The 56,786-nt window shown below is 45.0% G+C and carries 67 protein-coding genes (1 of these 67 running past the window's edge); 20 read left to right on the forward strand and 47 right to left on the reverse strand.

Features of this window, described 5'->3' with window-relative positions:
• Positions 1-163: 163 nt before the first annotated feature.
• Genes ICN46_RS06590 through ICN46_RS06600 form a run of 3 tightly spaced genes read right to left on the reverse strand, consistent with a single transcriptional unit; the run spans position 164 to position 2,659 of the window.
• A complete protein-coding gene (locus tag ICN46_RS06590) occupies positions 164-532 on the reverse strand; it encodes a hypothetical protein (RefSeq protein WP_216206261.1) in 369 nt (122 codons plus the stop codon).
• A gap of 7 nt (positions 533-539) precedes the next feature.
• Positions 540-1,778 (reverse strand): TolC family protein, encoded by a 1,239-nt coding sequence (locus ICN46_RS06595; protein ID WP_216206264.1) that lies wholly within the window; start codon positions 1,776-1,778, stop codon positions 540-542.
• A 2-nt stretch (positions 1,779-1,780) separates the two neighbouring features.
• A complete protein-coding gene (locus tag ICN46_RS06600) occupies positions 1,781-2,659 on the reverse strand; it encodes an alpha/beta hydrolase (RefSeq protein ID WP_216206266.1) in 879 nt (292 codons plus the stop codon).
• Between the two features lie 59 nt (positions 2,660-2,718).
• Here ICN46_RS06600 and ICN46_RS06605 point away from each other — a divergent pair, with 59 nt between their 5' ends.
• Both ICN46_RS06605 and ICN46_RS06610 read left to right on the forward strand, forming a co-directional pair.
• A complete protein-coding gene (locus ICN46_RS06605; RefSeq protein WP_216206269.1) occupies positions 2,719-3,171 on the forward strand; it encodes a DUF4118 domain-containing protein in 453 nt (150 codons plus the stop codon).
• Between the two features lie 88 nt (positions 3,172-3,259).
• On the forward strand, positions 3,260-3,490 hold the full coding sequence (locus tag ICN46_RS06610; protein ID WP_216206272.1) for a hypothetical protein: 231 nt from the start codon (positions 3,260-3,262) through the stop codon (positions 3,488-3,490).
• Between the two features lie 61 nt (positions 3,491-3,551).
• Here ICN46_RS06610 and ICN46_RS06615 read toward each other — a convergent pair whose 3' ends face one another.
• Entirely contained in the window at positions 3,552-4,142 is a 591-nt protein-coding gene (locus ICN46_RS06615) for a hypothetical protein (RefSeq protein WP_216206275.1), read from the reverse strand.
• Between the two features lie 112 nt (positions 4,143-4,254).
• Between ICN46_RS06615 and glxR the strand changes: the two genes are divergently transcribed.
• Genes glxR through ICN46_RS06630 form a run of 3 tightly spaced genes read left to right on the forward strand, consistent with a single transcriptional unit; the run spans position 4,255 to position 6,796 of the window.
• Entirely contained in the window at positions 4,255-5,190 is a 936-nt protein-coding gene (gene glxR / locus ICN46_RS06620) for a 2-hydroxy-3-oxopropionate reductase (RefSeq protein WP_216206277.1), read from the forward strand.
• Positions 5,191-5,193: 3 nt separating this feature from the next.
• A complete protein-coding gene (locus ICN46_RS06625) occupies positions 5,194-5,805 on the forward strand; it encodes a YqiA/YcfP family alpha/beta fold hydrolase (protein WP_216206280.1) in 612 nt (203 codons plus the stop codon).
• Between the two features lie 25 nt (positions 5,806-5,830).
• Positions 5,831-6,796 carry a DUF3108 domain-containing protein gene (locus tag ICN46_RS06630; RefSeq protein WP_216206281.1) on the forward strand — a complete coding sequence of 322 codons (966 nt, stop codon included), beginning with the start codon at positions 5,831-5,833 and terminating at the stop codon, positions 6,794-6,796.
• A 1-nt stretch (position 6,797) separates the two neighbouring features.
• Here ICN46_RS06630 and ICN46_RS06635 read toward each other — a convergent pair whose 3' ends face one another.
• The 6 genes from ICN46_RS06635 to mltG form a co-directional block, all read right to left on the reverse strand.
• A complete protein-coding gene (locus tag ICN46_RS06635; protein WP_216206284.1) occupies positions 6,798-7,325 on the reverse strand; it encodes an ion channel in 528 nt (175 codons plus the stop codon).
• Between the two features lie 76 nt (positions 7,326-7,401).
• Positions 7,402-8,106 (reverse strand): ankyrin repeat domain-containing protein, encoded by a 705-nt coding sequence (locus ICN46_RS06640; protein ID WP_216206287.1) that lies wholly within the window; start codon positions 8,104-8,106, stop codon positions 7,402-7,404.
• Positions 8,103-8,891: a TatD family hydrolase gene (locus tag ICN46_RS06645; protein WP_216206289.1), complete on the reverse strand. Its 789-nt coding sequence runs from the start codon at positions 8,889-8,891 to the stop codon at positions 8,103-8,105. The genes ICN46_RS06640 and ICN46_RS06645 overlap by 4 nt, the downstream gene beginning before the upstream one ends.
• A gap of 11 nt (positions 8,892-8,902) precedes the next feature.
• Positions 8,903-10,054 (reverse strand): DNA polymerase III delta subunit-related protein, encoded by a 1,152-nt coding sequence (locus ICN46_RS06650; protein ID WP_216206292.1) that lies wholly within the window; start codon positions 10,052-10,054, stop codon positions 8,903-8,905.
• Positions 10,055-10,696, reverse strand: a complete 642-nt coding sequence (gene tmk / locus ICN46_RS06655) for a dTMP kinase (protein ID WP_524538594.1) — start codon at positions 10,694-10,696, stop codon at positions 10,055-10,057.
• A gap of 7 nt (positions 10,697-10,703) precedes the next feature.
• Positions 10,704-11,723 (reverse strand): endolytic transglycosylase MltG, encoded by a 1,020-nt coding sequence (mltG, locus tag ICN46_RS06660; protein WP_255538776.1) that lies wholly within the window; start codon positions 11,721-11,723, stop codon positions 10,704-10,706.
• Between the two features lie 95 nt (positions 11,724-11,818).
• Here mltG and ygfZ point away from each other — a divergent pair, with 95 nt between their 5' ends.
• Both ygfZ and ICN46_RS06670 read left to right on the forward strand, forming a co-directional pair.
• A complete protein-coding gene (gene ygfZ, locus ICN46_RS12145; protein WP_370625490.1) occupies positions 11,819-12,817 on the forward strand; it encodes a CAF17-like 4Fe-4S cluster assembly/insertion protein YgfZ in 999 nt (332 codons plus the stop codon).
• Between the two features lie 13 nt (positions 12,818-12,830).
• Positions 12,831-13,688 carry an NRDE family protein gene (locus ICN46_RS06670; protein WP_216206301.1) on the forward strand — a complete coding sequence of 286 codons (858 nt, stop codon included), beginning with the start codon at positions 12,831-12,833 and terminating at the stop codon, positions 13,686-13,688.
• Positions 13,689-13,700: 12 nt separating this feature from the next.
• Here the strand turns inward: ICN46_RS06670 and ICN46_RS06675 are convergent, their stop codons facing one another.
• Entirely contained in the window at positions 13,701-14,180 is a 480-nt protein-coding gene (locus ICN46_RS06675) for a PaaI family thioesterase (RefSeq protein ID WP_216206304.1), read from the reverse strand.
• Between the two features lie 57 nt (positions 14,181-14,237).
• On the opposite strand from ICN46_RS06675, the gene ICN46_RS06680 reads away from it, so the two are divergent.
• From ICN46_RS06680 to ICN46_RS06715, 8 genes are all read left to right on the forward strand, one after another.
• Positions 14,238-15,704 (forward strand): protein adenylyltransferase SelO, encoded by a 1,467-nt coding sequence (locus tag ICN46_RS06680; protein ID WP_216206307.1) that lies wholly within the window; start codon positions 14,238-14,240, stop codon positions 15,702-15,704.
• Between the two features lie 28 nt (positions 15,705-15,732).
• Positions 15,733-16,143, forward strand: coding sequence for a peptide-methionine (R)-S-oxide reductase MsrB (msrB, locus tag ICN46_RS06685; RefSeq protein WP_216206309.1), 411 nt, complete (start codon positions 15,733-15,735; stop codon positions 16,141-16,143).
• Positions 16,144-16,169: 26 nt separating this feature from the next.
• Complete coding sequence (locus ICN46_RS06690; RefSeq protein WP_216206311.1) at positions 16,170-16,718, forward strand: septation protein A; 549 nt, start codon at positions 16,170-16,172, stop codon at positions 16,716-16,718.
• Positions 16,715-16,993, forward strand: a complete 279-nt coding sequence (locus ICN46_RS06695) for a BolA family protein (protein ID WP_216206313.1) — start codon at positions 16,715-16,717, stop codon at positions 16,991-16,993. Before ICN46_RS06690 ends, ICN46_RS06695 begins: the two co-directional genes overlap by 4 nt.
• A gap of 63 nt (positions 16,994-17,056) precedes the next feature.
• A complete protein-coding gene (locus ICN46_RS06700) occupies positions 17,057-17,851 on the forward strand; it encodes a peptidylprolyl isomerase (protein WP_216206315.1) in 795 nt (264 codons plus the stop codon).
• An 86-nt stretch (positions 17,852-17,937) separates the two neighbouring features.
• On the forward strand, positions 17,938-18,324 hold the full coding sequence (gene gloA, locus ICN46_RS06705) for a lactoylglutathione lyase (protein ID WP_216206620.1): 387 nt from the start codon (positions 17,938-17,940) through the stop codon (positions 18,322-18,324).
• Between the two features lie 6 nt (positions 18,325-18,330).
• A complete protein-coding gene (locus tag ICN46_RS06710; RefSeq protein ID WP_216206316.1) occupies positions 18,331-19,506 on the forward strand; it encodes a GNAT family N-acetyltransferase in 1,176 nt (391 codons plus the stop codon).
• Positions 19,503-19,763 (forward strand): DUF1289 domain-containing protein, encoded by a 261-nt coding sequence (locus ICN46_RS06715; RefSeq protein ID WP_216206318.1) that lies wholly within the window; start codon positions 19,503-19,505, stop codon positions 19,761-19,763. Before ICN46_RS06710 ends, ICN46_RS06715 begins: the two co-directional genes overlap by 4 nt.
• Here ICN46_RS06715 and ICN46_RS06720 read toward each other — a convergent pair whose 3' ends face one another.
• Entirely contained in the window at positions 19,764-21,371 is a 1,608-nt protein-coding gene (locus ICN46_RS06720) for an ABC-F family ATPase (RefSeq protein WP_216206321.1), read from the reverse strand. It abuts the gene before it with no gap.
• 98 nt (positions 21,372-21,469) lie between these two features.
• The gene (locus ICN46_RS06725; RefSeq protein ID WP_216206324.1) at positions 21,470-22,180 is read right to left on the reverse strand and encodes a queuosine precursor transporter; all 711 of its coding nucleotides are present in this window, start codon (positions 22,178-22,180) and stop codon (positions 21,470-21,472) included.
• A gap of 121 nt (positions 22,181-22,301) precedes the next feature.
• Here ICN46_RS06725 and ICN46_RS06730 point away from each other — a divergent pair, with 121 nt between their 5' ends.
• Positions 22,302-23,480, forward strand: a complete 1,179-nt coding sequence (locus tag ICN46_RS06730) for an acyl-CoA dehydrogenase (RefSeq protein WP_216206327.1) — start codon at positions 22,302-22,304, stop codon at positions 23,478-23,480.
• Here the strand turns inward: ICN46_RS06730 and mnmH are convergent.
• The 17 genes from mnmH to ICN46_RS06815 are packed head-to-tail and all read right to left on the reverse strand — an operon-like array spanning position 23,477 to position 36,677.
• Entirely contained in the window at positions 23,477-24,550 is a 1,074-nt protein-coding gene (gene mnmH / locus ICN46_RS06735; protein ID WP_216206330.1) for a tRNA 2-selenouridine(34) synthase MnmH, read from the reverse strand. The two genes, ICN46_RS06730 and mnmH, sit on opposite strands and share 4 nt — an antisense overlap.
• Before the next feature lie 9 nt (positions 24,551-24,559).
• Positions 24,560-24,979 carry an acyl-CoA thioesterase gene (locus ICN46_RS06740; RefSeq protein ID WP_216206333.1) on the reverse strand — a complete coding sequence of 140 codons (420 nt, stop codon included), beginning with the start codon at positions 24,977-24,979 and terminating at the stop codon, positions 24,560-24,562.
• 7 nt (positions 24,980-24,986) lie between these two features.
• Positions 24,987-25,331: a protein tyrosine phosphatase family protein gene (locus ICN46_RS06745; RefSeq protein ID WP_216206334.1), complete on the reverse strand. Its 345-nt coding sequence runs from the start codon at positions 25,329-25,331 to the stop codon at positions 24,987-24,989.
• Between the two features lie 53 nt (positions 25,332-25,384).
• Entirely contained in the window at positions 25,385-25,822 is a 438-nt protein-coding gene (locus ICN46_RS06750) for a YeeE/YedE family protein (RefSeq protein ID WP_216206341.1), read from the reverse strand.
• 1 nt (position 25,823) lies between these two features.
• Positions 25,824-26,261 carry a YeeE/YedE family protein gene (locus tag ICN46_RS06755; protein ID WP_216206345.1) on the reverse strand — a complete coding sequence of 146 codons (438 nt, stop codon included), beginning with the start codon at positions 26,259-26,261 and terminating at the stop codon, positions 25,824-25,826.
• 24 nt (positions 26,262-26,285) lie between these two features.
• The gene (locus ICN46_RS06760) at positions 26,286-27,407 is read right to left on the reverse strand and encodes a YeeE/YedE family protein (RefSeq protein ID WP_216206348.1); all 1,122 of its coding nucleotides are present in this window, start codon (positions 27,405-27,407) and stop codon (positions 26,286-26,288) included.
• A 16-nt stretch (positions 27,408-27,423) separates the two neighbouring features.
• Positions 27,424-27,741, reverse strand: a complete 318-nt coding sequence (locus ICN46_RS06765) for a hypothetical protein (protein WP_255538777.1) — start codon at positions 27,739-27,741, stop codon at positions 27,424-27,426.
• A 56-nt stretch (positions 27,742-27,797) separates the two neighbouring features.
• Positions 27,798-28,733 carry an MBL fold metallo-hydrolase gene (locus tag ICN46_RS06770; RefSeq protein WP_216206349.1) on the reverse strand — a complete coding sequence of 312 codons (936 nt, stop codon included), beginning with the start codon at positions 28,731-28,733 and terminating at the stop codon, positions 27,798-27,800.
• A gap of 36 nt (positions 28,734-28,769) precedes the next feature.
• Positions 28,770-29,234 carry a DsrE family protein gene (locus ICN46_RS06775; RefSeq protein WP_255538778.1) on the reverse strand — a complete coding sequence of 155 codons (465 nt, stop codon included), beginning with the start codon at positions 29,232-29,234 and terminating at the stop codon, positions 28,770-28,772.
• A gap of 12 nt (positions 29,235-29,246) precedes the next feature.
• Positions 29,247-30,977 carry a thiosulfohydrolase SoxB gene (gene soxB, locus ICN46_RS06780; protein WP_216860315.1) on the reverse strand — a complete coding sequence of 577 codons (1,731 nt, stop codon included), beginning with the start codon at positions 30,975-30,977 and terminating at the stop codon, positions 29,247-29,249.
• Between the two features lie 10 nt (positions 30,978-30,987).
• Complete coding sequence (gene soxX / locus ICN46_RS06785; RefSeq protein ID WP_255538779.1) at positions 30,988-31,632, reverse strand: sulfur oxidation c-type cytochrome SoxX; 645 nt, start codon at positions 31,630-31,632, stop codon at positions 30,988-30,990.
• Positions 31,633-31,636: 4 nt separating this feature from the next.
• Positions 31,637-32,449, reverse strand: a complete 813-nt coding sequence (soxA, locus tag ICN46_RS06790) for a sulfur oxidation c-type cytochrome SoxA (RefSeq protein ID WP_216206352.1) — start codon at positions 32,447-32,449, stop codon at positions 31,637-31,639.
• A 25-nt stretch (positions 32,450-32,474) separates the two neighbouring features.
• Positions 32,475-32,783, reverse strand: a complete 309-nt coding sequence (gene soxZ, locus ICN46_RS06795) for a thiosulfate oxidation carrier complex protein SoxZ (RefSeq protein WP_216206354.1) — start codon at positions 32,781-32,783, stop codon at positions 32,475-32,477.
• Between the two features lie 47 nt (positions 32,784-32,830).
• Positions 32,831-33,283, reverse strand: a complete 453-nt coding sequence (gene soxY, locus ICN46_RS06800) for a thiosulfate oxidation carrier protein SoxY (protein ID WP_216166301.1) — start codon at positions 33,281-33,283, stop codon at positions 32,831-32,833.
• A gap of 60 nt (positions 33,284-33,343) precedes the next feature.
• On the reverse strand, positions 33,344-34,420 hold the full coding sequence (locus tag ICN46_RS06805; RefSeq protein WP_216206358.1) for a c-type cytochrome: 1,077 nt from the start codon (positions 34,418-34,420) through the stop codon (positions 33,344-33,346).
• On the reverse strand, positions 34,404-35,765 hold the full coding sequence (gene soxC, locus ICN46_RS06810) for a sulfite dehydrogenase (protein ID WP_216206361.1): 1,362 nt from the start codon (positions 35,763-35,765) through the stop codon (positions 34,404-34,406). Before soxC ends, ICN46_RS06805 begins: the two co-directional genes overlap by 17 nt.
• 51 nt (positions 35,766-35,816) lie before the next feature.
• Entirely contained in the window at positions 35,817-36,677 is an 861-nt protein-coding gene (locus ICN46_RS06815; RefSeq protein WP_216206363.1) for an MBL fold metallo-hydrolase, read from the reverse strand.
• 144 nt (positions 36,678-36,821) lie between these two features.
• Here ICN46_RS06815 and ICN46_RS06820 point away from each other — a divergent pair, with 144 nt between their 5' ends.
• From ICN46_RS06820 to ICN46_RS06835, 4 genes are read left to right on the forward strand one after another with little or no spacing between them, the layout of a single operon-like run.
• Positions 36,822-38,063, forward strand: a complete 1,242-nt coding sequence (locus ICN46_RS06820) for an NAD(P)/FAD-dependent oxidoreductase (protein ID WP_255538780.1) — start codon at positions 36,822-36,824, stop codon at positions 38,061-38,063.
• A gap of 3 nt (positions 38,064-38,066) precedes the next feature.
• A complete protein-coding gene (locus ICN46_RS06825) occupies positions 38,067-38,876 on the forward strand; it encodes a sulfite exporter TauE/SafE family protein (protein ID WP_216206366.1) in 810 nt (269 codons plus the stop codon).
• A gap of 40 nt (positions 38,877-38,916) precedes the next feature.
• Positions 38,917-39,573: a molybdate ABC transporter permease subunit gene (gene modB / locus ICN46_RS06830; protein WP_216206369.1), complete on the forward strand. Its 657-nt coding sequence runs from the start codon at positions 38,917-38,919 to the stop codon at positions 39,571-39,573.
• A 32-nt stretch (positions 39,574-39,605) separates the two neighbouring features.
• Positions 39,606-40,679: an ABC transporter ATP-binding protein gene (locus ICN46_RS06835; RefSeq protein ID WP_216860316.1), complete on the forward strand. Its 1,074-nt coding sequence runs from the start codon at positions 39,606-39,608 to the stop codon at positions 40,677-40,679.
• Between the two features lie 27 nt (positions 40,680-40,706).
• Here ICN46_RS06835 and ICN46_RS06840 read toward each other — a convergent pair whose 3' ends face one another.
• The 17 genes in view from ICN46_RS06840 to leuC are tightly spaced (at most 60 nt apart) and all read right to left on the reverse strand, a layout consistent with a single transcriptional unit that may run on beyond the window.
• Positions 40,707-41,330 (reverse strand): SAM-dependent methyltransferase, encoded by a 624-nt coding sequence (locus ICN46_RS06840; protein ID WP_216206377.1) that lies wholly within the window; start codon positions 41,328-41,330, stop codon positions 40,707-40,709.
• A gap of 13 nt (positions 41,331-41,343) precedes the next feature.
• Positions 41,344-42,552: an O-succinylhomoserine sulfhydrylase gene (locus tag ICN46_RS06845; protein ID WP_216206379.1), complete on the reverse strand. Its 1,209-nt coding sequence runs from the start codon at positions 42,550-42,552 to the stop codon at positions 41,344-41,346.
• A 60-nt stretch (positions 42,553-42,612) separates the two neighbouring features.
• Positions 42,613-44,151, reverse strand: a complete 1,539-nt coding sequence (gene purF, locus ICN46_RS06850) for an amidophosphoribosyltransferase (protein WP_216206382.1) — start codon at positions 44,149-44,151, stop codon at positions 42,613-42,615.
• Between the two features lie 4 nt (positions 44,152-44,155).
• A complete protein-coding gene (locus ICN46_RS06855) occupies positions 44,156-44,722 on the reverse strand; it encodes a CvpA family protein (protein ID WP_216206384.1) in 567 nt (188 codons plus the stop codon).
• Complete coding sequence (locus tag ICN46_RS06860) at positions 44,722-45,528, reverse strand: SPOR domain-containing protein (RefSeq protein ID WP_216206387.1); 807 nt, start codon at positions 45,526-45,528, stop codon at positions 44,722-44,724. The genes ICN46_RS06855 and ICN46_RS06860 overlap by 1 nt, the downstream gene beginning before the upstream one ends.
• Positions 45,529-45,531: 3 nt before the next feature.
• The gene (folC, locus tag ICN46_RS06865; RefSeq protein WP_216206391.1) at positions 45,532-46,857 is read right to left on the reverse strand and encodes a bifunctional tetrahydrofolate synthase/dihydrofolate synthase; all 1,326 of its coding nucleotides are present in this window, start codon (positions 46,855-46,857) and stop codon (positions 45,532-45,534) included.
• A gap of 5 nt (positions 46,858-46,862) precedes the next feature.
• Entirely contained in the window at positions 46,863-47,750 is an 888-nt protein-coding gene (gene accD / locus ICN46_RS06870; protein WP_216206396.1) for an acetyl-CoA carboxylase, carboxyltransferase subunit beta, read from the reverse strand.
• Positions 47,751-47,755: 5 nt separating this feature from the next.
• On the reverse strand, positions 47,756-48,553 hold the full coding sequence (trpA, locus tag ICN46_RS06875) for a tryptophan synthase subunit alpha (protein ID WP_216206399.1): 798 nt from the start codon (positions 48,551-48,553) through the stop codon (positions 47,756-47,758).
• Positions 48,554-48,555: 2 nt separating this feature from the next.
• On the reverse strand, positions 48,556-49,749 hold the full coding sequence (trpB, locus tag ICN46_RS06880; protein ID WP_216206402.1) for a tryptophan synthase subunit beta: 1,194 nt from the start codon (positions 49,747-49,749) through the stop codon (positions 48,556-48,558).
• Positions 49,750-49,782: 33 nt separating this feature from the next.
• Positions 49,783-50,457 (reverse strand): phosphoribosylanthranilate isomerase, encoded by a 675-nt coding sequence (locus tag ICN46_RS06885; protein WP_216206405.1) that lies wholly within the window; start codon positions 50,455-50,457, stop codon positions 49,783-49,785.
• Between the two features lie 25 nt (positions 50,458-50,482).
• On the reverse strand, positions 50,483-51,313 hold the full coding sequence (gene truA / locus ICN46_RS06890) for a tRNA pseudouridine(38-40) synthase TruA (RefSeq protein ID WP_216206407.1): 831 nt from the start codon (positions 51,311-51,313) through the stop codon (positions 50,483-50,485).
• Positions 51,314-51,322: 9 nt separating this feature from the next.
• Complete coding sequence (locus ICN46_RS06895; protein ID WP_255538781.1) at positions 51,323-52,762, reverse strand: FimV/HubP family polar landmark protein; 1,440 nt, start codon at positions 52,760-52,762, stop codon at positions 51,323-51,325.
• Entirely contained in the window at positions 52,708-53,865 is a 1,158-nt protein-coding gene (gene asd / locus ICN46_RS06900; RefSeq protein ID WP_216206411.1) for an aspartate-semialdehyde dehydrogenase, read from the reverse strand. Before asd ends, ICN46_RS06895 begins: the two co-directional genes overlap by 55 nt.
• A 27-nt stretch (positions 53,866-53,892) precedes the next feature.
• On the reverse strand, positions 53,893-54,963 hold the full coding sequence (gene leuB / locus ICN46_RS06905) for a 3-isopropylmalate dehydrogenase (protein ID WP_216206414.1): 1,071 nt from the start codon (positions 54,961-54,963) through the stop codon (positions 53,893-53,895).
• A 23-nt stretch (positions 54,964-54,986) separates the two neighbouring features.
• Entirely contained in the window at positions 54,987-55,634 is a 648-nt protein-coding gene (leuD, locus tag ICN46_RS06910) for a 3-isopropylmalate dehydratase small subunit (protein ID WP_216206418.1), read from the reverse strand.
• A gap of 30 nt (positions 55,635-55,664) precedes the next feature.
• A complete protein-coding gene (locus ICN46_RS06915) occupies positions 55,665-55,874 on the reverse strand; it encodes a hypothetical protein (protein ID WP_370625491.1) in 210 nt (69 codons plus the stop codon).
• Between the two features lie 9 nt (positions 55,875-55,883).
• Positions 55,884-56,786, reverse strand: the 3' portion of a protein-coding gene (gene leuC / locus ICN46_RS06920) for a 3-isopropylmalate dehydratase large subunit (protein WP_216206420.1). It continues 507 nt past the right edge of the window; 903 of the gene's 1,410 nt are visible here — the last part of the coding sequence; its start codon lies beyond the right edge, outside the window — the gene reads right to left on this strand; its stop codon occupies positions 55,884-55,886.

The raw sequence follows: 56,786 nt of genomic DNA on the forward strand, positions 1-56,786 counted from the left end.
GTTTTAAAACCACCCCTACCGGAGAGGTAATGCTCAATGACTACTAGCTTGAACTCTTTGCTGTATTTGGACATGAGACTGACCCTGTTGAGTTGGATTGGGTGTCCAACTTTTGTGGGTCAGTTCATATTGGGCCTTTTTTCTTTTTGAGAGTCGAATCGCTTTAGTTTTGAGTTGGCGTGGACGTAATCAAATCAGATCCGTCTGTAGGACTAGCGGTTCTTCCTGAATTCCCGATAGTATTTTTTCTATCAACTCCATTTAAATTACCTACTACCGGCTTATTTAACAACATATTGGCGGAAGGGGGTTTTGTCGAGGATTGGTTAGTGCTAGCCTTGGATGTTGATGCAGCCTTGGTAATACTCTGCTGAATTATCGGCGAAGCGGTTGGAGCCTTGGAAGCTGATGTTGTTACTTTTTTTGTTGTGCTTGCGACTATTGGGGTAGGGATAGCGGTGACTGCAAAACTGCTTGCGGCACAGACGATGAAGCCAAGCGTTAAGGCCAACTTAAATATTAAATATTGCATGAGAACCTCAATTTAGAGAAGGTAAATCAAAATTGCCACTCAGTCTAAACAAGAGTATCAGAGTTTTAGCATGAACGGTACGAGCATCAAATAATTCAACTTCAGCATCATGGAACTTGAGGCTACCATCAATACTCTGGGAGGAATGTGTCTTTGCTTGCTGATATGCTTTATCTGCTGTTGCTAAACGCTCTTTTGCAGATTGGTACTGCAAGTATGTTTGATTAATTTCAACAGCAGCCTTGGTTTTTGTTGCTTGAAGGTTAATTTCCTGTTGAGCCTGATTACTTGCAGCGCCAACAATATCTGCATCATGAAATAAGTTATTTGCAAGGGGAATAGATACCAAAAAGCTAAAAGACTTTTGCGCACCATAGTTTGTACCGCTGTTGGCATAGGGGGGTGTTTCGGTGTAATACAAGCCAGGGTTGAAGTCGATATTTTTACTGGCCTTTACTACCTCTAAGTTTGCATTTGCTACCTCAATAGCAGCTTTGGTAGATGCAATATCAACTCTTTTTTCATGGGCACCCTCAATTAATTCGGTAACGTTAAAGTTTCTTGGAGCTATATTTAGGTTGCCAAGAGGCAAAGGTAAGGTGCCATCTTGCTTTCCTAGATAATTAACCAAGCTATACGAAAAGTACTGCAAGTCATTGGATAATGTTTTTTGTGACGACCGAAAATCAACCTGGCGCTGCTTAGCAATAGGCTCCTTGAATTTATCTAAAGTCATGATTGCTTGCTGATAAGACTGCCAAAGTAGTTTCGTCCGAAGAGCGTCTATATAGGTGAAGATCGCTTCGGTTTCTATAGATTTTGTTTCAACCACCATTTCTGCGCTCAAGCGGTTTGCATCAGCTATTGCTTGGGCCTCTCTGGCGGATCGCTTCCCCCAGCCTTCAATGGTCACCGTAGCACCAAGCGTATTGGAGGATGGATTTGTATACCCAGTGTAAGGGGCCTGCGTATACATACTACCGCGCGCATAGGTAATTGTTGGGCTTAGATAAGGCATTCCCGCTTGTTGTGCGTATGCTGATGCTGAGCCTAAGCCTAGTTTTCGCATTTGTAAAGTACTGTTAGATTCGTTGAGCTCCGAAATGTAGTTGGCTAACTCAATACCCTTATACGCTACCCCTTTAGCTTGAAAAGTCGGGAGCAACTGTGCGTGAATCTCTGTTGAGCCCATTAAGATGCAAACTGAAAATAACAGAGGAAGAACATGAGCCGCTCTGAAAGTCATGTTCAATCTCGGTTCCGATCTTTGATTACCAAACCAATATTATCGGTATCGTGCACACTTTGGGATTGAACTTTGTCCAAGATCTGATTGATAAAATTATTGGTCTCGTTCACAACAATTTCTCGTTCGTTATCTACGGTGATAATGTGGTAGCAGTCACTAAGCCAGATGATTCTTTTGGTTTCCGACGAAGCTTGCTGCAGAATCATATCGGGATTTTTAGGTGATGCAGTTTCATCGTTTATTGAGTGGATGATTAAGAAATCAGATACAACGTCAAATAGATTCCTTTTTGCGGTTGAGACTAGTCGCAGTGATTGGTAGAGGTGTTTAGCTGGCAGATGCGCTGCACCCAATTCACTGACTTTATTGGCCTTTACAGCATTTTCTATGCGGCGACGTAATTCATGATTTTTTACTCCATAAGGAGGTCCCTCCCTGTAAACCCAGTTACGAATGCCAAGTTTGTAGACAATGGAAAGGAGGGGATGGTACCAAGGAATGGCCCAACCATCAAACGCCAAAACCGGGGACAGAAGCACCAGGCTTTGGATGCTCTGGTTTTGTTGTGCAACAGCAAGGCAAAGGGTAGCCCCCATGCTAAGTCCAACCAATGAAACACTTGAATGAGATTTCAGCATGCTTTGGACCAAAACATCAATAGTTTCAATCCATGATGAGTAGCTTGTAATGCCGGTATGTGCCGAATACCCAAGAATACGCGGAATAATTACACTATGACCTGATTGTTTAATGAGACGAGGAATGGCTCCCAATTCAAGCTCTGAGCCACATAAGCCCGGGAGTAAAATTACAGCATGCCCAGTATGACCTTGATAGAATGCCTCGAAATGCTCTTGTTGTTCTAAATTTACTGTCATCATAGAGCTATAGATTGATTTGCTGTTGAATTAAATTATGATTAACTGGATTATTACTGATGCAGACTAAAAATGTGAAATGCTGGGCTCCAATAGGCTATAAAGGCTATTTATACGCTATTTTGGGTGTGTTCTTGGCCTTCTGTGTTCGTTACAGTATGCATGCATTTCTGCAGGGAAATCTTCCCATGACATTCTTTATCGTTAATACCATCATCATTGCTCTTAAGTTTGGACTTGTCCCCAGTTTGTTAACTATTACTCTATCTATTCCTCTCTCTTTTTACTTCTTTGTCCCGCCATTCGACTCCTATGATCTGCCAACCCCACAGGATGCGTTTGTTTTTCTGTCGTATATTTCTATTGCGGTAGTGGCGGTCGGAATTATCGAGTGGCTTCAACGCGAGCGTTACAAGGCAGTTTTGCTAACCAGAGTAAGTGATAGTCGGTATCGGTTACTGGCCCAAACCAGCTATAAACTTAAAAAAGCCCAGTCTTCGGCTGAGGTTTAAGGTCATAATGCGCTAAAATTATAATTTATTGATAAATATCAATAAATTAGATGCACAAAGCACTTAGGTTTTGTGTCAAAATACCTCAATGATTTTATTATTTGGACTCATAGCTTGTGTCTTGCCTTACTCTGTTTTTGGAGCAGGCTTTGGCACCGACCTTTTTCCCAAGACACCAGTAGGGTCAGCTGCCTCACCTACCTCTGCAGCTGCAACTCCTGCAAAACCTATGCCGCCAAGTGCAAACCCTGCGTCCCCGCCAAAACCTACAAGTAACCCAACCCAAGTAGCACCCATGCCAGCGAAACAAAAGAAGTGATGTTGCCTTCAGCAATAAACGCAATCCCTCATTAAGAGTTCATCTAGGCATTTTTAGACAATCACTTCTTTGGCGTAGTAATCGATGCAGCCATTGCATCAGAGTAGACAACCTTTACCTGCTCACCAACGGCAACATCGTTTAACAGATTGGCGTTTTTAACCAATACGGTTGTTACCTTACCGCTTGGCCCTTTGACGGAGACTAATTTTTTATCGCGGTCTACTCCAACAATGTCTGCAATGATAGTTGTTGTATTGGAAATTTTTTCAGATGGTATGTCGCCTGACTTTGATTTTGTAACAGACTCAGTCTCAACCTTGCTGCGAATGCCGGTGCTTTTTGTTTTGATTAGCTCGATAGCAACCGCCAGCTCATAACTCACACTCAAATGATCCCCTTTTTTAATCTGGGAAAAATTAGTTATATCAGGGCCAGCAACAAACTTGGTTTCACCTTCTTTATTTTTAAAGATAATGGTGCGCGTTTTTTTATCGACGTTGATTACATCACCTTCGTATAGCTGGTAATTATTGCGAGTCACTGCGGCGTCGATGACCATAGGCTTTTCAGTCGGTTTAGTTTGAGCTAAAGGCATTACCGAGTTCGATGCTAGAACCGCGGCGAGAAGGGCGATTTGCGTATATTTCATGAGCTTGTTTTCCATAAAAAAGAGGACATAACCATATTAGCGTAATTTTGCCGGCTATAAGTGCTTAGTTTCAATCTTAGCCTCGGGTGCCAAAGCGGCTTATTTTGTTAACATGAGCGCTTATTATTTAAAAAAACTGAGGCAAAAAATGACTTCTAAATTAAAACTTGGATTTGTTGGACTTGGAATCATGGGTGCACCGATGGCGAGCCAATTAATTAAGGCAGGCTTCGAGGTTTTTGTGTACACCCGAAGCAAAGTTGCCCCAGAAATAGCGCAATCTACCGCAATTCAATGTGCTAACGCTGCCGAGGTCGCAAATAAGGCCGATGTTGTCATTATCATGGTACCCGACACCCCTGATGTTGAGCGGGTTCTCTTTGGTGAGAATGGCATAGAATCAGGCTTATCCAAGGGCAAAGTCGTTGTCGATATGAGCTCGATTTCTCCCATTGCCACTAAAGATTTCGCTAAGAAAATCAATGCACTTGGTTGCGACTACCTTGACGCACCAGTTTCGGGTGGTGAAGTCGGCGCTAAAAATGCTACCCTCTCCATTATGGTGGGCGGTGATGAAAAAATCTTTGAAAAGATTAAACCCATTTTTGAGTTGATGGGGAAGAATATTAATTTGGTTGGCGGCAATGGCGATGGCCAAACTGCAAAGGTGGCTAATCAAATTATCGTCGCCTTAAACATCGAGGCTGTTGCCGAGGCACTGTTGTTTGCATCTAAAGCTGGCGCTGATCCTGCAAAAGTTCGTCAGGCGCTAATGGGGGGCTTTGCTGGCTCTAAAATTTTGGAAGTTCACGGTGATCGCATGGTCAAGCGTACGTTTGACCCAGGCTTTAGAATTGAGTTACATCAAAAAGACTTAAATCTTGCACTTAATAGCGCACGGGCGTTGGGAGTCTCGCTACCAAATACCGCCACCGCTCAAGAGTTATTTAATTCTTGTGTAGCCCACGGCGGTAGGGCGTGGGATCATTCCGCAATGGCTAAGGCCCTTGAGATGATGGCAAATTATGAAATTGGTCAAAAGGCTTAAAACATGACATCCTTGCTGGTTGTGTATCTACATGGATTTCGATCATCGCCGCAGTCAAGCAAGGCTGTTATGACTGGAGAGGCCCTCAAAAAACTTTCAAGCCTAAAACATCCTATTGAATGGTATTGCCCACAATTACTGGCGTCACCAAAAGCCAGTATGGAAATGGTTATGAAACATATTGACCAATCAACAGCAGATGAAATGGTTGTTGTTGGTTCATCACTTGGCGGATTCTATGCAAACTTTCTGGCGGAAAAATACGGGTGCAAAGCGGTTACTTTAAATCCTGCAGTAAGGGCTCCAAAAGAGCTGGCGCCGCATGTTGGCATGATGACTGCCTACGACAGTGAAGAGCCTTTTGATTTTCGACCTGAATACATTGACGAATTGAGCGCGCTCCAGATTGAAGCGGTTACACAACCTTCGAGATATTTTTTAATGGCCGCCAAAGGCGATGAATTACTTAGCTGGAAAGAGATGGTTAATTTTTATCCAGGCGCTCACCACCTCGTATTGGATGGTGGTGACCATGGAATTTCTGACTATGCAAAATACCTGCCTGAAGTTCTAAAATTTATTCGGCCTAGCGCTTCAACGCAAGAAAAGTCTTAAAGCTTTTTTGCTACTGGGTTTAGAGGTGAATAAAAAATCCCCCAGCAATCAGTCTCTGCATATTATTTTTGCGGCTTTAATTATTTCTATCATTGGGCATTTTGTCCTGTTCTTTGGAGTGCCTTTATTCGCCCCTTCTTTACCTATTGCTAGCTCTGATGATTTCATCATCAAAACAGATTTAGTGCCAGAGCCGTTACGGAAAATTACAATGGCTAAAACATTTAAAAGGAAAGCCTCTATATCCAATGTGGCTGGCATTGAAAATACGAGTACATCAAGCGCAGAGCAGGGCGGTAGTATTGATCAGCAAGGTCAAGCTTTTCGATTGCCTGAGTCCGGAACTCTCTACTACGACGCCTATGTAGATGGGCAGAAATACCAAACCGGCGAATTGAGTTGGGTTACTGAAGGCAATCAATATCGCCTCTACGTCAACATACCGTATGCCTTTATTGGGCCATTCGTATTTGAATCCAGCGGCAGCGTAGATTCTTACGGTTTAGCACCCACAATCTACTGGACGCAACGGGGTACAAACGCACCTCGCTATTCTCGGTTTGACAGGGATGAAAAAGGGGGAGGGAAAATGTTCTTCTCTGAAAAGCCTGACTTCACGCCAGACCTTTTGCCGGGTACGCAGGATCGCTTTAGCTTAATGTTTCAATTCGCCTCGCTATTAAATGGCGACGGGAGCATTGATGAGGCCGGTAGCATTCGCGCCCTTCCAGTTGTGGATTACAACACCCTAGATATGTGGCAATTTAAAAGCTTTGGTGAGACCGTTTCTGATGATGTGCCCAGCCTTGGAAAGGCAACATTGCGGCGCTACACCTTGATTCAGCGTGAAAGTGACCCCTATAAACGCCAGGTTGATATTTGGCTTGCAAAAGACCTAGAGTGGCTTCCCGGCAGAATTCGATCTCAAGAGGCCAGCGGTAGGGTCCTTGAGCTTGTCTTTAAGCAAAAGAACCCCATAAAACCCAGTTAACTTAGTCTGTTACAACATCTGTTTCGATCTGTCTCTTCGGGTTTGGGCGACTCAGCAGGGTTCCCATCATCGAATACATTGCCGCTCCTGACATGGACACTGCAAAGATGCCTGAAAATGAAATAATAATTGGCAGTATCCGCCAATGCTCAGACAGGCTGTAATTACCATAGCCAACGGTTGTATACATCTCTCCTGCAAAATAGAAGGTTTGTGGATTGGTTGGAAATACCTTTAATGCCACACATAGATATGCCCAGGCTACGATTTCACCCAAATGACTTGCCACAATCAATAAAATTGCAATGAAATAGGACAGAAAGTTAGCCCCGTAAATCCTGCTGTTTTGCATGTGCCAATCCAGTGTGTGGAACGCTCCCGCAATACCCAGTACAGCCACACCATGAATCGTTAGCATGAGGCAAGCCATTACGATAATGAGCCAAATCTGGCTATTACCCATATCTGCATTAATTTCTGAAAACAGCGTACTAATAGTGGGTAGGTTAGAGAAAATACTGAAGTCCATAGTTCTTTTGGTTTGGATTGATTGAGCTAATTTGTTGTTTTACATAATAATGATTATGCGCATTTAGTATATGAGGCTAATTTTTAGGGTTAAGCGTCTCCAAGTTTGGATACGGTGTTTTATATAACTTCAGCCATCTAGATTTGAGGCCGTCCTCCATCCAGGGTTTTGAATATACGACTGCGAAATCAATAGCCGTGAGGCCCTGATGATTGCGAATCCGCAAATCGGCACCGCTATCCAATAGGAACTTAACAAGATACTCATTGCCAGACATGACAGCCATCATTAAGGCCGTTGTATTGCTTGGGCTTAGAGCATTGATCTTAGCTCCATTAGCAACTAGAAATTGCGCCGTCTCTAGATTACCTCTGGTGCACGCATATTGCAATGGCGTCCAACCATTCGTATTGATTTCAGCCTTTTTGTTGGAAACTAAAAATTCGACTACTGGCAGATTACCCTCGATTGAAGCGATCATTAATGGGGTTTCGCCACTTTTATTGGCTAAATTGATGTCAATATTGGGTAAATTAGCTAAATAATCTATGACTTTTAACGAGTTGTCCTTAACGGCAAGAAAGAGCATTGGATTGCCCTTTGGATCGAGTAGGTTTGGGCTTACGCCAGCCTTAATAATAGACTTGACCACAGAAATATCATCAAATTTAGCTGCTTTTGTGAAATCAGTGACTTGATCCTCGCTTTGACTGTAAAGATCCCCTGAGAACCAAAATAGGCAAACGAAAAGAATCGCTGATAACTTAAGATAAAGATTCATAATTTATCTCTATCTATATGAAAACATTTAAAAAAATTCTCTGAAGTCTGATTGGCGAGATTTTCAACAGACACACCCTTCAGGCTGGCTACAAATTGACCAACTTGAGCCACCCAGGCCGGTTCATTAGTTTTGCCGCGATATGGAATGGGTGCCAAATATGGCGAATCAGTCTCTATGAGCATCCTATCGAGCGGCACCTGTCTGCAGGTCTCTTGGAGGTCTTTAGCGCTTTTAAATGTAACTATCCCCGAAAAGGAGATATAAAAGCCCAGCTCCATTGCTGCATTGGCGACCTCTAAGGACTCCGTGAAGCAATGCATCACCCCACCTATTCTGTCGGCACCCTCTTCTTTAAGGATTTTAAGTGTATCAACAGAGGCGGAGCGAGTATGGATTATCAAAGGCTTACCAGAAGCAATTGCAGCTCGTATGTGGACTCTAAAGCGCTCTCTTTGCCACTCCATGGATTCATAACTACGTTCACCCATTCGGTAGTAATCGAGACCTGTTTCGCCGATAGCAATAATTTTAGGGTGCTTTGCAGTTTCTACGAGAAACTCAAAGCTTGGCTCAGGGGTATCTTCATAATCCGGATGCACCCCGACCGAAGCATAAAGATGGGCGTAGTCTTCAGCTAGCTTGAGGACGTTTGGGAAATCCGGTAAATCCACTGAAACGCAAAGAGCATTCTTAACCTTAGCTGCGACCATATTGGCAAGCACCTCTGGTAGACGGGTCTGAAATTCAGGGAAATCGAGATGGCAGTGAGAGTCTATAAACATAACCCACCATTTTAGTCTTCAAATATCTGTTGGTATTGGGAAAGCAGTGCTTCTAACTGAACGCGGGTAGCTAAAGGATGATTTTCAGAACGGCGAGCCAGCAGTAGAGATTTCCAGAGTCGCAGTAGTTTTGGGGTGCGAGTCTGTTGCGAAAGTGTCTTCAGTATTGACTCATGCTTGGGGTAATAGCGCGGCAACGCTCCGTTAATAACTGCTTGAACGTCAGAGATCCAGCGCTGCATGGTTGCCAACAGAATGGAAAATTGAGCCTTATTAGCTTTTTCTGCGGCATCCAGCCAGTTAATTCGCGCACCTTGAGCCATAGCCTGAAGAATGTGGCGTGACGCTTGAGTGGCAATCATCAATTCATCTTTTTCATCCTTATTATGTCTAGCAACGAGAGAATCAAAAACAGCATATGGTGCCCCGCCGTGCTCATCATAAATAGAATCAACATCGACCGCACTCACTTTCGCTCCGACGATACGTGGAAGTTGAGCATGTAACCAAGATAATCCTAACGCCCTATCAGGCCTAGGAGCACTTAATAAACGACAGCGCGAACGGATGGTAGGGAGTACCTTGTCAAGACGATCCGCTAGCAGAATGAAAATTGTATTTGGCGGTGGCTCTTCCAGGGATTTCAATAAAGTATTAGCGGCATCTGAGCGCAACATTTCCAATGGATAAATTAGTATCACCCGATTGCCACCACGATGAGAGCCAATAGATAAACCCTCTATAGCGCTACGGGTCTCTTCGATAGAAATATTTTTCTTTTCCTTCTTTTCGACAGCATCACCGTCGGAGTCATCTCGGGCTGATTTGGATTTCTTGGGGGTTTCAACGTCGACGTCAAAATCGCCGTGTGGCAAACGCTTTCGATGTGTTTCTGGAACCAGCGCAATAAAGTCGGGGTGATTGCCGGAATCAAACCAGCGACATGCCTCGCAATGGTTGCAGGGCTTAAAGTCAAGACTTTCCGAGCTTTCACACAACAACGCCTTAGCAAGGGTAACGGAAAATTCAAACTTACCAATACCGGATTGCCCATGCAAAAGAACTGAATTGGGAAATGACGAGAGATCTAGACTCTTCCAAAGTGGAGCAAGCCAAGGGGCGACTTTTGACTGACCCAGTTCAGAAATCATGTTCTGGTTCATTTAGATGTCAAGTGAAAGTGATTTAAGCTCTTCCCAAATCGCTTCTCGTGTTTGGGTTGCATTAATAATATAAAAACGTTTTGGATCATCTTTTGTCCGACGCAAATATTCCTGGCGGACGCGCTCAAAAAAATCTAAATCCATTTGCTCAAACTTATCGGGTGCACGCACTTGTGAGCGTCGCGCCTCTGCAATGGCGCTAGGTAAATCAAACAAGATGGTCAAATTCGGTTGAAGCAAAGTACCAAGCTCACTACCTTGGACCCATTGTTCCAAAGTATCAAGCTTTTTAAGGCTGAGTCCTCGACCGCCACCTTGGTAGGCAAAGCTTGCATCTGTAAAGCGATCAGAGATAACAATCTTACCTGCTTTAAGGGCTGGCTCAATCACTTGGGCAATATGTTCGCGTCGAGCAGCAAACATGAGTAAGGCTTCAGTTTCAAGATTCATTGGAGCAGCTAGCAGCAAATTTCTTAATTGCTCACCTAGAGGAGTGCCACCTGGTTCGCGCGTCATCACAACATCTCGATTGGGATACCGTTGGCTTAAAAGATTGCCAAATGCTTCAATGTGCGTGCTTTTTCCGGCGCCATCTATGCCTTCAAAGCTAAGAAAATATCCTGGGTACTTGATGTTCATCATCTGTAACTTATTTTACTGGCTTAAGTTGTGGTCGGTCTTGAGAAGGCTTGCGCTGATAACGATCAACAGCCGCATCATGCTCACTTAAGGAGGTTGAAAAGTGGCTAGTGCCATCACCTTTTGCAACGAAATATAGAGCGCCACTATCGGAAGGGTGAGCTGCGGCATGCAATGACTCTTTACTTGGCATAGCTATGGGGGTTGGTGGTAAACCTTTGCGCATATATGTATTGTAGGGACTGTCTTTGCGAAGGTCGGTTTTTCGAAGATTGCCGTTGAATTTGCTCCCAATTCCATAAATAACAGTGGGATCGGTTTGCAGGAGCATATCTTTCTTTAGGCGATTAGTGAACACGGCAGCCACTAAATCTCGATCTGATGACCTCCCAGTTTCCTTCTCAATGATTGATGCAAGAACGAGTAATTCATAGGGAGTTTTTATGGGACTTTGGACCCCCCTTCCCTCCCATGCTAACGTCAATTGCTTTTGCATTGCTTGGGCAGATCGTCGATAAATATTGATATCAGGTTCATCTGGGTCAAATAAATAGGTATCAGGGAAAAAAAGTCCCTCATCGCTCGCATAACTCAAATTGAGGCTTAATAAAAGCTCTTTCGTGCTTATCCCCTTTGTCTGGTGAACCAGTGATGGATGAAGATCGATCAAGTCCCTGAGCTGCCAAATGGTCATACCGGGAATAATCGCAATACTTTCTCGTAATCTATCGCCCCGCGCCATCTGCATAAGTACCCTACCCAGACTACCGCGCAATTCGAGTAAGTAAGTACCGGGCTTGAGCTTTCCCGCTACGAGTAGCGAAGTTGCGCCAATCTTTAAAAAAAGTGGGGTGACCCTTAATCCCTGCTCAGATAATTGATCAGCAATTGACCCGAGTCCCGACTGAGGTTTGATTTTGACTTGGTAGTTAACAACATCATCGGAGGTATTAGATTGACTTGGAACGACAGGGAATAGAAATATTGCCCCATATAGCATTGCAAGGAAGACAATTACTGCAAGGATCATTTTTTTGAAGCAAGGGAGTCCAAACCTTGAATTTCGTTTTTGGGTAAAAAGTGATCTTCTGTGAAATTTTTTGCTCATCAGGCTATGATAAAAGCGTGAAGACAAATACCCCCGAAAACACCCCAATCCCCCCAATAAGCCCCTATTGCGAGTGTGTCCCCCTAGTTGATTGGGGCCTAATATTTGTTGAAGGCGCTGATGCAGCGAGCTTTTTACATAATCAACTAACAAATTCAGTGCTAGGCCTAGAGAGAACAAAAAGGGGTGAGATCGCTCAAGGGCAATCTGCCGTTCGTTTAGTTGGCTACTGTAGTCCCAAAGGTCGCTTATTGGCTAGCGCATGGCTTGCGCTATTCCCTCAAACTCCTGAGGGAGAGGATCGCTTCGCTCTTTTTATATCAAAAGATATCGCGGCTAGTACTGCCAAGCGGCTTGCAATGTTCGTCTTGCGCTCCAAGGTGAAAGTAAATGATGTATCTGATGCTTGGCATATCTCGGGCCAGTATGGATTGAAAGCTAGTTTCAATACCAATCCTGCCGAGTCGTTGACAGTAAGAATCCCCGATGTTGCCTATCAAGACGCAAGCGTCCAGCGATTTTTAATAGCGAAGCCGATTCAACCTGAGACCTCAGTTGATTCAATTGCACTGATGCGATGGAATTTTCTTGAGGTATTGAGCGGCATACCTAGAATCGTTCTGGCAACCCAAGAGCAATTTGTACCGCAAATGATTAATTTTGAATCTGTTGCCGGAGTGGATTTCAAGAAAGGCTGTTATCCAGGTCAAGAAATCGTTGCGCGCAGTCAATATAGGGGGGTAATTAAACGGCGCCTGCAGATTGCAAGTATTGCAACAGTGGAACCGGATTCGATCAACTGCAGACCAGGCGCTGAACTATTCCACTCCGATGACATCTCACAGCCAGCTGGTATGGTTGTTCTCTCAGCAGTTGATCCTCTGATGCCTGAAACCATAGAGTTACAAATAGAGTGCAAATTGGAGGCGCTAGAGCATGGTGAAATTCACTTGGGTGAAGTGGGTGGACCTGTGTTAAAAATGAACCTACTGCCCTATCCATTACTAGAGATATAAATCCCTTACCCGTATGTGCCTGATCTTATTCGCATGGAAATCACACCCGGACTATCCATTAGTGGTGGCTGCCAATCGTGATGAATTCTACGAGCGCGACACCGAGCAAATGTCGTGGTGGGAAGATCATCCACATGTGTTGGGTGGCAGAGATAAAGCCGACGTAGTGGGCAGCCCAGGAACGTGGCTGGGCTTTTCAAAAACAGGGCGATTCGCAGCTCTCACAAATGTACGCGCTCCAAGTGAAAAAAAGCCAGACGCGAGAACCCGTGGTGAGTTATCTTCGCTCTACCTGACGGGCGGGGATCGTCCCAATGAATTCATTCAATCGAATGCAAAACGCTTCCAACAATACAATGGCTTTAACTTATTAATGGCAGACATCAGCGATCCAGTGGATGCTCAAATGCACTGGGTAAGCAATCGCCTGATGATGGGCCAAAATATTCGCCCCAGAAAAGTATTTCCTGAGCAGGCTTTAAATCCGGGCGTATATGGGCTTTCCAATGCAATGCTGGATACGCCTTGGCCAAAAGTAAATCACCGTGTAGCCGCATTTGCCCAAACTTTGGCAATGGATCAGGGTGAACTTAAAAATGCTGACCATTACTTAAAACTTCTAGCTGATACCCACGAAGCTAGTGATCACGAATTACCCAGCACCGGCGTCAGCAAAGACTGGGAAAAGGCCCTCTCCCCCGCTTTTATCAAAACCCCCTTATACGGAACCCGCTCAAGTACGGTTTTAAGGGTCCGTAAAGACGGCTCTTTTGAAATGGTTGAGCGCCGGTTTGATGCTAACGGCACCATTGGTCATGATGTTGTGACCGGCGCATTGACTGCAGCACCAGGCTCTAACCTGGCGGTTTGAAATATAGCCAGCCTACTCTCGTAAGTCATCGTTAACGACGCGCTCGCCTTTGGCATTTCGAGTTACCAAGCGCCTCAGGTACTTAAAAGTTCCGGTCGACATGCAACATACTTCACCCTGATCGTTGTAGAGTTTAGCTTCACAAAACGCCATGGTAGCGGTATGGCGAACCGTGTCAGCTTTGACACGCAAAATCCCAGTGGCCGCCTGCATGAAATTATTTTTGAGTTCAATTGTGACAACGCTTCGATCGCCCGGATCTGCAGAGCGCGCAGCAACAGCCATAGCAACATCCATGAGGGTCAATAAGACGCCACCATGGGCAACCTCCCAGGTATTGGTGTGCTCTGGCTTTAAGGCCAAAAGAATCTCTCCTTTGCCCATTTCCGCACTGAGAAAACGAACGCCTAGCAGCTTCAAAAAGGGGACATTTAATTCCTCCCCCAAGTTAGCCAACTGTGTGGCTGGGTTGATTTGAACTTTATTTTCCATCAACTTATTTTAGAGCCTTTGACGAAAATTTGGAATTCCACCTAGAATAGCTACAACATGGCATTCCCACTGCAAGGCGACGACGCCGCTCGCCGTACACCCCCTTCTGAGATTTCCAATCCTTATTGGGTTGCATTCTCCAAATCTTGCGCGGAACTGATCAATATTCCAGTTGCAAACAATGATTTACCAACAGATCACAAATGGCTTGAGCTTTTAGCGGGAAATTCTTTAGAAACAGAATTTCATCAATTTTCCAACCCTCTCGCAACAGCTTATAGCGGACATCAATTTGGTGTGTGGGCTGGACAACTTGGTGATGGGCGAGCCATTTTGTTGGGTGATATTGCAAGCCAAGAATTACAACTGAAAGGTGCTGGCAAGACCGCTTATTCTCGCATGGGTGATGGTCGTGCCGTATTGCGCTCTTCGATCAGAGAATTTTTGTGTAGTGAGGCGATGCACGCCCTAGGAATTCCAACTAGTAGAGCATTAGCGGTGGTTGGATCGAAAATGTCAGTCATGCGAGAAACTCGTGAGACAGCAGCCGTCTGCGCTAGAGTTGCGCCTAGTTTTATTCGCATTGGTCATTTCGAGCACTATTCATCACTGGAAAATACCGGCAGATTAAAAGAATTAGCAGATGATTTGATTGAGAAGCACTATCCCGAATGCCATAACTCCATTGAGCCATATCTTGAGCTATTCAAAAGCATGTCGAATAAAAATGCAACACTCGTTGCAAAATGGCAAGCCGTTGGTTTTTGTCATGGTGTCCTCAATAGTGACAACATCAGCGTCCTAGGGCTTACCATTGACTACGGCCCCTTTGGATTCCTAGATCAATTTCAAATCGACCATATTTGCAATCATAGCGATCATTCTGGGCGTTATGCATTCCACCGGCAACCACAAATAATGCACTGGAATATGGCCTGTCTGGCAAGTGCAATGCTGCCATTGGTTGAATTGAATCATTCTAGCGTAGAGGCGCAAGAACTCTTAAAAAGCGCCCTAGAAAGTTTCCCGATCATCTTTGCCGAGGAATGGCAAAAAGGTTTCCGAGATAAATTGGGATTACAAACTGCCGAAGAGATGGATATACGATTGATTGAGCGCTTACTGCAACTGATGCATGATTCAGGCGTCGATTACACCTCCCTCTTCAGAAGTTTGGGGGATATCGATAAGGATGCTGCAGTTGTTAACATTTCATTGCGAGATCATTTTATTGATCGAGGTACTATTGATTTGTGGTTACAGGATTATCTTGCCCGGCTCTCGAGAGAGTCTGTGGATGATGAAACTCGTCAAGCGTTGATGAATACAGTAAATCCCAAGTATGTCCTCAGAAATCATTTAGCTCAACGTGCTATCGAACTTGCCCAACAGGATGATTTTTCTGAGGTCCATAAACTGCTAAAAATTCTTAGCAACCCCTTTGGCGAACAGCCTGAGCACCATCAATACTCACAAGCGCCAGCAGATCACGTTCGAGCTATTCCTGTGAGCTGCTCCTCTTAATATGAAACAATTGAATGCTATTTCCTAAATGAAAAAAACCAACCAAGACTACAAACAAGTTCTGTCCGATATTGAATATCGGGTTACCCGAGAAGCCGCTACAGAGCGTCCATTCACGGGTAAGTATTGGGATCACTGGGATAAAGGACGCTATCGCTGCGTTTGTTGCGATACCCCCCTGTTTCTTTCGGATACAAAATTTGATGCTGGTTGCGGTTGGCCAAGCTATAACGCACCACTAAATTCCTCAGCAATCATAGAGCACCAGGACACAACTCATGGCATGTTGCGCACCGAGGTTCGCTGCAGCAATTGCGATGCCCACTTAGGTCATGTTTTTGAGGATGGTCCACAGCCCACAGGCCTTAGGTACTGCATTAACTCTGCTTCTTTACAATTTGAGCCCAATGCTAATACTAAATCGATAGAAGACCAGTAAGCTGCAAATAGCTGGATAATAGCCATATGAAATTTTTATTCGACCTCTTTCCCATCATTCTTTTCTTTGTCGCCTTTAAATTGGGAGATATTTACACAGCAACAATTGTCGCGATGATTGCAACCGTTGGGCAGATCCTTTGGGTTTACTACCGCCATCGCAAGATTGATGCAATGCAATGGGTCAGCCTAGTCATGATTGTTGTATTTGGCAGTCTAACGATTTTCTTGCATGACAAGACATTTATTCAGCTAAAACCAACCGCACTTTATTGGCTTTTCTCCGGCGCCCTATTCGTTAGCCTACAGTTTTTTAATAAGAACTGGATACAGGTAATGATGGGAAAACAAATTACCTTAAAGCAAAAGAACGAAAAATCGGTCTGGCATAAACTAAATTTAGCTTGGGCATGCTTCTTTTTCTTGATGGGCTGTCTAAATTTATACGTTGCTTTTGAGTACTCGGAAGAGGTGTGGGTTAATTTCAAATTATTTGGTAGCACCGGCTTGCTCGTCGTATTTGTGATTTGCCAAGGAATTTGGCTTGGTCGTCATATGGAGCACCCTTCATCGTGAGCCTCAATCAAGAACGCATAAAGCAATTTGAGAAAGATCTTAGATCGGCCTTTAATCTAGCCAAGTTACTAATAGAAGATGAAAGTCACCTCCATGCAGGGCATGCTGGAGCGGCTAGTGGCGGCGGTCATTTCAAGCTTACCCTACAAACTCCAGAATTCGAGGGATTGAGTTTGGTAGCCCGCCATAGGGCTGTTTATGCAGCATTGCAAAGGCATATTCCAAATGACATTCATGCCTTAACTATCAATGCCTTAGCAAATAACGAGGCCTAGATCTCATTAAATAGTGTTTAATACCAAGAGAAATTTGTTTTCAACCCATTTTGATACCCCGACATGATCTCATTACATAAAATTTTAAGCATCGCTGCACTTGGAGCCGCCCTCATTGCAAGCCCTGTTTTTGCCCAAAACGCCGCCATTGTGAATGGAAAATCGATCCCAAAGGCTCAACTAGATAAATTAGTGCAAAAAACGGGACAGGCTGATAACCAACAAATACGCGATCAGGCGCGTGAAATGCTAGTAACGCGTGAATTAATTTTGCAAGAAGCCGATAAGCGCGGCCTCTCTCAAAGCGAGGCAGTGAGAGAACAAATTGAGCAGTCACGGATTGGAATTTTGGTTGCTGCGGTATTTCAAGATTTTGTTGAAAGGGAAGGCATCACCGAGGCTGAGCTTAAAGCCGCATATGAGTCAGTTAAGACTCAGTACACTGGCAAGGAATATCTCGTTCAGCATATTTTGGTTGAGAAGGAAGCAGATGCCAAAGCGATTACAGCTCAAATTAAGGCCGGAGGAAACTTCGAAGATATTGCCAAAGTTAAATCTAAAGACCCTGGCTCTGCACCCACTGGCGGTGATCTCGGTTGGGTCAGCGATAAATCGCTGGTACCTGAATTTTCGAAAACCATGGTTCAGATGAAAAAAGGGCAAATTACAGATAAGCCGGTAAAGACACAATTTGGCTGGCACATTATCAAGATGGATGATGTTCGCGATGTCAAGGCCCCACCTCTTGATGAGATTAAAGACCAATTAAAACAAATGATTTCCTCGGATCAAAATTGGCAAAAAGCAAAATTTACGGAGATGATGCAGAAGTTTCGAGCAAAGGCAAAAGTCCAATAAATCTAGGCAGCCTCCAATCCAAACCCAGGCATGACCTGGGTTTTTCATATCCAACATGAACATGTAATTCGGGTTATATTCAAATGATGATGATTCTCCACACCATGCTCAGAGTCGGCAATATGGCTCGTTCTATTGATTTTTATATCAATATTTTGGGCATGAATCTTCTGCGAACTACTGAGCGCCCAGAGCAAAAGTACTCTCTAGCCTTTGTTGGCTTTGGCAAAGGTAATGCTGATGGCCAATCAGAAATCGAGCTAACCTATAACCATGGCGTCGACTCATATGATATTGGTAGCGCTTATGGGCATATTGCCATTCAAGTCGCGGATGCCTATGATGCATGCAAGAAAATTAAAGCAGCCGGCGGCAACATCACTAGAGAGGCTGGCCCCGTCATGGGTGGCGATACCATTATTGCCTTTGTAACCGACCCCGATGGTTACAAAATTGAATTAATTCAGCGCTAATTAGCATTGAGCCAGGAGCAATATCAACTTGAGATCATTGAAGGTCTTGCCAATATAACCGCAAGGGAGTGGAATGACATTGTTCCGGCTGATGCGAACCCTTTTCTAAGTTACGAATTTCTAAGTGCCCTAGAGTATTGTGGTTGCGTTGGTGAAGGGACTGGCTGGCAGCCTGCTCATCTGGTTCTAAGAAAAACTGATCGTTCGCCACTCATTGCCGCAATGCCGCTCTATCTCAAGCAACATTCCTATGGAGAGTTTGTGTTTGATTGGTCATGGGCACAAGCCTATGAACAGCACGGCATTTTGTACTATCCCAAAGCGCTCTGCGCAATACCGTTTACCCCGGTTCAAGGACCTAGACTACTTTGTGCCAGCAACGAAGATTCAGAGGGCATACGCGCAACCCTTCTGTCTAGCTTGAAGAGCTTGGTTATTCAAAATGAGCTCTCTTCGGCGCATATTCTTTTCCCAGACAGTTCTGAAATAAAGGGCATGCTCGAGCAGGGATTCATGCTGCGCGATTCCGTCCAATTTCATTGGGAGAACCACCAATATAAAGATTTTGATCAATTTTTAGCAGTTTTAACGATGAAACGCCGAAAGAATATTCGTCGTGAGCGCGCAATAGTAGCAGCAGAAAGCATTAACTTTACACACATACCGGGATCAGATACAAGCAAAACCGACTGGGAATTTTTCTATCGCTGTTACGAAAATACCTATGTTGAGCATCATTCCTCGCCCTACCTTACAAAGTCATTCTTTATTTCACTAGCGGATACGATGCCTAATAATTTGCACTTAATCGTAGCAAGTAAAGATGGTGAAAGAATCGCATGCTCACTACTCATTGTCGACAAGACCAACGCTAAGGCGTATGGGAGATATTGGGGGTCGATTAAATACGTTGATTGTTTGCATTTTGAAACTGCCTACTATCAAGCGATTGAATATTGCATTCGTGAGAATATTCAAGTCTTTGAAGGTGGTGCTCAAGGTGAGCACAAAATGGCAAGAGGGTTTATGCCAACCACTATCCATTCCGCGCATTGGATTGCAAATCCACAATTTTCGGAGGCAATCAAGCTATTTTTACGGCGTGAACATGCAGGGATTGCAGCTTATGTTGATGAACTCTCGGAGCACAGTCCGCTGAAATCGTCTACATTAACGTTATGACACAATCTAACGATTCAACAAAACAGGACGGGGCTAACTCTCTCTCTACCGGTGATGAGCACTCAGACTCACCTTGTATTGGCGTCTGTACGACGCTATACGATGAAATTTGCCAAGGTTGCGGTCGCACCCTAAACGAAGTCAGTAATTGGGTATTTTTTAGCCAAGAAGAAAAAGACTCAGTCTGGAAACGCATCCGTGCAGATGGCACAGCAATGCGCTTCCAAAGGCAAGCGAAAGATACTAAAATTACTTAGTTAGCCAGTAATTGCTTGGCTTCGCAAATACTCTTCGTACGTTCCTGAGTAATCATTGATAGTCCCATCCATCTTCACTTCCAAGATACGGTTGGCCAATGAGGATACGAATTCACGGTCATGAGAAACAAAAATGAGCGTGCCATCATATTTTTCAAGTGCAATTTGTAAGCTCTCAATAGATTCCATGTCCATATGGTTTGTTGGTTCATCCATTGCCAGGACATTGTATTTTTGGAGCATTAATTTACCCCAAATCATGCGCCCCTTTTCGCCACCTGAAAGTACTTTTACAGACTTACCAATGTCATCGCCAGAGAAGAGCAAGCGCCCTAAAGTCCCGCGAATTACCTGATCGTCGTCACCATTATTGCGCCACTCATTCATCCAATCCATGAGTAATTCATCTTTTGCAAACATGTCGGTGTTGTCCTGAGGCATCACACCAACTTTAGCATTCTCGGCCCATTTAACATCACCGCTATCAGCAGCAATACCATCAAAACGCTTACTCAAAATAGTCTTTAAAAGTGTGGTCTTGCCAGCGCCGTTTTGACCAATGATGGCGATCTTCTCGCCGGCTCGCACACCCAACTTAAAGTTCTTGAAAATAACCCGGTCGTAAGACTTAGTAAGTGCATTGCACTCAACCGCCATATTGTGCAGTTTCTTTTCTGTATCAAAACGGATAAATGGGTTTTGACGTGAGGACGGTTTGATTTCTGTAATTTCAATTTTCTCTAATTGCTTTTGGCGAGATGTGGCCTGACGGGCTTTAGATGCGTTTGCAGAGAAACGGCTTACGAAGGCCTGTAATTCAGCAATCTTTTCCTTTGCCTTATCGTTAGAACTTAACTGTTGAGCGCGTGCTTGAACGGATGCAAGCATGTAGGAGTCATAGTTACCTGGGTACACTTTGAGTGTTCCAAAGTCCATATCAGCCATATGTGTACAAACTTCATTCAAGAAATGGCGATCGTGGGAAATAATAACAATCGTACTTTTGATTTCATTTAGGATGTCTTCAAGCCAATGAATCGAATGAATATCCAAGTTATTGGTTGGCTCATCGAGCAAAAGCACATCAGGATCTGAAAAAAGAGCTTGGGCAAGCAATACACGCAACTTCCAACCTGGGGCAACGTTACTCATCAAACCAGTGTGTTGGTCAATTGGAATACCAATACCTAAAAGCAGCTCCCCCGCTTTGGCTTCGGCCGTATAGCCGCCATACTCGGCATAACTGCCCTCGAGCTCGGCTGCACGCATATAGTCTTCATCAGTAGCATCGGGATTGGCATAGATTGCGTCGCGCTCTGCAGCAGCCTTCCACATCTCTTCATGGCCCATCATCACTACATCCAAAACGCGGACATCTTCGTAGGCAAATTGGTCTTGACGCAATTTACCAAGGCGAATACCTGGATCCAGACTAATGTTTCCGCTGGTGGGCTCCAACTCGCCACCTAAGATTTTCATAAAAGTAGATTTACCGCAACCATTGGCACCAATAAGGCCATAGCGATTGCCACCACCAAATTTAACGGAGATGTTCTCAAAGAGGGGTTTTGCCCCAAACTGCATAGTGATATTAGATGCTGACAGCACGAGTGTTTTCTAGCTTTCTGAAGTTCAATTCAAAGGAGTGCCCTAGCAAAAGGGCCAAAGACCAAGATTTTAACGGTTTAACGGCTTTAAAGCCAATATCAGACTTTGACCCTAAATGGGGTGAAGTTGGTGTTGGTATCGTAGTGGTCAAGACTCTCCTTGCGCTTCAGAGTGTTAACGACCCAATATGTCAAAGGTGTAGCTAAAACCTCCCAAGAGGTCTTTAGGACATACTGAACCAAGGCAACCTGAATAAGCTCTTGCAAGGGCCAAATCCCATAAAACGCCAAGACATAAAACAGAGATGAATCCACCAACTCGCCAAAAGCTGTCGAACCAATTGTTCTGACCCATAAAAAGCGTCCCTGGGTCCAAATCTTGAGTTTAGCCAGTACATAGCCATTAACAAAACTACCGCACCAAAAAGCCAACATAGAGGCTAAAGCAATACGCCAGGAATTACCGAATACCGAGACCATGCCTTGCTGGTATTGGGCCATATACTCACCCGGAGCCACTGGAAGCGAAATCACAATTTGTGCCATGATGGCAGCAAAGGCTAACGCTGAAAATCCAGCCCAAACAGCTCTGCGATCATAGGCATAGCCATAAACCTCGGTAAGAATATCTCCAAAAAAGTAAGAAATTGGGAAAAAAAGTATTCCAGCGCCAAAAATCACGGGTCCAAAGTAAGGCAACTCAATCACTGCAGCCTTACCGGCACCAATAAAGTTGGAGCACAATAAAACCACCACGAAAGCAGCCAGAATCAAGTCATAGTAGCGATGATGGCTTTTAGTGATAGTCATGGGTAATGAACTTTAGACTCAATTTATTGAATACTAAAAAAATGGATAATAGAAGCAAGAATATAGGGATTTCTGAATATCCACAGGGCTTAGTAGAAAAAATTTAATAGGACACGCAATCATGAGTAAACCGAGTTTCCATTGGGAAGACCCCCTCCTCCTTGATACCCAGTTGAGTGAAGAGGAACGCATGATCCGCGAAGCTGCTGCAGAATACGCCCAGCGGAAATTAATGCCCAGAATTCATGATGCTTACCGCAACGAAACCACCGACCCTACTATTTTTCGCGAAATGGGCGAATTGGGCCTACTTGGGATAACCATTCCCGAACAATATGGTGGCGCAAACCTAAACTATGTTTCATACGGCCTAATTGCTCGTGAAGTTGAAAGGGTCGATTCTGGTTATCGCTCCATGATGAGCGTTCAATCCTCTTTGGTCATGGTTCCTATCTATGAATTTGGCAGTGAAGAGCAAAAGCAAAAATATCTGCCTAAACTTGCTAGTGGCGAGTGGATTGGTTGCTTTGGATTAACCGAGCCAAATTTTGGCTCTGATGCCGGAGGCATGATTACGCGTGCAAAGAAAGTGCCTGGCGGATTTTCATTAACCGGTTCAAAAATGTGGATTTCCAATGCACCGATTGCTGATGTCTTTGTAATCTGGGCCAAGAACGACGAAGGCATTATTCGTGGCTACATCCTTGAAAAAGGAATGAAGGGATTAAGTGCCCCAAAAATCACCGGCAAGATGGGGCTACGCGCATCCATTACCGGAGAAGTTGTGATGGATGAGGTTTTTGTTCCAGATGAAAATGAGTTCCCTGAGGTAACGGGCCTTAAGGGCCCCTTTACTTGCTTGAATTCTGCACGCTACGGCATTGCATGGGGCGCCTTGGGTGCCGCTGAGTGGTGTTGGTATGCCGCTCGGCAGTACACGATGGATCGCAAACAATTTGGCCGCCCTCTTGCTGCTAATCAGCTAATACAAAAGAAGTTGGCTGATATGCAAACTGAAATAGCGCTAGGTCTGCAAGGGTGCCTCAGATTGGGTCGCATGAAAGACGAGGGAATTGCATCTCCAGAGATTACCTCGATCATGAAACGTAACTCTTGTGGAAAATCACTTGATATTGCGCGCATGGCGCGCGATATGCACGGCGGAAACGGTATCTCTGATGAGTATGGTGTTGTACGGCACATGCTCAACCTGGAGGTTGTTAACACCTATGAAGGTACACATGATATCCACGCACTCATTCTAGGGCGCGCGCAAACTGGTATTCAGGCCTTTAGTTAAGACTTTACCGTTGCCATGATGGCCTTTGCCGACTTGGCAAAGGCCTCATCGCTATCATCATCTAACTGCACAAATTTTTCCGCGTTGTATTTAGGAAAATTTCTCTCAATCGATGATTGATAAGAAGGGTCGTAGTGCATCACCAATAACTCCTCTACGAGGGACTCAAAATTCCTTGCATCGATTTCTTCTTCCCACTTGGCTATTTGTACTTTGCCATAACGAGAAGTGAGCAACCCCAGCTTATGCTTAAAGCTTTCCACATCCGATAGAAAGTGACGATACTCACGAATCAGCCAAGAAACTCGGGTTTGGGTACTAGAGCGTAACTCAATGCATAGCCCATTGCGAATCGTTTCCATTAGAGGATCAGGGATATGTACGCCCCCTACTTTTTTACTTTCAGACTCGACAAAAACAATCTGATTCTTATCTAGTGATTGAAAGGCATTCCAGAGTGCTGTCTCAAAACCTTTCTGCGTAGGCTGTTCAATATTGGGCTCGTTACCTAAGACAGAGCCACGATGAATTGCTAGACCCTCAAGATCAAGCACTTGAGCACCAAGCTTTTGAATTTCGTGAAGGACGCGTGTCTTACCGCTGCCAGTCATGCCGCAAATAACATTGAAAGAATAGTCCTTGGCAGCTTGCTCTAAGTCATCTATCACCGTACGACGAAATCCTTGGTAGCCGCCTTCAAGCTGCATTGCCTTCCAGCCAATTCGATTGAGAATGTGTGTGAAAGCACCACTTCGCTCTCCACCACGCCAGCAATAGATTAACGGGCGCCACTCTCTTGGGAAGTCAATAAATGAAGTCTCAAGATGATTGGCGATATTACGAGAAACTAAAGCAGCCCCAAGCTTCTTAGCGGCAAATGGTGAAACCTGTTTATAGAGTGTGCCAATTTGCGCGCGCTCCTCATTGTTTAGCACTGGACAGTTAATTGAGCCGGGAATATGGTCTAGAGCAAATTCTGCCGGGGAACGTACATCGATAATGACATCGAAATTGTTGCGCCCCGATCTGAAGTCATCAATCGAAAGAATGTGAGGATTGGTTGGCTGCAAGCAATACTCCTAAGCCATCATCTGCAGAAGATATTGCGGCCAAGGCGCTGATTTATTCGATTTTAGATCAACCCAAACCATCGTTGCACCACCTTCAGCGCTAATGAAATCTGGTTTACTGGATAGTGTTATCGAGGTGAAGAGATCAATGCTAGATTTGCCAATATTGCCAATGTATGTTTTCAGAATCAATTCACCCGGATAGCTTAGTTGCTGGTAGAAATTACAAAAGCCATTGATCATCAACATAGATCCAGTACCTGGAGCTACTTGTATGCCCAGCGATTCAATCCACTCTACCCTAGCCTGCTCCATATAGCGAAAGTAAACAGTATTGTTAACATGACGAAAGGCGTCCATATCACCCCAACGAATGGGCATGCGCATTTCATGAACAAGCCGCTTTTCCTTGGGTATCTCGATTCGCATGGACTGCTTAGCGCACCTGCAATGCTAACTGGTAAAGGTTGGTAGACCTCGCACCAGAACGGCAGAACGCTAAGATAGGGCTTGGCATAGTTTTTATGAGACGGGCCATCTCAACAACTTGTTCAGGAGTGAATGCTCCGCTAACAACTGGCAGATATACATAGTGAAGACCAAGTCTTTTAGCTTCAACTTCAATATCAGCATTCTTTGGTTGATCAGGGCCGCCTTCGTTATCAGGACGGTTGTTAATCACACTTTTATAACCCTCCGCTGCAATCTCTGCAAGGTGACTAGGGTCAATTTGGCCAAGAGTGCCGAATTGGTCGTTATGGCAGGCAATAGGAAGACTCATTTCAACCTCAAATAATTAATTAAATATAAACACGAAATAGTTACAATTCTAAATCAGGCGGATTGTTTATGAGCGGTAAAAAAATGCTCACAGATCCACATGCCGGCAAGCATGGCAATCACAAAGACAACAGCCTTGACTTGCCCTGAGCCAATAGAAACAATTGCAGGTCCTGGGCAGAAACCAGCAATACCCCAGCCAACACCAAAAATAATGCTACCAATTACCAAGGGTTGTGAAATATCTCGCCTAGTAGGCACATGAAGGGCGCCGCCAAAAAAAGCTTGGCTGCGTTTAGTTACTAAGTAGAAGCCAGCCAATCCAACTAGCACTGCTCCACCCATTACGAATACTAGCGATGGGTCCCATAGCCCAGCAAGATCCAAGAAATTTAAGATTTTCTGTGGGTTAGTCATGCCAGAAATCAATAAACCGAATCCAAAGAGGACACCAATTAAATATTGACTAATGAGGCTAAAGTGTTTTTTCATTTCAAACTCCAATCAAATGACGAAGCACAAAGGCCGTAACAAAGCCCGCCAACATAAATGAGATTGTTGCAACTAAAGATCGCGGTGATAAGCGCGATAAGCCGCAGATACCATGACCACTGGTACAGCCTGATCCATAAGCAGATCCAAAACCAACTAACAAACCAGCAATGATCACTGACACCCAATCAGCATCTATTACTTGTATCGGGTGAATATCAAGCAACCATGCCGCCCAAAGCGGCGCAGTTAATAAGCCCAATATGATGGCAAAGCGCCAAATTACATCACCTGCCTTGAAGTGTAGTAAGCCAGAAATAATCCCGCTGATTCCTAAAATGCGTCCATGTAGATTTACATATAACGCAGCTGCAAGGCCCAACAATACTCCACCCAAAAGCGCGGGTCCTGGAGTAAATTCCAACCAGTTGATCTGCATTTAATGTCCTATCTATGAAATCGATTAACTGCAGGGGTTCGGAGCAAGTCGATACTGCAAATAGCGTAACGCCAAATATGCCCCAAAAATGAATCCCGGTAGAGCGATAAACGAACTCAGTGCTAATGTGGATATACCGCTTAATCCCTGCCCTACTGTACAGCCCAAGGCTGTAACGCCACCAAAACCCATCAGTGCACCGCCAATAAGGTGATTAGCAGTGTCTTCAGAGTCTCTAAAAGTTTCCCAACGAAATGATTTCGTGAGAAGTGCAACAACAAATGAACCTGAGATCATCCCCATCACAGCAACAACGCCAATAGTGAGAACCTTAGATGTGTCGCTATACATCATGAGCCAATCTAAGAAATAGGCATACGGAGCTACGAATGAAAGGCTTTCCATTTTTCCTGAATTCGTAGCTAAGAAAACCTCTTCTAAGGTATTCGGATCTTCCGCAACAAAGGCAAAGTGTCCTGAGATAGCCCAAATAGAGCAGATGATGAGGCCGACGGTAATGCCAGCAAAAAGATTCTCAGCAGTCCAAAACGCCTTCTTAGCCAGTGCAAAAATAATAAATGCAGAACCAATCACTAGGCCGAGAACAAGATGCAAAGAAGATCGCATCATGCCAGTTGCAGAGCTCAGCAAGCTTGGTAGGTCCTGAGGGGTATTAAGATTGATAAAAACAGAATCTAATGTATTGATACGTATAACACCCAGGAAGCCACGGATCGTCATATAAGCGCTTAGACCAAGCGCCAGAAAAACAATGACTGACTTAAGATTGCCGCCGCCAATGCGAATCAGAGTTTTACTTCCGCATCCAGAAGCTAAAACCATACCAAAGCCAAATAAGATGCTGCCAATAATGGTTGAGAGCCAAAGAAACTTATTGCCGGTATAAAAACTCGTAAGCGGATCAATGAGGCCAATATAGGACATCACAGCAAAACCAATGATGGCTACCCCAATAGCAAGGAACCACTGCTTAAGACGATCCCAACTATTCATGATGAAAATATCTGAGACGGCACCCATGCTGCAAAAGCCCGTTTTTTGCATGGTCGCACCAAGAATAAACGTCGCAATGAAGCTTGCAAGCAAAGCTGATTTAGTTAGTAAAGCAATATCGACAACATCCATGATTTAAAAATTCTGCTTAAGGTTTAAATTTATAAAATTGTTGACTGAGGTATTTTGAGACATCACTCTCATCCTCTGGAAAAAGATCTAATCGCAATTCACTATTGCAAACTGAAATCATCGAGTTTAATTTTGCGAGCGTTGTGACTTTACCGTCAGATCTGGTGTAGATCATGTCACCGTTTCCAAACCCCGTTTTCTTTGCATGGCAGGCATAGCATTTCTCTTGATCTATTAGCTTGCCATTGGCAAGCGGCTCATTCGCAAACGCGGATAAGCTCGGCAAAAATGCTGCCATCACTGCAAGTGATAAGGATTTAACTGGAAACTGCATGCAAATCAGAGATTTAGTGTCTAAAGTGCTATTTTAGAGCCTATATGACAAAACAGCTATTCGCCTTGAATGGATAGGTAGACGTTATAAGCATTCATCCTATTGGCAGACCGAAATAAAGGCATCCCCTCGTACTCAGACCAGTCTGTTTTGGTATAGACCACATCAAATGAATCCATATTTCTTGCAGCTTCGCCCATGGAGCTACGTAGATATCGCAGGTATTCGCGGGTAAATGCGACATCATGGACAGGGTCTGGAGAATATGCACCATGCCCAGGAATCACAATTTTGGGTTTTAAGCCCTCAATACGGTCGAGCGACGCCAACCACCCTTTGCTATCAGCGTTACCAACAAATGGAATTCGACCTCTAAAAACAAGGTCCCCGACAAACAGGACGCTCTCACTAGGCACATAGACCATTAAATCTTCAGACGTATGCGCAGGACCAACTTTTGAAATCAAAAAATCTACTCCGCCAACCGTTAATGATTTTTCAGACTTGATCCACAGATCAGGAGTCACTAAGTGAGTACTTGAATTGACCCATGGAGCAAAATCTATCCTGGAGGATTCCAGTCTTTGGCGTGCTGGATCAGAATTTAAGTAGTCCTTGCTGAGCTCTTGTGCATATATTTTTGCACCTGCTTTTTTGAAGACTTGAAGGCCATATATATGGTCTGCATGGTAATGGGTAACAATGACTGCTACCACTTTTTGTTTTGTGATTTTTGCAATCTCATTGAGCAACTTTTGCGCAAGAGCTGGCGATCCCAAAGCATCAACTACCACGACACCTGTAGGCGTTTCTACAAACCCTGCATTAGAAATAAAGTTCTGGTTCTTACTCGAGCCCATTTCTGGGAAACCTTGAACAAAATAGGTATTTTGTGCAACCTGAACTGGCTTTAGATTAACAAGATCAACGGGTTCGGCAAAGCAAAGGCTCGACAGAATGAGGCTCAATATCGAAGCAATAAAATACTTCATTGATCCAAGGCTAGATAATGGATGACTTAAGTCGACCTAAGGCTTGATATAGGCGTAGTGATCTTTTACTTGGAGATCAGCAATTCGCACGACACCAGAGGGTGTAAAGTCGGCGTCAAGAATGAAGACATCCTTCTTAATGCCTCTATTTTTAAGAGTGATCTCACAGACCTCAAAGCGAACGCCACGTGATTTCAGGGCGCCAATCAATGGTGCATATTCCACATTATTTTTCTTGTCTTTCGCGCCTTCAATCAGCATATCAATGCCATTGGCGTGTGTGACGACAATAATCTGAGTTGTTGGTGATACATCTAAATGGTTTCGGATATTTCGTAAGCCCTTTAAGCCCTGTGATTCTGCATCATCAATGTGATAAACCACTTTTGTTGGGCTTGCCGCTTGTTGTGCATGGACATTGAGTGCAAATCCCAAAAAAGTGCAACCCACCAACATAGTGTTGATGAATAATTTAGCTAACTTAGACATTTGGACTTTCATATTGATTGAGGTCTAGATGGGAGCGATACCAGGATTTCCTGAAACGCCTTTGATTGTTGGTTCATTAAGTTTGACGGCCTTGACAGTTTTAATGTCACGCAAATGCCGGGCAATAACATCCCAGATTGGCTCTCCGCCAAGATTCTTAGCAGCCTCACTCACCGGGGCCCATCCTGCAACCTTGTAGGATTTATCGGCATCAATCAAATTCCCATTGAGGCGCATTTCAGAAATACGTCTCCCCATTGAAGCAGCTGGATCGATGGTGTAATGTAGGCCGCCAACCCGAACCATATCACCACCTTGCTGGTAATACGGATCTGGATTGAAGAGATTATCAGCAACATCTTCTAAGATGGTCTTAATGGTTTCCCCCGTCATCATGTTGACGGTAGTGTACGGATATGTAATTGCTGTTTGATCCAACAAATTTTCCATTGTGATAGTTTGGCCTGGTAATAAGGTAGTTCCCCATCTAAATCCAGGTGAAAAAGCAATTTCTGCATTCTTCTGAGCCATCAAGCCATCTAATATCACTTGGTCAAAGCTGCCATTGAAGTTGCCGCGACGATAAAGCAGGCTATCTGTGACTGCCAACTTTTCCTGTAACTTCGATTCATAAGGCTTTCTAATTTTTTGAATCAAGGCTGACATGGATTTATCTTCTGGAATCAAGTTCGAGAAGATTGGCATGAGTTTGTATCTAAAATCGACGGGCGTACCACCTTTGACATCAAAATCCAGTACGCCAAGGTATTTGCCGTTTGAGCCAGCATTGGTAACTAAGGTCATGCCGCCAGGATTCTTAACTTGGACTGGGACAGGAACACCATCATGGGTATGGCCACCCAAAATGGCGTGCAACCCACTCACTCGCGAAGCTAGCTTTAAATCCACGTCCATGCCGTTGTGGGACAAGAGGACAATGACTTTTGCGCCCTTTCCTTTAGCCTCATCAATTGTCTTTTGCAGGTTCTCTTCCTGAATGCCAAAAGTCCAGTTCGGAACCATGTAACCAGGGTTTGCAATTGGGGTGTATGGGAAGGCTTGCCCAATAATCGCCACAGGAATGCCATTCATCTTCCGAATCGTATAAGATGGAAATACGGGATCACCAAAATCAGATGTCTTAATATTCTGAGCTAAGAATTCAATCTTACCTTTGAAATCCTTATTGACAATCTCCATAACGCGCTCTTCCCCGAGCGTCATTTCCCAGTGAGCCGTCATGATATCGACGCCAAGAGCTAAAGCAGCATCGGCCATATCCTGGCCATTGGTCCACAAGGCAGTGCCTGAGCCCTGCCATGTATCACCACCATCCAATAGCAATGATCCCGGGCGGGAAGCCTTCATCTGCTTAACGAGTGTCGATAAATGAGCAAACCCACCTACTTTTCCATAAGTCTTTGCCGCCTCTGTGAAGCTTAGGTACGTAAATGCGTGTGCATCTCTTGTTCCTGCAGGGATGCCATTTGCTTTTAGGAAATATTCGCCAACTAAATGGGGTGTACGACCTTGCTGAATCCCAATTCCTAAATTAACATTCGGTTCGCGAAAGTAAATCGGCAATAGCTGCGCATGACAATCAGTAAAGTGCAGTAAATGAACATTGCCAAACTTGGGCAACTCGTAAAACTTCTTGGCCGACTCCTGAGCAAAAGCAAAATCAGAATTGAGGCTCAAACCACCAGCCGAAGCGATAGCGAGAGTCTGCAAAAACTCTCTACGATTAATTGACATGATGTAAAGCCTATTGATTAACTGGAGACTGCGGATCCAATAGTAGCGCCATGAGATCTTGTATCTGCTTTTCGTTCAAAAGTTTGAAGTGCGCAAACCTCGGCATATTGCTGCAGGCGTTATAGGCCTTCGAGTTATTGATTCGATTCCAGGTATAAGTCAAAACTTCCTGAGAGTAGCCCCTATTTTTGCCGTAATTCCACAAGCTTGGCCCAATATTGCCGTATGAAATCTCTTTTTTGTCGATCTCATGGCAGTTATAGCAACCGCCGCCGACAGGGGTTGTGGCTGTATCTGTCCATGTTGCCCCACGTCCGCTTTGAGCAATAGCCTCCCCGCTTTTCCAGTCACCTATGTATTTACCATCCGAAGGCTGTTTGATGGTGGCCATATTCATTTTCTGTATCTCTGTAGCTTTAGAAGCGCCAGCTTTGCTGGTTGCAAACTTTGGATCAGAACAAAACTTTTGCGTTGCATCCTGATCGATACGATCCAGTCCGGCGATGCCTTCAGCTCGGAAACTATTCTTCATCATCTTCTCGAACTGAGGATCAGCTTTCTGTTGCGCGGAAACATTAGCGGAAATAGCCAATGCACCACAACCAAGAAATGCCAAGAAAAGGTGTTTTGTCGATGTCATCATGAGTGTCTTCATATTCTTAGCGCTTCAATCCAGGAGTTTGAATGATTCCACCATTGGCGTTCTTTGCCATATACATCGACAAGGCGATAGTTACGTCAGAGCCATAAATTGGGAATGGGAAGCGTTGCTGCCTAAAGCAGTCATTCAACCTTTGTTGCATAGTCCAAAATTGACCACTAGAAACTCGATATGCAGGCCAGTACCCCCAACCTAGTGCAGCTCCTTCTTGAGTTGTTATGTTGGGTAAATCTTGCAAGCGAATACGCTTACCTGTTGCCCCATGGCAGGAGGCACATGAAAAGTCAAACGGACCACCCTCAAAGAAGAAGGCGCGCTTACCCATGTCATACATTTCTTTTTCTTTTGGATGGGCAGCACTAACATTAATCTTCTTGCCTTTTGAATGGGTAACGATGTAAGCAACAATCGCATCCATATCCTTTTTAGGGCCAGCCCCAAACTTAGCATCAATAATGCCCTGTGAAGATATGCCTTGAAGCACATCCATGCACGTCATCAAACGCGATTCAAGATCCTGTACGCGGTTGGTATCCTTGAAGTACTTTGGTAGTACTGCTGCTGCGCCATCGACCACTCCAGGGCCAAGACCTAAGTCGCACTTTTCTAAAGTAGCGTTTTTCGGGCCGGCAGGTTTTTTCCATAAATCCTCGCCAGACATCTCATATAACTCAGATGGATTGCCGTCCGCAATCATTTCTCGGTATTTGGCGATGTCATCAGCGGCAGTTTGCGCAAATACGCTTTGACCAAACGCAATCAACAGCGCTGAAATAAGACATCTCTTTAATAAAGCGGATACAGGAGCCATGGATATACCTATTATTCTTTGATCATTAAGAAACGGTTGCTTCGTCGGTGCGCTTATCGCCTTTAGTGTCAACCCAATTGACGACCAACTTATCCCCTTTGGCACCCTTATATTTGAAATTCAAAAATGGGTCCTTTGAGACTGCTGGGCCAAACTGAGCATTGAATACATCTTTGCCTTGGGCTTTCACATTGAGTGCGCTGATAAACCACGCTGGAATGACTTTTCCAGAAGCGTCTTTACGTTGCCCTGATTCCATATCATGCTTCATCAAAATTTTTACATCGACAATACCATCTTTTTCGGTAGCTCTTACGTGCATTGGATCTGACATTTTTATTCCTTAATATTTTATTAAACAGTTATTTTGATTTGACCCAATTAACCGCCGCAACCACCAAGAGTCACTTTGATCTCCTTAACGGCCATTGACCATTTACCATCAGCCTTGACTAAAGCATAAACATTCGATGTTTGACCCATCTTGATGCGGGTAGTCACAAAAGGTTCGGTACCCGCTGGGAGAAAAAATTGTGCAGCAAGAGTACTTGGATTTTTTTCAACCAGAATAGCCATTTGTTCGGCCTTGAGTGTGGTTGAAATTCCTACCGGAACTACCGCACCATTCTCAGCAATATCAGGAGCATTTAGCGTTACAGCCGAAGATTTATCAGGGCTTGATGCACCTAATGATTTAAAAACATCATCGAGGCTTTTGCCTTCAAATGCTGCTTTATTCCATTCCTCTGCCTGAGCGACGCTGATCAAACCAGCCGAAGCCATTAATCCAAATACTGCTGAATACTTTATTAACGCTCTACGTTGCTGATTCATAAAAACTCCTTTTTGAAACTTATTAATGAATTAAATTATCTTACTCGAGTCTATCCTGTATTACTGACTAGTGAGAACCCAGTGAACCAGTGCGTGAAGTGTCTCATTAGAAACGTCAGGGTGCGATGGCATAGGAATAGGTCCCCATACCCCAGAACCGCCCGCTTTTACCTTCGCAACCAGCTTGTCCTCTGCTCCAGATTGGCCTTGGTATTTTTTGGCTATTTCTGAGGTAGACGGTCCCACCAGTTTTGTTGCCTTGGCATGACATGCCGAGCAGTTATTTTCCTTAAACAAGTCTTCTGGAGTCTTTGGCTTAGCAATAGTAGAGTGTGCTACAGCTGGGGTAGCTCCTGAACCAGGCAACTTCTCTAGCGGTGGCTTGGTCGAGTCTGAGCCTCTAAATGGGCCATATTCACGATTTTGCTCTGCAATATTGCCATGAGCATTTCTGGCATAGTCAGGCAAAACTGAGCCAATTTGCACAAATGCTACGCAGTTATGCATACAAGCGCTGGCTTGAACATCGGGCTTGCCTTTTGAATTCCATAAACCATGCTTCAGTGTCATGCCATTTCGGTTAGGCATCCTTTTTTGTACTTCAGCAATATTGGCATCCGAAAGCACAAAATCATCAGGGACAACCTCGGCCATACTCAATAGGTAAGCCACTACAGCAAAAGTGTCATCGGCAGAAAGGGATCTTGGGGAATTCCAAGGCATTGCGCGGTATATATAATCCCACAGCGAAGAAACGGTGGCAACCTTCATGATGGTTGTTCTTTGTGGTTGCTTTCTATCCGAAAGAGAAGCTACCCTACCTGTTTTAATATCGTCCTGGGTTGTACCGCCAATAATTGGGGTGAAGATTTCATTGGATTCGCCGAAGGTGCCATGACAAACGGCGCATTTAGACTCCCAAATCTGCTGACCCTTCTCAGTAGAGCCGGAGCCCTTCGGTAGACCTTTAAAGTCCGGTCGCACATCAATATCCCAGGCTGCAACTTCTGCAGGAGTAGCGTCCCTACCAATTCCCGGAAAACGAGTATTAGCATTTTGAGCATCAGCAGTAGCCACGATTAATAGCGTTGTAGATAATAGAATTACGGAAGTAGCAAGCTTAACCAACTTGAACATTGCTAACTTCCCCATTTAAATCTATTTTCCAAGACTGGATCGCATTATTGTGATAAATCGATCTTGTGCCGCGTGCATCTCTTAACAACTTAATAGGTGGTTGAACATAACCCGTTTCATCAATGGCTCTGGACTGAAGTATTGCGGGTGATCCATCCCACACCCAATCAATATTGAAGCGTGTTAATGCTTTGGTAAGAACCGGGGTCTCTAATCGAGCCATTCTCCAGTTATTGCCGCCGTCAAACGAAACGTCCACACGTTTTACCTTTCCTCGACCAGACCAAGCTAAACCACTCACGTTGTAAAAGCCTTTATCCAACAACTGTTGACCGCCTGATGGCGTTGTAATCACTGATTTGCACTCTTGAATGGAGGTGTATTGACGAGCCAGGCCATCCGGCATTAGATCGTTGTAATGAACTGCCTCATCTTTAGTGGCATATGGCATATCGCCAACCTCTAAACGGCGCAACCATTTAACCCAACTAACGCCTTGCACACCAGGAACGACTAGTCGAAGCGGGAAACCATTTTCTGGGCGCAACATTTCACCATTCATGCCCCAAGCAACGATGGCATCATTTAGCACATCGTCCAAATTAATGGTGCGAGTCATACCTGAACCATCACCACCTTCGGCCAACAGATATTTCCCTTTTTTAAGATCTGCTCCGCATTCCTCTAAGAGTACGGATAAAGGTACGCCAGTAAATTCGCAGCAAGAAAGCATGCCATGCGTGTACTGCACAGTAGGAACAGCGACGTTACCCCACTCCAAGCCAGTATTCGCACCACACTCAATAAAGTGAATACGCGATACAGAGGGCAAGCGCATTAAATCATTCATGGTGAAAACGCGGTTGTGTTTCACTAGACCATTCACCATTAAGCGATGCATCTCAGGATCAATGTTGTACCAGCCTTGATGCTGCCTTTCAAAATGCAGGCCGTTTGGAGTAATGATGCCAAAGAGCCCTTGCAATGGTGTGAATGCAACGGATGCTGCCGAAACACGTGTCAAGCCTGGTGACTCACGGCGAATGAGATTGGCTTCATAAATAGATGGAGTGCCATATGGCATGGTCGCTACATTTTTGCCTAAGGTCGTCTGCCATACTTGTTTTTCAAGAATTGCTGGATCGCCCTCTGATGATGCAAGTGCATTCACAGAAGCACTTAGGCCAACGGCACTGCCAAGGGCGGCCATAAACCCATTACGCATAAAGCCTCGACGAGTATCGTCCATGCCATTTTTGTTTAAGTCTGCAATAGCATCTTGCGTCAAAAAATTCTCAGGTGCCTGTTGAATCTGGCCTCTTCGTTTTGCATCTACTTGAGTCATTGAATAAAAGCTCCTCTTAATGCATGTTCTTAAGATAATTTGTGCGATTTTTTACAGGGCATTAACTGGAATTTTTAGATAAGAAATCCCATTCGCTTCTTTGGGTGGCATCTCACCAGCCCTAATATTGATTTGTATCGACGGCAGAATGAGTGCCGGCATCTCCAATGTGGCATCTCTTGTGGTGCGCATCTCGATAAACTGCTCTTCAGAAATTCCATCATGCATATGGATGTTGGATTTTCTTTCTTCAGCTACAGTCGTTTCAAAATTAACTGGTCGGCCATTCGGTGGGTAGTCATGACACATGAACAAACGTGTCTGAGGTGGAAAGCTCAAAATCTTTTTCATCGATTGATACAAGGTATGAGCATCACCTCCCGGAAAGTCGCAACGCGCTGTACCAACATCTGGCATAAACATAGTGTCACCGACAAATATGGCATTGCCAACTTGGTATGCCATGCATGCCGGAGTGTGTCCGGGTACAAAAATTGATTTAAAACTGAGCTTGCCAAAGTGCACCACTTGGTCATCTTTTAAGAGCTCATCAAACTGGGAGCCATCAACAGGAAAACTAGGCTCCAGATTGAAGACGCCTTTAAAAACCTCTTGCACCATAGAAATGTGGCTTCCAATAGCAATTTTTCCACCCAAATGGGTTTTTAAATATGGGGCGGCGGTAACGTGATCAGCATGCGCGTGGGTTTCTAGAATCCACTCCGTTTTGAGCTCATTCTGCCTAACAAACTCTATGACTTTATCGGCAGGACTGGTGTGTGTACGCCCAGATTTTGTATCATAAGCAAGTACGGAATCAATAATGATGCAACTAGAACCCAGCACCTCGTAAACTACATAGGTCACAGTCCCCGTTTCTGGATCAAAAAAGCCCTTCACTTCTGGATTCATCACACACTCGTCTAGTAAAATTTTTAAGTGCAATTATTTAATAATACTGGTAAAAACACACTAATAACTAACCCTCATATAGATATTACTATTAGTTATATATGACGGTTTTCTATATAACCAATGCTCTAGAAGGAGACAGAATTGAGTCAAAAACAGCAAAATATGATATTTGACGTACTCATTGCAGGTGGCGGCTCTGCAGGCATTGGGCTAGCGGCAAGCCTAAAAGGTCGAGATAAAGCCTTGAAAATTGCCATCATTGAACCATCAGAAGAACATTACTATCAACCGTCCTGGACACTCGTCGGTGGGGGCGCGTTTAATGTCAAGGATAGCAGGCGGAATACCAAAGATGTGATGCCCGCTGGAATTACGTGGATAAAGGATCAGATAGTAAATTTCAATCCTGAGCAGAATGAAGTAATCATTAGCCACGGCGAACCAATTAAATACAAATACTTAGCAGTTGCCACCGGACTGAAGCTTAACTGGGATGCCATTCCAGGCTTAATTGACACCATGGGCAAAAATGGTGTGACATCTAACTATAGCTACGCATACTCCCCATACACATGGGAGCTAGTTAAAAAAATGAAATCAGGCAAGGCAATCTTTACCCAACCACCACTGCCAATTAAATGTCCTGGCGCTCCGCAGAAAGCATTGTATCTATCATGCCATGAATGGGAAAAGCGTGGAAAACTCAAAGACATTGAGGTTGAATTAAATAATGCAGGCGGAGCTCTATTCGGCGTGGCAGACTTTGTTCCACCTTTGATGGAGTATGTAAAAAAATACAATGCCACATTAAATTTTAGCTGCAACCTCATATCAGTTAACGGGCCAGAACAAAAAGCAACGTTTGCCGTTAAGGATGCGGAAGGCAACATTACGCAAGTTGAAAAATCGTTTGACATGTTACATGTAGTGCCCCCTCAAGGACCACAAGAATGCGTTAAAGGAAGTCCGATAGCAGATGCCGCCGGTTGGGTTGAGGTTGATCAACATACTTTGCAACACACGCGCTATCCGAATATATTTGGCCTAGGCGATTGCTGCTCTTCTCCGAACTCTAAAACCGCAGCCGCTGCTAGAAAGCAAGTGGTAGTCGTGGCTGAAAACTTAATGGCGTGTAGATCGAATCAACCAATGCCATTGAAGTATGACGGATATGGTTCATGCCCTCTAACAGTGGAAAACGGAAAAATTGTTTTAGCTGAATTTGGATATGGCGGAAAACTCTTACCAACATTCCCATGGCTCATTAATCCGTTAAAGGCTACCAAACTAGCGTGGCTTCTAAAAAAACATGTCCTACCTTGGTTGTATTGGAATGCCATGCTCAAGGGAAGGGAATGGTTAGCGCGGCCTTTTGAAAACTAAACAATGGAAAGTTTTTTAACGGCACCAGCGCTAGGTATTTTTGTCGGGGTGCTAATGGGCTTAACTGGGGCAGGAGGCGGAATTCTATCTGTCCCCCTCCTCGTTTTTATATTTCATATGCCAATCTCTGAAGCTGGTCCTATTGCCTTAACAGCAATAGCCCTAGCAGCAAGTGTTGGGGCGCTTATCGGCCTAAAAGAAAAAGTACTGCGTTATAAAGCGGCAATGTTTATGGCGAGTTTTGGCTTAATCTTATCGCCAGTGGGTCTATGGGTTGGACAACATGCACCCAACACCCCAATGTTGATTCTATTCAGCGCAGTCTTGATTTATGTCGCAACTCGGATGTTTGTCCAAGCGTCTCAATCATTGGCAGGAACGACTCCTCCACTAATTAAGCCCCCGCCATGCCGACTCGATATGTCGATTGGAAAATTAATATGGACAGTTCCCTGCGCAAGAGCGCTGATATTTTCAGGAGCAACTGCCGGCTTTCTGTCGGGGCTATTGGGCGTTGGGGGCGGATTCATCATCGTGCCTTCTTTGAGAAAATTTACCGACTTACCAATGAAGGCAATTGTCGCCACCTCTTTAGGAGTGCTTGCCATTGTCTCGGCTGGAGGTGCAACTATTTCTCTTGCGAGCGGCACACTCAATATCTCTATTGCAGCACCTTTTGCTATTGGCTCTTTAATTGGTCTCTTAATTGGGAAAATATTAGAAAAAAATATTAGTGGTCCGAGGGTCCAGCAAATTTTTGCTATCTTTACTTTTTTAGTTGCGCTTAGCCTTATTTACAAATGTCTTTATTAGGTCTCATTGAGCAACCCTTACATGGCAATACAATTAGTGCGTGTTTGATACAGACGCCATCCTTTTATCACTCAAATTAGCGCTTTGGACGCTAGCTTTGCTCCTGCCTTTTGGGATATGGGTTGGCCACTCCCTTGTTAGGTCTGGATCATGCAAGGGGTGGATTGAGGCTTTATTAGCCCTCCCCTTGGTATTGCCACCGACTGTTCTTGGTTATTTCTTCTTGGTGGGGTTTGGAGGTGGCAGTATTTTTGGCATACCTCTGGTGTTTTCATTTGCAGGCATTCTGATTGCATCATTGATAGTCAACCTACCTTTTGCAATTCAACCGATACAACGCGCATTTGAATCCATTGATCCAGAAATACGTGAGGCTGCGCAAGTTAGCGGACTATCAGCTTGGCAAACATTTCGACTCATTGAGCTGCCTCTAGCTTGGCGTGGCATTACTAGCGCAGCCGTTCTCACCTTTGCTCATACCCTTGGGGAATTTGGAGTAGTGCTAATGGTTGGCGGCGCCATTCCCGGTGAAACCAAAACAGTTTCGATCGCTATTTACGACAAGGTGCAAAGTTTCGATACTGCTGGAGCAGGCTTGCTCTCTCTATTGTTGCTGGCTATCTCTTTAGTAGCTATTGCACTGTCATATGGTGTTCTTAGCCCTAGAAAATCATCTTCCCTTAATCGAGCTCTCTAGTGTTAAAAATTAAGATAGCTCAAGACTTGCCAATGCCACTTCAAGTAAGCTTAGAGTGTCTACCAGGTGAACTACATGCCTTAGTGGGTCCATCAGGAAGCGGTAAAACCAGCGTTCTGCGAACCGTTGCTGGCTTGCGCAATCCTAGCGCTGGACGTATTGAATGTGACGATGAGCTTTGGTTTGAGGGTGATGAGTTGCGCGGAGTGAGTGTTGCCTTATCGCCTGCAAAGCGTTCTTGCGGATTTCTGTTTCAGCAGTACGCCCTCTTTCCCCATTTAACTGCTTTAGAGAATGTTTGTATTCCACTGCAAAATTCTGTGTTAAAAAGTCCACAACAAAAATCAATAGCGCTTAAGTGGTTAGAGCGGATGGGTATTGCTGACTTGGAGGCCAGAATGCCAAGCCAACTATCTGGAGGACAACAGCAGCGTGTTGCCTTGGCAAGAGCGCTTGCTAGACAACCAAAGATCCTGCTCTTAGATGAGCCTTTTTCAGCAGTCGATGCACCAACACGTCAAAGTCTATATAAAACCCTAGCTGAGCTTCGCAAGGATCTGAATATCCCGATTGTTCTAGTAACCCACGATTTACGCGAGGCAGATTTACTGGCTGATCGGATTACTGTAATTGATCAAGGTATCAGCCTCCAAACAGCATCGCCCCACGTACTCTTTCAAAAACCACGAAACTCTCGAGTTGCAGAATTAGTTGGCATTAACAATATATTTGAAGGCATCTTCAACGCAGGCAACCTGACTTGGGATGGGTACAACAAGCAATTTAATGTGATTGATAAAGGCAAGATCCCGCCTGGCACCCCAGTAGCCTGGGTTATACCTCCTGAAGGTCTTAGCCTTCATTCAGAATCTAGCACAGCCAGAATTGCAGTAACAGTTGAAAACATCAGCGCACTGGGACAGATTGCGGTTATCCAATTGCGCATCAAAGAAAGTGATCACCGTATTGCTTGGGAAGCTTCAGCGGCAGAAGTAAAACGCCTATCGCTTGATATTGGTAAATTAACGTATCTTGAGTTGGATGAAAGTAAGATTCATATCATGCCACTGCGCTCCATCAATGATCCACGGCTCTTTCGCGAGTAATCCTTAGATCATTGGCTTGGGTTTAATTTATTTCGGTTTTTGTGCAACCAGTCCAAGCAATGCAGACATACCACTATGTCTAGCACCTTCAGACAATTCTTGCTCATAAGAATTAAGATCCAAAATATTGAGCTCACTCGCTAGTTGACGTATTCCCTCTTCGGTATAGAGATGCTCTAAAAGAGAAGGGCCACCAGTTTTATATTCCAACTGTTTTGGGGTATAGCCTTGAAGAATAAAAATACCGCCGGGCTTTAATGCTAAGTGCACTTGTTTGAAGATACGCTCTAGCATTGCCCGATCCGCAAACTGAATAAAGATGGCAACGATGGCATCGTATGCGTTCGCCTGCCAGATCCATCCATCTGTATCGCAAAGTGTGTGCCTTATTTCTACGGAATTATCTTTGGCCAATTTTTTTGCTTTAGCCAATGCAATATCAGAGACATCAAAGGCATCAACATGCATGCCCTGCTTGGCCAACCAAACACCGTTACGCCCCTCACCATCAGCGATGCATAAGACTGTATAACCTGGCTTTAAATATTGAATAGCTTGGTTAACGAGATACTCATTTGGCTCTTTACCAAAAATAAATTCCTCTTTATTGAAACGCTCGTTCCAAAACTTAGTTTGCTCAACAAAGCTCATGTGGGCTCGTGATTTATTTCTTTAAGCCACCAACAAGATCATTTTTTAGATCCAGTACATTCTCAAGACCCACTGCAATACGCACTAGACCATCCGTAATGCCGGCAGCTTTGCGAGCTTCAGGTGTTACACGACAATGTGTCGTAGTTGCTGGATGTGTAATGGTCGTGCGAGTATCGCCAAGGTTTGCGGTGATAGAGCAAAGCTTAGTTTGATTAATGAGTTTAAACGCAGCCTTCTTGCCGCCTTTTAATGTAAAAGACAAGATAGCGCCGCCCGCCTTTTGCTGACGCTTGGCCAAGGCATACTGAGGATGCGACTTTAATCCAGGATGGTAAACACGTTCTACGCCAGGCTGCTTTTCTAACCAGAGTGCCAGATCTAGGGCATTTTGACTTTGCTGCTTCATGCGCAACTCAAGAGTCTCAAGGCCCTTTAAGAAAACCCAGGCATTGAAAGCAGAAAGTGTTGGGCCGGCGGTGCGCACATACGGGAATACCTTGCCCATGACAAAATCATTACTACCTACTATTGCCCCGCCTACAACTCTACCCTGACCATCTAAATATTTGGTAGCAGAATGAATCACAACATCTGCACCTAATGCCAAAGGCTTTTGCAAGGCTGGCGTGCAAAAACAGTTATCAACTGCAAAAAGTGCTTTAGCTTTTTTAGCAATTTTAGATATTGCTTTGATATCGGCGATTTCAGTCAATGGATTTGAAGGTGTCTCTAAATAAAAGAGTTTTGTATTCGGCTGAACGGCGACCTGCCAAGACTTGACATCAGCCAAGTCAACATATGTCGTCGTCACACCAAATTTACCCATGATGCCGCTAAATAACTGAATCGTGGCGCCAAAAACAGAGCGCGAGCAAATTACATGATCACCAGCCTGCAAATGAGCCATTGCTAAAGTCAAAATAGCAGCCATGCCAGATGAAGTGGCAATACATGCCTCACCACCCTCTAAAGCAGCAAGACGATCTTGAAACATGCTGACAGTAGGATTCGTAAAACGGGAATAAATGAATCCTTTATCGGCATGTGCAAAACCATCGGCTGCAAGTTCAGCGCTATCAAAACAGAAGCTAGATGTTAAAAACATAGCTTCAGAGTGCTCTTGAAACTCTGCAGTACGACGTGTGCCAGCGCGAACCGCTAGGGTTTCAAGTGCAAGCTTAGAAAAGTCAGGTTTTTGGCGTTTAGTTTTACTATTCATAACTCTATTTTGACACCAAATAGCGGATTTGCCTCTGTGAGACACATCCGCTGTCGCTTTTTAGTCTTCGGTAGCCAAATGCAGGTGAAGTTGTGAGCGCGCGAAGTCACTAGAGTCGCGCTGGCGATCCGCCTGCGCCTCAGTACTATTACGAGCTGCCTCTAGAGCATCCAAATAGGATTCATTGATGTCACCGGTAATGTAATGACCGTCAAAGCATGAGGCTTCAAAATGCTGAATATTAGGGTTGATATCGCTAACAGCGCGCTTCATATCCTCAACACTTTGATATATCAGTTGATCTGCACCAATCATTTTATTAATTTCATCATCAGTGCGGCCATAAGCAACCAGCTCACTGCGGGTAGGCATATCAATTCCGTATACATTAGGAAAGCGCACAGGGGGAGCTGCAGAGGCGAAGATTACTTTTTTGGCGCCAGACTCGCGAGCCATTTGTACGATTTCAAATGAGGTTGTGCCGCGAACAATGGAATCATCTACGATCAGTACTGTCTTATCCTTGAATTCGACATGCATGGCGTTCAATTTTTGACGGACTGATTTTCTGCGTACGGCTTGGCCAGGCATGATGAAAGTTCGACCAATGTAGCGATTCTTAAAAAAGCCTTCTCGGTAGTCAACACCCAAACGCTTGGCAACTTGCATTGCAGCTGGGCGACTTGAATCTGGAATGGGCATAACAACATCAATTTCACCGGGGATCGTTTCTTTACGAATCTTCTCGGCAAGGTAATCACCCATGCGCATACGTACGTTATAGACTGTGACGCCGTCAATCGTTGAATCGGGACGCGCCATATAGACGTACTCAAAAATACATGGAGTGAGAACGGCATCTGCGACGCACTGACGAGAAGAAAAGTTGCCATCTAAGTCAATATAAATTGCTTCACCCGGATTAACATCGCGCACAAAAGTAAAACCAAGGCCTTCCAGTGCTACCGATTCAGATGCAATCATCCATTCTGGCCCCTTGGATGTATCAATGCGTCCTATGCATAAAGGGCGTATTCCGAATGGATCGCGGAATGCCAACAAACCATAGCCAGCAATGAGCGAGACTACAGCATAAGAACCCTTGACGCGCTTAGTTACGCCTGTAACAGCATTGAACATTGCGCTTTCATCCAATGCCGCACTATTTGTTTCTTTTTGAAGCTCATCAGCTAACACATTGAGGAGCACTTCCGTATCAGAGCTAGTGTTGATATGGCGACGGTCACGATACGCCATCTCTACGCGTAAGCTTGGCGCATTAGTTAGGTTGCCATTGTGGGCCAAAATAATCCCATACGGGGCACTGACATAAAATGGTTGAGCCTCTTCTTCACTGCTAGCCGAGCCAGCAGTTGGATAACGCACCTGCCCGATGCCCGCATTACCATGAAGGCTGCGCATGTTTCGAGTCCGAAATACATCTCGCACTAATCCATTGGCCTTATGCATTGTGAAAGAGTTGCCGTGCATTGTAGCGATGCCCGCAGCGTCTTGACCACGATGCTGCAAGAGCAACAAGGCGTCATAGAGAAGCTGGTTTACTGGGGAGTGGGAAACTGTTCCGACGATGCCGCACATAGACCTAAGCCCCTATTTTTAATGAAGGTGTAACTGTGGGGGGAATTTTTGGCATTGCATCACCCAACTGCTTTGCCCAATCGAGCGGTAGCCAATTTTTAATCAAGCTCGTTGCCATATCAACTGCCGGCCTTGTAATTGCTTTTTGCCATGCAACACTCTGAGGTATGGGTGTTAATGCAGCCAAGGTTGCTAATACAACTATGATCAAACCGCCTCGTAATATGCCAAAGATTAGCCCTAAAAAACGATCCGTCAAACTTAATCCGGCGGAAAGAAGAATTTTTTGTACAACACCGCCCAATAATCCACAGGCAATTAAAGTCAACACAAAAAGTATTAAAAAACTCACTCCAAGACTTAGGAGTTCATCCATATGAAAGGTAGATAGCCACTCAGTTGAAAGATAATTGGCGTAGTGATAGGCAACCCATGCAGCGATAAACCATGAGGCTAGAGCTAAAACTTCCTTAAATAAACCTCGAGAAATGCCGACCAATGCAGAAACCAAGAGCACAACTAGGGTGAAGTAATCCACCGTAGTTAAGTTAAGGGTGGACAGGTGATCCATTAAGGTGAACCTACCTCAATTAGGCGGGGCGTTAAGCCCATCGCCTTTACCTTTTTCTCTGCGGTATCAGCAGAATCTTTGTCGGAGAATGGGCCGGCGCGAAGTAAAAACAAGGTTACGCCGTCAGCACCCTTTTTGGTTGTCACAACATTTGGAATCTTTTGCGCTTTTAATTTTGAAACCCAACCATTAACTCGATCTTCCGAAGCAAATGCTCCAATCTGCAAAATAAACTTGCCAGACCCTGTTGAGGAAGATTTTGCTGGGATATCAGCTTTAGGCTTTGTGGCACTTTGAACAACCTCTTCACCTGCAGCAAGACCTAAGCCGGTAGCTTTATTTGTTGTAGGGGTGGGCGTTGACTTAGTTTCTATTACTGGCGCGCTTGCTGGACTAGAAGTAGCTTTAACTGGGGACAACTCCCTATCTTTGGGCGCTGGGTCGGGTGAGATCTTGGCCTCAGTCTTTTCTACAGCCTTTACTTCTGGAACGGGTGTGCTTTCCACTGGATTAGGCAGGCTAGCAACAATATTGACGGCAATATCATTGCTCACCGCCTTAGGCTTGTTATCCAAAATTCTAGGGAGACCAACTACGGCTATGAGCACCAAAACAGCTGCTCCGATTAAACGATGTCTGGCGCGCTGCTGTTCTGGGTCTTCAGTAAGCGCATCTTCCTGAATCTCAAAGGCACGTTGCAGTGCGCGTGGGGTAAATTTTTTGGTGGTGCGTCTTGCCCCTTCCGAGCCTCTATCAAGGTTGTCAGACTGAGGTTTTCGCTTAAAAAGCTTCGGTAAACGAATCATTAATCAATGCGCCTGGTTGGTTCTATATGCCATTACACCGGCAACGGTATAGAAAGATCCGAAGGTGATAATTCTATCACCCTCACCTGCTTTAGATAAGGCTTTTTGATACGCTGCAGCTGGATCCAAAAAGGTCTCAATTCCGCCATCATCCCCATTTTTTACTTTTACCCCAAGGTTTTCAAGCTTACTGGCTAAATCATGTGCACTGGCGGCTCGAGGGGTTGGTAAATCTGTGCAATACCAAAAATCTACAATACCCAACAATGGCTTGATAACACCCTCGATATCTTTGTCGGCCATTGCCCCAAAAATAGCATAGGTATAGGGGTGATAGCCCATACGCTCTAGACTTTGAGCCAATGTAGAGGCAGCATGAGGATTATGAGCAACATCCAGGACTACGGTAGGTTGACCTGGCAGAACTTGAAAGCGCCCAGGTAATTCCACCATGGCAAGGCCATTACGGATGTCTTGCGCGCTTACTGGTAAACGTTGGTGAAGCGCCATCAAGGTCGCAATAACTGCGGACGCATTCAGTATTTGATTGGCACCCCTTAAAGCTGGGTAGCCAAGCCCGCTAAAGCGTTTTTTTCGACCTGCCCATCCCCACTGCTGCTTATCGCCTTGAAAGTTATAGTCTCGACCCTGCAACCACAGGTCGCAGCCCAATTCTTTTGCGCAATCAATTAACGTTTGAGGCGGCACAGGATCACCACAAACGGCAATTTTTCCAGGGCGGAATATGCCTGCTTTTTCTTTTGCAATTTCTTCACGCGTGCCGCCTAAAAAATCAGCATGGTCAATATCGATACTAGTCACAATGGCGCAGTCAGCATCCACAATATTAACGGCATCTAAGCGGCCACCCATACCCACCTCTAATACCACCACATCCAGATGCGCATTGGCGAAGAGATGCATGATAGCCAGGGTTGTAAATTCAAAGTAGGTTAATGTAGGCGCATCTATCAAACTCACGCGGGCGTTTTCAATAGCAGTGAAATGCTCTAGCAGTAGGGAGTCACTGACTTCCTCGCCATTAACCTTTGCACGTTCATTAAAGTTTAGGAGATGGGGCGACATGTGACATCCGACGCGATAGCCAGATGAAATAAAAATACTTTCCAAGAAGGCGCAGGTAGAGCCCTTACCATTTGTGCCGGCAACGGTAATAACAGGGCAATCAAACTGCAGTCCAAGCGCTGCTTTAACACGGCCGATGCGCTCAAGTCCCATATCTATACCGACAGGATGGGCAGTTTCTAGGTGACTAAGCCAAGCCTTAAGGCTGGGAAAAAGAATGGGGGCTTGAAATGCAGTGCTCAAGAGGGCTAAGCAGTTACGCTACCTGCCGCATTCGGCTCCGGTAGTTTCTGAAACAGGGCAAGCAAACGGGCAATTTCAGTGCGCATTTGGCGTCGATCAATAATCATGTCGATACCACCCTTTTGCATCAAAAACTCTGAGCGCTGAAACCCTTCGGGTAATTTTTCACGCACAGTCTGCTCAATCACACGCGGACCAGCAAAGCCGATCAAAGCCTTAGGCTCCGCCATAACTACATCTCCCATAAAGGCAAAGCTCGCAGAGATACCACCCATCGTTGGGTCAGTGAGAACGCTAATGTAAGGCAACCCTTTTTTGGATAATAGGGTCAACATAGAATTGGTTTTGGCCATCTGAAATAAAGACAGCAAACTTTCTTGCATGCGCGCGCCACCAGTTGCGGTAACACATATAAAGGCACATTTTTTATTGATAGCCTCTTGAACGCCACGAGCAAAGCGCTCTCCAACCACTGAACCCATTGAGCCCCCCATATATTGGAACTCGAAGCAGGCTGCAACCACTGGAATAGTTTCAATCTTGCCACCAAAAACAATCAAGGCCTCAGATTCTCCAGAAGCATCCTTAGCCTCTTTTAAGCGATCGGGATATTTTTTGGAGTCTTTAAATTTAAGTGGATCAATGGGATAAACATCCTCACCAATCTCATAGCGACCTTTTGGGTCAAGCAGACTGTCTAAACGCTGACGAGCGCCAATGCGCATATGATGACTACATTTAGGGCAAACAGATAAATTAGCCTCTATATCAGTGCTATATAGAACAGTTTCGCAACTAGGACATTTAACCCACAAACCCTCAGGAACTGACTTCCGATTTGCCGGATCAGTGTGTTGAATTTGGGGTGGGAGTAATTTATCGATCCAGCTCATGTCTTTTAGCTATCCAGGGCGACGCGAATTTCACGTATAAAGGTTTCAAGTGATTGTACTGCTTGGTCTCTAGGCGAATCTTCCAATATCCGGATAATACGACTACCAATCACCACTGCATCAGCAGTATTGGATACTGCTTTTGCGCTAGCGGCATCATTAATGCCAAAACCTACGGCAATTGGAATGTCAGTTGCTTCCCGAATCTTAGGAATAATGCTTGCTACATCTTGGGTATTAAGGTGTGAAGCACCGGTGACGCCACGCATAGACACATAGTAGATATAACCAGAGGCTATCTTAGCGGCTTCTTTAATACGCTCCAGCGATGAAGTCGGTGCAAGCAGGAAAATTGGGTCGACTCCAGCAATGCGCATACGTGCCGCAAAATCAACGCATTCCTCTGGCGGATAGTCTACGACTAGCACGCCATCTACGCCGGCTGCTTTAGCTTCAGTAGCAAAAAACTCAGCTCCCATTTGCTCAACCGGGTTAGCGTAACCCATCAATACGACTGGCGTAGTTGTATCTTTCATTCGAAAATCTTTAACCATTTTCAAGCAACTATGCAAAGTCACACCTTTTGCTAGAGCTCTTTCAGATGATCGTTGGATAACGGGACCATCTGCCATTGGGTCAGAAAAAGGCACTCCCAATTCGATGACATTAGCACCACCACGTACTAAGGCGTGCATTAACTCCACAGTGAATGTTGGATCAGGATCGCCGGCAGTTATAAAGGGAATGAGCCCTTTTTTGCCAGAGGCTTTTAATTCCTTAAAGAGTGCAGTAATTTTCGACATACCTAGCCTTCAGATCCAGTTGCTTGGGCGACAGTGTGCATATCTTTATCACCGCGACCTGAAAGATTTACTAGAATCGTTTTATCTTTTCCAAGCGTTGGCGCCATTTTGCAGGCATAGGCAATCGCATGTGCAGATTCTAGGGCGGGAATAATGCCTTCAATCTGACAACAGTCATGAAATGCCTTCAGCGCTTCTTCATCAGTGATAGCCACATAATCGGCACGTCCAGAATCTTTCAACCATGCGTGCTCAGGGCCAACGCCGGGATAGTCCATACCAGCCGAAACAGAATGCGTTTCAGAGATTTGTCCGTTTTCATCTTGCAGTAAATATGTTCGATTGCCATGGAGAACGCCTGGTTTACCAACACAGAGCGCAGCAGAATGAGCACCACTATTGAGCCCATGACCAGCAGCTTCAACACCAATCAGTTTGACTTCAGGATAATCAATATAGGGATAAAAAATGCCCATCGCATTGGATCCACCGCCTACACAGGCAAGAACATAATCTGGTTGGCGACCAGTCATTTCGGGCATCTGAACTTTGCACTCTTCACCGATAACACTTTGAAAATCACGCACCATCATCGGATAAGGATGGGGTCCCGCAACTGTTCCAATAATGTAGAAGGTGTTGTCAACGTTGGTGACCCAATCACGCATGGCTTCGTTAAGGGCATCTTTTAAAGTTTTAGTACCTGATTCAACGGGCACCACTTTAGCGCCGAGTAGCTTCATGCGATAGACGTTTTGCGCCTGACGAGCTACGTCGACTGAGCCTTGATAAACAGTACAGTCCAAACCAAAACGAGCACAGATCGTTGCAGTAGCAACACCATGTTGCCCTGCTCCTGTTTCGGCAATGATACGTGGCTTACCCATGCGGTTAGCCAACATTGCTTGGCCAATTACATTATTAATTTTGTGAGCGCCAGTATGGTTTAAGTCTTCACGCTTTAAATAAATTTGCGCGCCACCTAGCATCTCACTCCAGCGTTTTGCATGGTAAACCGGTGATGGGCGACCAACAAAGTGTTTTAGTTCGTAGTGAAACTCTTCTATGAACTCGGGATTATGTTGATATTTGGCATATGCTTCTTTGAGCTCATCCAATGCGTACATGAGTGTTTCGGATACAAACACACCACCATAGGGACCGAAGTGTCCTCTTGCATCTGGCTTGTCGTACATGGCTACCTTTTTGATTTAGTTACTGCGTATTGATTAGGGTGCTAACTGTGCATCTGCTGCACGCACAGCCTTGATGAATTCAGTCATCAGCATTGGATCTTTGATACCTCTGCTGCTTTCAACGCCACTTGAGACGTCAACCGCGCAAGGATGCAGGCGAGCAAGCGCCTCGCCCACGTTGTGCGCGTTCAATCCACCACTCAAAACGACCCGATGCGCGTTTGCGCTTACCCATGTCTGTGGAATCCCCTGCCAATCAAAAGGAACGCCCCCACCGCCGTAACCCTCAACTAAGGCGTCTAGCAAAAAAGCGTTTGCAAGACCATATTGTATGGAAAAATCGTCAAAAGCGAAGCCTGCTCCCACTCTTGCGGCTTTCATCCAGGGTTGGCCATCCGCCAAGCTCGCGCAAGCCTCAGGGCTTTCATCCCCGTGAAACTGCCAGAGGGTAATCGGTGCAATAGCCTTAATCGCCTTAAATTCAGCCTCTGAGGGGTTTACCAGCAGTCCAACCGCATCAATCCCTGCAGGAAGGCGCGAGATGAGCTGCGCGGCAATATTAGGTGTAACGGCTCTAGGGCTGGGGGGATAAAAGACAAAACCAACAGCATCCACACCCGCAGCTACAGCGGCATCGATATCAGCCGGGGTCTTCAAACCACAGATTTTGACCCTAGTTCGACCTGGAGAGTATGTAAGTAAGCCCATAAGGTGATGATAAGGCCAAGCCTCTTTAGGTGTCTTTTAGGAGAATGGGCGGTAGCCAGGAGTTTTTAAGGTAAGGACCAGGCAGATCAAACTCTTGAGGATAGGCAATTTTAGTCAAATAAAGGCCATCAGGGGCAAATGTTGGCGCTGCAACCCTTCGGTCTTTAGCAGCCAATACTTCGGACATCCACTCTGGTGACTGTTTTCTTGCACCAATCATCAGAAAAGTTCCGACGAGGTTTCTTACCATGTGGTGCAAAAAGGCGTTCCCACGAATTTTGAAGTACAGCCAAGGTTGAGCAGAAATAATCTCAATTGAATACAAGTTTTTAATTGGCGTCTTAGCTTGACATTCAGAAGACCTAAATGATGAAAAATCGTGTTCCCCAATCAAACATTTTGCAGCCGCTTCCATCGCAGGAACATCAAACCACTTATCGGGAGGCATCATTAAATAGCCAGCGCGAGCTGCCGCCATTGGTGAACGACATGGGCCAGCATGCATTGCATAAATATAGGTGCGCTCATATGCAGAGAATCGTGCATTGAATTCATTGGGTACTGGCTTAGCCCAGTTCACCACAATCGAATCCGGTAAAAAAGAATTAATCCCTCTCACCCAAGACCAATCATCTCGCTCTACATTCACATCAAAATGTACAACCTGACCCAATGCATGAACACCGGTATCCGTTCTGCCAGCAGTGATCACCCGAATGAGTTGGTCGGTCGAACTATCCCCAACAAATCTAGCGATAGCAGCTTCTAATTTATCCTGAACAGTATTGAGGCTAAGCTGTGACTGCCACCCCGAATAGGAACTGCCGTCATATTGAAGGCCAAGAGCGATGCGCATGGCTACTCCTTAATGACTGCGGTGCTCAAGTTCGGACAGCAAACTCTGAGCCTCAACGGTAATAGTGGGATCAACCGAATTACTCAAAGTTAAGACTTCAGCTAGCGACTTCTTGGCGGCAGCAAAATCTTCTATGGTGATATAAGCACGAGCCAGATTCAATTTAACCCGCAATGTATCTGCCAAAGGTCCAGATGGAATAGCCGCATCATTTGAGGATGACATCGAGACATCAACTGTTGGAGACCTTGCTAGATCTAAATCTATTCCAGCAAAAAGAACTTTTGCCCTATCCGGCATGGGAATGGGGGATGTCGCTAATGCCTTCTTATGAGTATGCATTGCCTTTGAATAGTCCTGCAATTCAGAGCGGCGCGCATTACGCGCTAAGAACCATAGCAGCAGTCCGGTGATAACAATCAATCCAATGGCAACGGCGGCTGCTGCAAAATTACCCAAACCGAAGTTTGACTCCGCAGGCTTCTGTTGTTTTGCTTTTTGCAAAATCTCATGAAGATCTGCAATCCTCTTTTCTAATTCAGCTACACGCGCTCGCGTCTGTTCTAGTTGTTTTTCTTGGGCGACTAATTCTTCGGTATAACGGCGTTGTTCTGAATTGCCTTCTGAGCTAGAGCCAATTTTGAGGCGATCTGCTGGAACGGTCTCTTGATTATTTTGCTTACCTTTAGCACTATTTGAGACCGTATCTTTAGCAATCCGATCATCATTCAACTGCGCATAAGCTTCTGCAACAAAATGGTTCGCTTCGGCCGGACTAATAGAGCGCAATAGAGCTTGGTTTGGCTTATTTAATTCGGCACCAGCAGCAAGGCGATTAATGCTGCCACTAGCAAATGCATCTGGGTTGGCTTTATATAGAGCCACAATCGTTTGATCTAAAGTCGCACCATTAAACTGCGGTGAAATTTGTGCGGCGATTTCTGAAAGCGTTTGGCCTGGCTTGACGGTAATCTTTTGCACATCACCCAGTAACAAGGTAAATGTTTTACTGATACTGCCAGATGACCAACTCAAATTGAGCAATAGATCTAAGAACGGGTCTTCCGCCACTGGAACCGTTTCAACCGTTTCAACTAAAACCATCAGACGTTCTTGCTTGTTGCTATAGACCATTGCTTGGGGATTAAAATCTAAAATCTTGCTAGAGATCCCCAGGCGAGAATATGCAAGCTTATTCGGTATGGTCACCGTAAGACTGCTTAGCAAGTTTTGATCTTCCGAGGCGAAACGAATCGGAATTTCTAGGCGTAGCGGTTCTCCAGGCTTAGATAGTAAATGGGGGGAACCCAATGACAAGGCTGCACAAGCGCAAGACCAACTTAGCAATACTAAGCAAAGTGCTTTTGTAAGACCAAGTCGGAGTAGCTGAAACATTAAGACTCGAGCAAAATACGCAGCATCCGGCGCAGTGGCTCTGCGGCGCCCCATAGCAACTGATCGCCTACCGTGAAGGCACCAAGAAACTCGGGTCCCATTGCTAACTTATGCAGACGGCCAATAGGAACAGTCAAAGTGCCGCTTACTGCAGCGGGTGACAGATCTCGTTCAGTGGTCTCGCGATCATTTGGAACTACTTTGACCCACTGATTGTCATTTGCCAAAATAGTTTCGATTTCCTTCAGTGAGATATCTTTCTTGAGCTTCACAGTAAGCCCCTGTGAGTGGCAACGCATAGCGCCAACACGAACACATAAACCATCAATCGGAATGCTGCCAGTCGTGCGGAAAGCTGGACGACCCAAAATCTTGTTAAATTCAGCGCCACCCTTCCACTCTTCTTTAGTTTGACCGTTCTCGACAGGGACATCAATCCAAGGTATTAAGCTGCCCGCTAATGCGGTATTCCTGAAGTTTTTCTTTGGAAAATCTGTCGAACGCAAAGTTGCGGTCACCTTACGATCAATCTCGAGGATCGATGATGCGGGGTCTGCTAGCTCGGTGGCGACGCTATCGCGTAAAGCGCCCATCTGCAAGAGTAATTCGCGCATATTCTGCGCCCCCGCACCGGATGCTGCTTGATAGGTCATAGCGCTAATCCATACAACCATGTCTGCCTTTACTAAGCCACCCATAGCCATCATCATTAAACTGACGGTGCAGTTACTACCAATCCAGTTTTTTCCACCGGCAGATAGCGCTTTGTCGATTACAGAGCGATTTACTGGATCCAAAACTAATACTGCGTTATCCTTCATGCGTAATGCGCTAGCGGCATCAATCCAATGGCCTGCCCATCCAGCCGCACGCAGTTTTGGGAATACATCATTTGTATAGTCGCCGCCCTGACAAGTCAAAATAATATCGCAGCGTGATAAGGCAGCAATGTCATTGGCATCCTGGAGATTATTCTCGCCCTTACTTACTTTTACGCCATTAATCAGCGGAACTGAACCACCTACTTGGCTAGTGCTAAAAAAAATTGGCTCTATCAGATCGAAATCTTTTTCGGCCAACATTCTGTCCATCAAAACACTGCCGACCATGCCGCGCCAGCCGACCAGGCCTACTAAAGGGGTATTTAAATTTGCCATGATGACGATTTAATAAATTGAGTTAAGTTAAGCAAGTGCCGCTACAACAGCGTCACCCATTTCTACAGTGCTGACTTTTTTAGTGCCTTCGGTATAGATATCGGCTGTACGCAATCCTTGCGATAATACTTTTTGTACTGCAGCTTCAATGCGAATGGCCTGCTCAGGCATACCTAGGGAGTAACGCAGCATCATTGCAGCGGACAAAATAGTAGCTAAAGGATTGGCAATGCCTTTCCCAGCAATATCAGGTGCAGAACCATGGCTTGGCTCATACAGACCTTTGTTATTTTTATCGAGTGATGCTGACGGCAACATCCCAATGGAGCCAGTCAACATGGCGGCTTCATCAGACAAAATATCACCAAAGAGATTTCCTGTAACAACAACATCAAATGCTTTAGGCGCTTTAACTAATTGCATGGCAGCGTTATCCACGTACATATGGGATAGCTCTACATCAGGATAATCCTTGGCAACCCTAATCATTACTTCACGCCAAAGTTGTGAAGTTTCAAGAACATTGGCTTTATCAACGCTGCAAACCTTGTTGCCGCGCTTACGTGCCGCTTCGAATGCAACGCGACCAATCCGCTCTACTTCTGGTTCACTGTAATGCATCATGTCGAACCCTTCTCGAGCACCCTTAAATAAAGGCAACTCTGAAGTACGAATACCACGAGGCTGACCAAAGTAAATATCGCCATTCAGTTCACGAATAATCAGAATGTCTAAGCCACCAACAATTTCAGCCTTGAGGCTTGAGGCTGCAGTAAGTTCGTCATAACAAATTGCTGGGCGGAAATTGGCAAATAGCTCTAAGTGTTTACGCAAGCCTAAAATTGCCTGCTCTGGACGAAGTTCACGCGCCAATGTGTCGTACTTCCAGTCGCCAACAGCGCCAAATAAAATCGCATTCGCTTTTTTTGCCAACTCTAATGTTGCTGGCGGCAAAGGGTGACCGGAAATATCATATGCAGCACCGCCAACAGGAGCAGTTTCGAGGTCAAACTTAGGGCCGAGCGCGTTTAATACCTTGACGGCTTCAGCAACGATTTCCGGGCCGATACCATCGCCCGGGAGGACTGCAATTTTCATGAAAGGCCTTTAACTCTATAAAACTACGGCAGTTGTGTCGCAAGCCAAGGCATTTTGAGAATGCGCTCAGCTTCATAAGCCTTTATTTTATCTGCATGTTGCAGGGTTAAGCCAATATCGTCCAAACCATTGAGTAGGCAGAACTTTCTAAATGGGGCAACCTCAAAACTATACGCCTTGCCATCCGGCGCAATCACTTGCTGAGCCTCAAGATCAATAGTTAACTGATAGCCGCTAAAAGCAAGGGTTTCGTTAAATAAGTGGTCAACCTGCAATTCGGTCAACACAATCGGTAAGAGGCCGTTTTTAAAGCAGTTGTTATAAAAAATATCAGCAAAGCTAGGGGCAATGACCGCTCTAAAGCCGTATTGATCTAGGGCCCACGGAGCATGTTCACGAGAGCTGCCACAGCCAAAATTCTTTCGAGCCAATAAGATGCTGGCACTTTTGTAACGTGCTTGGTTCAAAACAAAATCGGGGTTGATAGGTCGAGCACTACAATCTTGGCCAGGCTCACCATGATCAAGATAGCGCCATTCATCAAATAAGTTTTGACCAAAGCCAGTCTTCTTAATCGACTTTAGAAACTGTTTAGGAATAATGGCATCGGTATCCACGTTCTCCCGATTCAAGGGAGCAACCAAACCTTTGTATACCGTAAATTTTTCCATAATGATCTTTTCTTAATCTTTACCGAATGGCTACTGAACGGGCGTTACCACCACGTCCTTGCCTTTGGTTTGGGATTGATTATTGGTTTGTGAAGTATTGGAACTGCCCATTGAATTACCAATAGTCTGCATATCCTTGCCAAGACCTTCCATCGTGTTAGCACAGGCAGAAAGAACTATCCCAACAACTGCAACGATTAGAAGTTTTTTAATCATCGTGAGCGAAGATAAAGAAATCACAGCACCTCCTTAAGAAATCTTACGAATATCAACGAAGTGGCCTTCAATCGCAGCCGCTGCCGCCATTGCCGGACTGACTAAATGTGTTCTGCCGCCGTTACCTTGGCGACCTTCAAAATTACGATTTGAAGTTGAAGCGCAACGCTCACCCGGCTCAAGGCGGTCAGCGTTCATTGCCAAACACATGGAGCAACCAGGCTCACGCCATTCAAAACCTGCCGCTTTAAATACACGGTCTAAGCCCTCGCGTTCCGCTTGGGCCTTCACTAGACCAGAGCCAGGTACCACAATCGCAAGCTTCACATTTGCAGCAACTTTTTTGCCCAAACGATCAACGACCTTTGCCGCGGCACGCATATCTTCAATGCGACTATTCGTGCATGAACCAATAAATACTTTGTCGACTGCAATATGGCTAATAGGCGTATTGGGCACAAGATTCATATACTCTAGGGCGCGCTCAATAGCCGATCTTTTATTGGCATCACGTTCTTTTTCGGGGTCTGGAACGCAATCACTAATATCCAAAACCATCTCTGGCGAAGTTCCCCATGTAACTTGTGGCGCAATCTCTTCAGCACGGAGCTCTACAACCGCATCGAATTTAGCATCAGCATCTGAGTGCAGTGTGCGCCAATACTGCAAAGCATGACGCAGAGATTCGGATTTAGGCGAATATGGACGGCCTTGAATATATTCGATAGTGGTTTCATCCACACCTACCAATCCAGCGCGCGCACCTGCTTCGATTGCCATATTGCAGACAGTCATGCGACCTTCCATCGACAAATTGCGTATTGCGTCACCAGCAAATTCAATGGTGTAACCAGTTCCACCGGCAGTTCCAATTTTGCCAATCACCGCCAAAACAATATCTTTAGCGGTGCTGCCAGGCTGGAGGCGACCATCAAC

It is taken from the genome of Polynucleobacter sp. Latsch14-2 (genome assembly GCF_018881925.1).
GTDB lineage: Bacteria > Pseudomonadota > Gammaproteobacteria > Burkholderiales > Burkholderiaceae > Polynucleobacter.

Coding starts and splice junctions, on each gene's coding strand:
- ICN46_RS06590 (WP_216206261.1), bottom strand. CDS start 532: ATGCAATATTTAATATTTAAGTTGGCCTTAACGCTTGGCTTCATCGTC.
- ICN46_RS06595 (WP_216206264.1), bottom strand. CDS start 1,778: ATGACTTTCAGAGCGGCTCATGTTCTTCCTCTGTTATTTTCAGTTTGC.
- ICN46_RS06600 (WP_216206266.1), bottom strand. CDS start 2,659: ATGACAGTAAATTTAGAACAACAAGAGCATTTCGAGGCATTCTATCAA.
- ICN46_RS06605 (WP_216206269.1), top strand. CDS start 2,719: ATGCAGACTAAAAATGTGAAATGCTGGGCTCCAATAGGCTATAAAGGC.
- ICN46_RS06610 (WP_216206272.1), top strand. CDS start 3,260: ATGATTTTATTATTTGGACTCATAGCTTGTGTCTTGCCTTACTCTGTT.
- ICN46_RS06615 (WP_216206275.1), bottom strand. CDS start 4,142: ATGAAATATACGCAAATCGCCCTTCTCGCCGCGGTTCTAGCATCGAAC.
- glxR (WP_216206277.1), top strand. CDS start 4,255: ATGAGCGCTTATTATTTAAAAAAACTGAGGCAAAAAATGACTTCTAAA.
- ICN46_RS06625 (WP_216206280.1), top strand. CDS start 5,194: ATGACATCCTTGCTGGTTGTGTATCTACATGGATTTCGATCATCGCCG.
- ICN46_RS06635 (WP_216206284.1), bottom strand. CDS start 7,325: ATGGACTTCAGTATTTTCTCTAACCTACCCACTATTAGTACGCTGTTT.
- ICN46_RS06640 (WP_216206287.1), bottom strand. CDS start 8,106: ATGAATCTTTATCTTAAGTTATCAGCGATTCTTTTCGTTTGCCTATTT.
- ICN46_RS06645 (WP_216206289.1), bottom strand. CDS start 8,891: ATGTTTATAGACTCTCACTGCCATCTCGATTTCCCTGAATTTCAGACC.
- ICN46_RS06650 (WP_216206292.1), bottom strand. CDS start 10,054: ATGAACCAGAACATGATTTCTGAACTGGGTCAGTCAAAAGTCGCCCCT.
- tmk (WP_524538594.1), bottom strand. CDS start 10,696: ATGATGAACATCAAGTACCCAGGATATTTTCTTAGCTTTGAAGGCATA.
- mltG (WP_255538776.1), bottom strand. CDS start 11,723: ATGATCCTTGCAGTAATTGTCTTCCTTGCAATGCTATATGGGGCAATA.
- ICN46_RS06670 (WP_216206301.1), top strand. CDS start 12,831: ATGTGCCTGATCTTATTCGCATGGAAATCACACCCGGACTATCCATTA.
- ICN46_RS06675 (WP_216206304.1), bottom strand. CDS start 14,180: ATGGAAAATAAAGTTCAAATCAACCCAGCCACACAGTTGGCTAACTTG.
- ICN46_RS06680 (WP_216206307.1), top strand. CDS start 14,238: ATGGCATTCCCACTGCAAGGCGACGACGCCGCTCGCCGTACACCCCCT.
- msrB (WP_216206309.1), top strand. CDS start 15,733: ATGAAAAAAACCAACCAAGACTACAAACAAGTTCTGTCCGATATTGAA.
- ICN46_RS06690 (WP_216206311.1), top strand. CDS start 16,170: ATGAAATTTTTATTCGACCTCTTTCCCATCATTCTTTTCTTTGTCGCC.
- ICN46_RS06700 (WP_216206315.1), top strand. CDS start 17,057: ATGATCTCATTACATAAAATTTTAAGCATCGCTGCACTTGGAGCCGCC.
- gloA (WP_216206620.1), top strand. CDS start 17,938: ATGATGATTCTCCACACCATGCTCAGAGTCGGCAATATGGCTCGTTCT.
- ICN46_RS06715 (WP_216206318.1), top strand. CDS start 19,503: ATGACACAATCTAACGATTCAACAAAACAGGACGGGGCTAACTCTCTC.
- ICN46_RS06725 (WP_216206324.1), bottom strand. CDS start 22,180: ATGACTATCACTAAAAGCCATCATCGCTACTATGACTTGATTCTGGCT.
- ICN46_RS06730 (WP_216206327.1), top strand. CDS start 22,302: ATGAGTAAACCGAGTTTCCATTGGGAAGACCCCCTCCTCCTTGATACC.
- ICN46_RS06740 (WP_216206333.1), bottom strand. CDS start 24,979: ATGCGAATCGAGATACCCAAGGAAAAGCGGCTTGTTCATGAAATGCGC.
- ICN46_RS06745 (WP_216206334.1), bottom strand. CDS start 25,331: ATGAGTCTTCCTATTGCCTGCCATAACGACCAATTCGGCACTCTTGGC.
- ICN46_RS06750 (WP_216206341.1), bottom strand. CDS start 25,822: ATGAAAAAACACTTTAGCCTCATTAGTCAATATTTAATTGGTGTCCTC.
- ICN46_RS06755 (WP_216206345.1), bottom strand. CDS start 26,261: ATGCAGATCAACTGGTTGGAATTTACTCCAGGACCCGCGCTTTTGGGT.
- ICN46_RS06760 (WP_216206348.1), bottom strand. CDS start 27,407: ATGGATGTTGTCGATATTGCTTTACTAACTAAATCAGCTTTGCTTGCA.
- ICN46_RS06765 (WP_255538777.1), bottom strand. CDS start 27,741: ATGCAGTTTCCAGTTAAATCCTTATCACTTGCAGTGATGGCAGCATTT.
- ICN46_RS06770 (WP_216206349.1), bottom strand. CDS start 28,733: ATGAAGTATTTTATTGCTTCGATATTGAGCCTCATTCTGTCGAGCCTT.
- ICN46_RS06775 (WP_255538778.1), bottom strand. CDS start 29,234: ATGAAAGTCCAAATGTCTAAGTTAGCTAAATTATTCATCAACACTATG.
- soxB (WP_216860315.1), bottom strand. CDS start 30,977: ATGTCAATTAATCGTAGAGAGTTTTTGCAGACTCTCGCTATCGCTTCG.
- soxX (WP_255538779.1), bottom strand. CDS start 31,632: ATGAAGACACTCATGATGACATCGACAAAACACCTTTTCTTGGCATTT.
- soxA (WP_216206352.1), bottom strand. CDS start 32,449: ATGGCTCCTGTATCCGCTTTATTAAAGAGATGTCTTATTTCAGCGCTG.
- soxZ (WP_216206354.1), bottom strand. CDS start 32,783: ATGTCAGATCCAATGCACGTAAGAGCTACCGAAAAAGATGGTATTGTC.
- soxY (WP_216166301.1), bottom strand. CDS start 33,283: ATGAATCAGCAACGTAGAGCGTTAATAAAGTATTCAGCAGTATTTGGA.
- ICN46_RS06805 (WP_216206358.1), bottom strand. CDS start 34,420: ATGTTCAAGTTGGTTAAGCTTGCTACTTCCGTAATTCTATTATCTACA.
- soxC (WP_216206361.1), bottom strand. CDS start 35,765: ATGACTCAAGTAGATGCAAAACGAAGAGGCCAGATTCAACAGGCACCT.
- ICN46_RS06815 (WP_216206363.1), bottom strand. CDS start 36,677: ATGAATCCAGAAGTGAAGGGCTTTTTTGATCCAGAAACGGGGACTGTG.
- ICN46_RS06825 (WP_216206366.1), top strand. CDS start 38,067: ATGGAAAGTTTTTTAACGGCACCAGCGCTAGGTATTTTTGTCGGGGTG.
- ICN46_RS06835 (WP_216860316.1), top strand. CDS start 39,606: ATGCCACTTCAAGTAAGCTTAGAGTGTCTACCAGGTGAACTACATGCC.
- ICN46_RS06840 (WP_216206377.1), bottom strand. CDS start 41,330: ATGAGCTTTGTTGAGCAAACTAAGTTTTGGAACGAGCGTTTCAATAAA.
- ICN46_RS06845 (WP_216206379.1), bottom strand. CDS start 42,552: ATGAATAGTAAAACTAAACGCCAAAAACCTGACTTTTCTAAGCTTGCA.
- purF (WP_216206382.1), bottom strand. CDS start 44,151: ATGTGCGGCATCGTCGGAACAGTTTCCCACTCCCCAGTAAACCAGCTT.
- ICN46_RS06855 (WP_216206384.1), bottom strand. CDS start 44,722: ATGGATCACCTGTCCACCCTTAACTTAACTACGGTGGATTACTTCACC.
- ICN46_RS06860 (WP_216206387.1), bottom strand. CDS start 45,528: ATGATTCGTTTACCGAAGCTTTTTAAGCGAAAACCTCAGTCTGACAAC.
- accD (WP_216206396.1), bottom strand. CDS start 47,750: ATGAGCTGGATCGATAAATTACTCCCACCCCAAATTCAACACACTGAT.
- trpA (WP_216206399.1), bottom strand. CDS start 48,553: ATGTCGAAAATTACTGCACTCTTTAAGGAATTAAAAGCCTCTGGCAAA.
- trpB (WP_216206402.1), bottom strand. CDS start 49,749: ATGTACGACAAGCCAGATGCAAGAGGACACTTCGGTCCCTATGGTGGT.
- ICN46_RS06885 (WP_216206405.1), bottom strand. CDS start 50,457: ATGGGCTTACTTACATACTCTCCAGGTCGAACTAGGGTCAAAATCTGT.
- truA (WP_216206407.1), bottom strand. CDS start 51,313: ATGCGCATCGCTCTTGGCCTTCAATATGACGGCAGTTCCTATTCGGGG.
- ICN46_RS06895 (WP_255538781.1), bottom strand. CDS start 52,762: ATGGGGCGCCGCAGAGCCACTGCGCCGGATGCTGCGTATTTTGCTCGA.
- asd (WP_216206411.1), bottom strand. CDS start 53,865: ATGGCAAATTTAAATACCCCTTTAGTAGGCCTGGTCGGCTGGCGCGGC.
- leuB (WP_216206414.1), bottom strand. CDS start 54,963: ATGAAAATTGCAGTCCTCCCGGGCGATGGTATCGGCCCGGAAATCGTT.
- leuD (WP_216206418.1), bottom strand. CDS start 55,634: ATGGAAAAATTTACGGTATACAAAGGTTTGGTTGCTCCCTTGAATCGG.